The 57,671-nt window shown below is 50.5% G+C and carries 48 protein-coding genes and 1 pseudogene (1 of these 49 running past the window's edge); 20 read left to right on the top strand and 29 right to left on the bottom strand.

Annotated elements, in window-relative coordinates; translation table 11 throughout:
• A protein-coding gene (locus L9G74_RS18075; protein ID WP_238898174.1) for a diguanylate cyclase domain-containing protein crosses the window boundary here: on the top strand, positions 1–1,720 show its 3' portion. 899 nt of this gene lie to the left of the window's left edge; only the last 1,720 of its 2,619 coding nucleotides appear in the window; its start codon lies off the left edge, out of view; its stop codon occupies positions 1,718–1,720.
• On the opposite strand, the gene rep is transcribed toward L9G74_RS18075, so the two are convergent.
• Positions 1,710–3,725, bottom strand: a complete 2,016-nt coding sequence (gene rep, locus L9G74_RS18070; protein ID WP_238898173.1) for a DNA helicase Rep — start codon at positions 3,723–3,725, stop codon at positions 1,710–1,712. The genes L9G74_RS18075 and rep overlap by 11 nt on opposite strands.
• A 193-nt stretch (positions 3,726–3,918) precedes the next feature.
• On the opposite strand from rep, the gene ubiK reads away from it, so the two are divergent.
• Positions 3,919–4,173 (top strand): ubiquinone biosynthesis accessory factor UbiK, encoded by a 255-nt coding sequence (ubiK, locus tag L9G74_RS18065; RefSeq protein WP_238898172.1) that lies wholly within the window; start codon positions 3,919–3,921, stop codon positions 4,171–4,173.
• Positions 4,174–4,237: 64 nt separating this feature from the next.
• On the opposite strand, the gene L9G74_RS18060 is transcribed toward ubiK, so the two are convergent.
• Positions 4,238–5,422: an MFS transporter gene (locus L9G74_RS18060; RefSeq protein ID WP_275297516.1), complete on the bottom strand. Its 1,185-nt coding sequence runs from the start codon at positions 5,420–5,422 to the stop codon at positions 4,238–4,240.
• 365 nt (positions 5,423–5,787) lie between these two features.
• Here L9G74_RS18060 and L9G74_RS18055 point away from each other — a divergent pair, with 365 nt between their 5' ends.
• The 5 genes from L9G74_RS18055 to L9G74_RS18035 all read left to right on the top strand — a co-directional run bounded on the left by L9G74_RS18055 (position 5,788) and on the right by L9G74_RS18035 (position 10,455).
• Positions 5,788–6,525, top strand: coding sequence for a phosphatase PAP2 family protein (locus tag L9G74_RS18055; RefSeq protein ID WP_238898170.1), 738 nt, complete (start codon positions 5,788–5,790; stop codon positions 6,523–6,525).
• Between the two features lie 104 nt (positions 6,526–6,629).
• Entirely contained in the window at positions 6,630–8,051 is a 1,422-nt protein-coding gene (creD, locus tag L9G74_RS18050) for a cell envelope integrity protein CreD (RefSeq protein ID WP_238898169.1), read from the top strand.
• A 101-nt stretch (positions 8,052–8,152) separates the two neighbouring features.
• Positions 8,153–8,431, top strand: a complete 279-nt coding sequence (locus L9G74_RS18045; RefSeq protein ID WP_238898168.1) for a hypothetical protein — start codon at positions 8,153–8,155, stop codon at positions 8,429–8,431.
• Positions 8,432–8,538: 107 nt separating this feature from the next.
• A complete protein-coding gene (locus L9G74_RS18040) occupies positions 8,539–9,513 on the top strand; it encodes an MBL fold metallo-hydrolase (RefSeq protein WP_238898167.1) in 975 nt (324 codons plus the stop codon).
• 147 nt (positions 9,514–9,660) lie between these two features.
• Complete coding sequence (locus L9G74_RS18035) at positions 9,661–10,455, top strand: hypothetical protein (protein WP_238898166.1); 795 nt, start codon at positions 9,661–9,663, stop codon at positions 10,453–10,455.
• A 46-nt stretch (positions 10,456–10,501) separates the two neighbouring features.
• Here the strand turns inward: L9G74_RS18035 and L9G74_RS18030 are convergent, their stop codons facing one another.
• The 3 genes from L9G74_RS18030 to L9G74_RS18020 all read right to left on the bottom strand — a co-directional run bounded on the left by L9G74_RS18030 (position 10,502) and on the right by L9G74_RS18020 (position 12,953).
• Positions 10,502–11,014 (bottom strand): hypothetical protein, encoded by a 513-nt coding sequence (locus L9G74_RS18030; protein ID WP_238898165.1) that lies wholly within the window; start codon positions 11,012–11,014, stop codon positions 10,502–10,504.
• Positions 11,015–11,221: 207 nt separating this feature from the next.
• Positions 11,222–12,628 (bottom strand): HipA domain-containing protein, encoded by a 1,407-nt coding sequence (locus tag L9G74_RS18025; protein ID WP_238898164.1) that lies wholly within the window; start codon positions 12,626–12,628, stop codon positions 11,222–11,224.
• The gene (locus tag L9G74_RS18020) at positions 12,621–12,953 is read right to left on the bottom strand and encodes a helix-turn-helix domain-containing protein (protein WP_238898163.1); all 333 of its coding nucleotides are present in this window, start codon (positions 12,951–12,953) and stop codon (positions 12,621–12,623) included. The genes L9G74_RS18025 and L9G74_RS18020 overlap by 8 nt, the downstream gene beginning before the upstream one ends.
• Before the next feature lie 347 nt (positions 12,954–13,300).
• Here L9G74_RS18020 and L9G74_RS18015 point away from each other — a divergent pair, with 347 nt between their 5' ends.
• Both L9G74_RS18015 and L9G74_RS18010 read left to right on the top strand, forming a co-directional pair.
• Positions 13,301–14,146 (top strand): TraB/GumN family protein, encoded by an 846-nt coding sequence (locus L9G74_RS18015; RefSeq protein WP_238898162.1) that lies wholly within the window; start codon positions 13,301–13,303, stop codon positions 14,144–14,146.
• A 120-nt stretch (positions 14,147–14,266) separates the two neighbouring features.
• Complete coding sequence (locus L9G74_RS18010; protein WP_238898161.1) at positions 14,267–14,596, top strand: hypothetical protein; 330 nt, start codon at positions 14,267–14,269, stop codon at positions 14,594–14,596.
• A 622-nt stretch (positions 14,597–15,218) separates the two neighbouring features.
• Here the strand turns inward: L9G74_RS18010 and L9G74_RS18005 are convergent.
• From L9G74_RS18005 to ilvC, 6 genes are all read right to left on the bottom strand, one after another.
• Positions 15,219–16,349, bottom strand: a complete 1,131-nt coding sequence (locus tag L9G74_RS18005; protein WP_238898160.1) for a pyridoxal-phosphate-dependent aminotransferase family protein — start codon at positions 16,347–16,349, stop codon at positions 15,219–15,221.
• 226 nt (positions 16,350–16,575) lie between these two features.
• Positions 16,576–18,129, bottom strand: coding sequence for a threonine ammonia-lyase, biosynthetic (gene ilvA / locus L9G74_RS18000; RefSeq protein ID WP_238898159.1), 1,554 nt, complete (start codon positions 18,127–18,129; stop codon positions 16,576–16,578).
• A gap of 1 nt (position 18,130) precedes the next feature.
• Complete coding sequence (gene ilvD, locus L9G74_RS17995; protein WP_238898158.1) at positions 18,131–19,987, bottom strand: dihydroxy-acid dehydratase; 1,857 nt, start codon at positions 19,985–19,987, stop codon at positions 18,131–18,133.
• A 56-nt stretch (positions 19,988–20,043) separates the two neighbouring features.
• Complete coding sequence (gene ilvM, locus L9G74_RS17990; protein ID WP_238898157.1) at positions 20,044–20,301, bottom strand: acetolactate synthase 2 small subunit; 258 nt, start codon at positions 20,299–20,301, stop codon at positions 20,044–20,046.
• Positions 20,302–20,303: 2 nt separating this feature from the next.
• Positions 20,304–21,971 carry an acetolactate synthase 2 catalytic subunit gene (gene ilvG / locus L9G74_RS17985; RefSeq protein WP_238898156.1) on the bottom strand — a complete coding sequence of 556 codons (1,668 nt, stop codon included), beginning with the start codon at positions 21,969–21,971 and terminating at the stop codon, positions 20,304–20,306.
• A 407-nt stretch (positions 21,972–22,378) separates the two neighbouring features.
• A complete protein-coding gene (gene ilvC, locus L9G74_RS17980; protein WP_238898155.1) occupies positions 22,379–23,860 on the bottom strand; it encodes a ketol-acid reductoisomerase in 1,482 nt (493 codons plus the stop codon).
• A 155-nt stretch (positions 23,861–24,015) separates the two neighbouring features.
• On the opposite strand from ilvC, the gene ilvY reads away from it, so the two are divergent.
• A complete protein-coding gene (gene ilvY, locus L9G74_RS17975) occupies positions 24,016–24,888 on the top strand; it encodes an HTH-type transcriptional activator IlvY (RefSeq protein WP_238898154.1) in 873 nt (290 codons plus the stop codon).
• Here the strand turns inward: ilvY and paeA are convergent.
• Both paeA and L9G74_RS17965 read right to left on the bottom strand, forming a co-directional pair.
• On the bottom strand, positions 24,885–26,210 hold the full coding sequence (gene paeA, locus L9G74_RS17970; protein WP_238898153.1) for a polyamine export protein PaeA: 1,326 nt from the start codon (positions 26,208–26,210) through the stop codon (positions 24,885–24,887). The genes ilvY and paeA overlap by 4 nt on opposite strands.
• 394 nt (positions 26,211–26,604) lie before the next feature.
• A complete protein-coding gene (locus L9G74_RS17965) occupies positions 26,605–26,838 on the bottom strand; it encodes a hypothetical protein (protein WP_238898152.1) in 234 nt (77 codons plus the stop codon).
• Positions 26,839–27,085: 247 nt separating this feature from the next.
• Here L9G74_RS17965 and L9G74_RS17960 point away from each other — a divergent pair, with 247 nt between their 5' ends.
• Positions 27,086–28,603, top strand: a complete 1,518-nt coding sequence (locus L9G74_RS17960) for a YifB family Mg chelatase-like AAA ATPase (protein WP_238898151.1) — start codon at positions 27,086–27,088, stop codon at positions 28,601–28,603.
• 5 nt (positions 28,604–28,608) lie between these two features.
• Here the strand turns inward: L9G74_RS17960 and udp are convergent, their stop codons facing one another.
• Positions 28,609–29,367, bottom strand: a complete 759-nt coding sequence (gene udp, locus L9G74_RS17955; protein ID WP_238898150.1) for a uridine phosphorylase — start codon at positions 29,365–29,367, stop codon at positions 28,609–28,611.
• Positions 29,368–29,697: 330 nt separating this feature from the next.
• Here udp and L9G74_RS17950 point away from each other — a divergent pair, with 330 nt between their 5' ends.
• Entirely contained in the window at positions 29,698–29,922 is a 225-nt protein-coding gene (locus L9G74_RS17950) for an HP1242/YdcH family protein (protein WP_238898149.1), read from the top strand.
• A gap of 49 nt (positions 29,923–29,971) precedes the next feature.
• Here the strand turns inward: L9G74_RS17950 and L9G74_RS17945 are convergent, their stop codons facing one another.
• Positions 29,972–31,147 (bottom strand): type III PLP-dependent enzyme, encoded by a 1,176-nt coding sequence (locus L9G74_RS17945; protein ID WP_238898148.1) that lies wholly within the window; start codon positions 31,145–31,147, stop codon positions 29,972–29,974.
• Positions 31,148–31,487: 340 nt separating this feature from the next.
• A complete protein-coding gene (locus tag L9G74_RS17940; protein WP_238898147.1) occupies positions 31,488–31,973 on the bottom strand; it encodes a hypothetical protein in 486 nt (161 codons plus the stop codon).
• 108 nt (positions 31,974–32,081) lie between these two features.
• Here L9G74_RS17940 and L9G74_RS17935 point away from each other — a divergent pair, with 108 nt between their 5' ends.
• Both L9G74_RS17935 and L9G74_RS17930 read left to right on the top strand, forming a co-directional pair.
• Positions 32,082–32,924 carry a mechanosensitive ion channel family protein gene (locus L9G74_RS17935; RefSeq protein ID WP_238898146.1) on the top strand — a complete coding sequence of 281 codons (843 nt, stop codon included), beginning with the start codon at positions 32,082–32,084 and terminating at the stop codon, positions 32,922–32,924.
• A gap of 131 nt (positions 32,925–33,055) precedes the next feature.
• Complete coding sequence (locus L9G74_RS17930; protein ID WP_238898145.1) at positions 33,056–33,337, top strand: hypothetical protein; 282 nt, start codon at positions 33,056–33,058, stop codon at positions 33,335–33,337.
• Between the two features lie 50 nt (positions 33,338–33,387).
• Here the strand turns inward: L9G74_RS17930 and L9G74_RS17925 are convergent, their stop codons facing one another.
• Complete coding sequence (locus tag L9G74_RS17925; protein ID WP_238898144.1) at positions 33,388–33,843, bottom strand: GNAT family N-acetyltransferase; 456 nt, start codon at positions 33,841–33,843, stop codon at positions 33,388–33,390.
• A 570-nt stretch (positions 33,844–34,413) separates the two neighbouring features.
• Between L9G74_RS17925 and L9G74_RS22350 the strand changes: the two genes are divergently transcribed.
• The gene (locus tag L9G74_RS22350; protein ID WP_275297515.1) at positions 34,414–34,548 is read left to right on the top strand and encodes a hypothetical protein; all 135 of its coding nucleotides are present in this window, start codon (positions 34,414–34,416) and stop codon (positions 34,546–34,548) included.
• Positions 34,549–34,630: 82 nt separating this feature from the next.
• Here the strand turns inward: L9G74_RS22350 and L9G74_RS17920 are convergent, their stop codons facing one another.
• Together L9G74_RS17920 and zntR are read right to left on the bottom strand one after the other, a co-directional pair.
• Positions 34,631–36,001, bottom strand: a complete 1,371-nt coding sequence (locus tag L9G74_RS17920; protein WP_238898143.1) for an SO_0444 family Cu/Zn efflux transporter — start codon at positions 35,999–36,001, stop codon at positions 34,631–34,633.
• A gap of 26 nt (positions 36,002–36,027) precedes the next feature.
• Positions 36,028–36,477, bottom strand: coding sequence for a Zn(2+)-responsive transcriptional regulator (gene zntR, locus L9G74_RS17915; protein WP_238898142.1), 450 nt, complete (start codon positions 36,475–36,477; stop codon positions 36,028–36,030).
• 316 nt (positions 36,478–36,793) lie between these two features.
• Between zntR and purH the strand changes: the two genes are divergently transcribed.
• Positions 36,794–38,383, top strand: coding sequence for a bifunctional phosphoribosylaminoimidazolecarboxamide formyltransferase/IMP cyclohydrolase (purH, locus tag L9G74_RS17910; protein WP_238898141.1), 1,590 nt, complete (start codon positions 36,794–36,796; stop codon positions 38,381–38,383).
• A 51-nt stretch (positions 38,384–38,434) separates the two neighbouring features.
• Entirely contained in the window at positions 38,435–39,733 is a 1,299-nt protein-coding gene (gene purD, locus L9G74_RS17905; RefSeq protein ID WP_238898140.1) for a phosphoribosylamine--glycine ligase, read from the top strand.
• A gap of 81 nt (positions 39,734–39,814) precedes the next feature.
• Here the strand turns inward: purD and L9G74_RS17900 are convergent, their stop codons facing one another.
• Entirely contained in the window at positions 39,815–42,391 is a 2,577-nt protein-coding gene (locus L9G74_RS17900) for a putative bifunctional diguanylate cyclase/phosphodiesterase (RefSeq protein WP_238898139.1), read from the bottom strand.
• Between the two features lie 260 nt (positions 42,392–42,651).
• Complete coding sequence (gene hemE / locus L9G74_RS17895; RefSeq protein ID WP_238898138.1) at positions 42,652–43,716, bottom strand: uroporphyrinogen decarboxylase; 1,065 nt, start codon at positions 43,714–43,716, stop codon at positions 42,652–42,654.
• Positions 43,717–44,300: 584 nt separating this feature from the next.
• Here hemE and rsd point away from each other — a divergent pair.
• The gene (gene rsd, locus L9G74_RS17890; RefSeq protein WP_238898137.1) at positions 44,301–44,792 is read left to right on the top strand and encodes a sigma D regulator; all 492 of its coding nucleotides are present in this window, start codon (positions 44,301–44,303) and stop codon (positions 44,790–44,792) included.
• 71 nt (positions 44,793–44,863) lie between these two features.
• Here the strand turns inward: rsd and argH are convergent, their stop codons facing one another.
• The 5 genes from argH to argC form a co-directional block, all read right to left on the bottom strand.
• Complete coding sequence (argH, locus tag L9G74_RS17885) at positions 44,864–46,225, bottom strand: argininosuccinate lyase (RefSeq protein WP_238898136.1); 1,362 nt, start codon at positions 46,223–46,225, stop codon at positions 44,864–44,866.
• A 63-nt stretch (positions 46,226–46,288) separates the two neighbouring features.
• Entirely contained in the window at positions 46,289–47,515 is a 1,227-nt protein-coding gene (locus L9G74_RS17880) for an argininosuccinate synthase (protein ID WP_238898135.1), read from the bottom strand.
• A gap of 31 nt (positions 47,516–47,546) precedes the next feature.
• Entirely contained in the window at positions 47,547–48,452 is a 906-nt protein-coding gene (locus L9G74_RS17875) for an ornithine carbamoyltransferase (protein WP_238898134.1), read from the bottom strand.
• Positions 48,453–48,464: 12 nt separating this feature from the next.
• Positions 48,465–49,247, bottom strand: a complete 783-nt coding sequence (argB, locus tag L9G74_RS17870) for an acetylglutamate kinase (protein WP_238898133.1) — start codon at positions 49,245–49,247, stop codon at positions 48,465–48,467.
• A gap of 22 nt (positions 49,248–49,269) precedes the next feature.
• Complete coding sequence (argC, locus tag L9G74_RS17865) at positions 49,270–50,253, bottom strand: N-acetyl-gamma-glutamyl-phosphate reductase (protein WP_238898132.1); 984 nt, start codon at positions 50,251–50,253, stop codon at positions 49,270–49,272.
• Between the two features lie 538 nt (positions 50,254–50,791).
• Here argC and ppc point away from each other — a divergent pair.
• On the top strand, positions 50,792–53,431 hold the full coding sequence (ppc, locus tag L9G74_RS17860; RefSeq protein ID WP_238898131.1) for a phosphoenolpyruvate carboxylase: 2,640 nt from the start codon (positions 50,792–50,794) through the stop codon (positions 53,429–53,431).
• On the top strand, positions 53,428–53,964 hold the full coding sequence (locus L9G74_RS17855; protein ID WP_238898130.1) for a YceB family lipoprotein: 537 nt from the start codon (positions 53,428–53,430) through the stop codon (positions 53,962–53,964). Before ppc ends, L9G74_RS17855 begins: the two co-directional genes overlap by 4 nt.
• A 40-nt stretch (positions 53,965–54,004) precedes the next feature.
• Here the strand turns inward: L9G74_RS17855 and L9G74_RS17850 are convergent, their stop codons facing one another.
• From L9G74_RS17850 to L9G74_RS22400, 3 genes and pseudogenes are all read right to left on the bottom strand, one after another.
• Positions 54,005–55,279 (bottom strand): CinA family nicotinamide mononucleotide deamidase-related protein, encoded by a 1,275-nt coding sequence (locus L9G74_RS17850; RefSeq protein WP_238898129.1) that lies wholly within the window; start codon positions 55,277–55,279, stop codon positions 54,005–54,007.
• Between the two features lie 146 nt (positions 55,280–55,425).
• Positions 55,426–56,832, bottom strand: coding sequence for an FAD-dependent oxidoreductase (locus tag L9G74_RS17845; RefSeq protein ID WP_326521522.1), 1,407 nt, complete (start codon positions 56,830–56,832; stop codon positions 55,426–55,428).
• 120 nt (positions 56,833–56,952) lie between these two features.
• Positions 56,953–57,357 (bottom strand): annotated as a pseudogene (locus L9G74_RS22400) (4Fe-4S dicluster domain-containing protein); the annotation flags it as partial.
• Positions 57,358–57,671: the final 314 nt, after the last annotated feature.

The following is a 57,671-nucleotide window of genomic DNA, read 5'->3' as shown; positions in this document are numbered from 1 at the left end:
GCGAGCCATGAAAGATGGGCTAGTGGAATATCTGCTGCGTAGCCAACGCCCCATGCTGTTGGACCAAAAAGGCATTCAACGCTTGATTGCCCAAGGCACCTTATATAGCAAAGCGCCAGATCTCAACCACACACAACAGATGCACCAGTGGATTGGTATTCCGCTGATGATCCAAGGTTCTGTTGGCGGCGCGCTGGCGGTGTACTCTTTTAGCGCTGATCAAAAATACCAGTTTAAAGATATGGATCTGCTGACCTTTGTGTCGCAGCACATCGCCACCGCGATTGAGCGTAAGCTGGCGACCGAAACCCTAAAACGCTCGAATGAAGAACTCGAAGAAAAAGTCATCGCTCGCACGCGAGAGTTGGCCCGCGCCAACAAAGATCTGCAAAGTGAGATCTCGCAGCGCCGCAAGGTAGAGCAACAGCTACAACATGATGCAACCCACGACACCTTAACTGGTTTACCTAACCGCATGATGTTTATGACGCAGTTGCAGTCGACCTTGCAACAACATCGGCATGACAGTATCGGCGAGTTTGCGCTGCTATTTATCGACCTCGACCGCTTCAAACTGGTGAACGATACTTTAGGCCATTTGGAAGGTGACCATTTCTTGGTACAAACCGCAGAACGCCTGAATTTATGTATTCGCGAACACGATATGTTGGCCCGTCTCGGCGGCGATGAGTTTGTCATCTTACTCGATCACCTGCACAGCATTGATGATGCCAAAGATGTGGCCGAGCGCATTCTGTCCGAGCTGGCTAAGCCGTTTAATCTGAACGGCAAAATGTTTAACTCTGGTGCCAGTATTGGGATTGCGGTCAGTGGCCGCCAAACCAAAGAAAGCAGCGAATCGTTGCTGCGCGATGCGGATACCGCCATGTACATGGCAAAAACCCGCGGCAAAGGCTGCTACGTGGTGTTTGATGAGCAATCGCACCAACAGCTGATGCGCAACATTCTGCTGGAAAACGAACTACGCGCCGCCATGGATAACGGCCACATCCATCTCAGCTTTGCTTCCGTAGAGTCACTGTTAACGGGCCAGGAGCTGGCGCGCGATGTGCGTCTTTACTGGCAACATGAAGAACACGGGCTACTGCAACATGAGCAACTGCTCACCTTAGCCGAGCAAGCCAACTTGCGTTTAGACCTCGATCGCTATGCCGTTGAGATGTTAAGCCAGCTGTACTGTGCTGAAGCCATTCCCGCCGAGCTGGAACTGCACCTGTCACTGTCGAGCCAGCACCTGACGCACAAACACGCATTACGCAGCCTCAAGAGTGGCTTACGCAACTGCCAGTTGCCACTGCAACGTTTATGTCTGTTCTTTAGCGAATTGGCCTTAGCCCGTGATAATGAAGTGCACATCAACGGTTTTGAAGAGTTGCAAGATCTCGGAGCACAGTTGGGGATTAGCTGCTACGGCAACGGCTACAGCTCCATGGTGACCTTAAGCTTCTTACCGCTTAGCCGCTTAAAATTGGAACCCGAGCTGATCCAAGATATTCGCGGCCCACGCCATCAACGGTTACTGCAAGCCATTCGCTTAAGTGCTAGCTCGCTCAATCTTGAGTTGATTATTGATGGCGTAAAAACCGCCGAACAGCGCCAAGTACTACAGCAGATGGGCTTTAATGCCATTCAATACCACACGGCACTGCCAATGACCGACAGCGCCAACATCAATAAACCTGCAACGATTACTTCTTAAACATCTCGCGCAGATTGGCAATATTGGCTTTGCCAGTCTGCATTCTTTCCTGCTCGGTTTTCTTCTCTGGTGCACGGTTGTCCCAATGCAGATCGTCCTGCGGCAACTCGTCAATAAAGCGGCTGATTTGGCTTTGTATGGTTTCACCAAACTGGCGTCGTTCGCGTGTCACCACAAAAAACAGTTCCTGTTGCGCTCGAGTAATGCCCACGTAGGCTAAGCGCCGTTCTTCATCGATATTGTCTTCATCAATGCTACTTTGGTGCGGCAATAAGCCCTCTTCCATACCGACGATAAACACATACGGAAATTCCAAACCTTTGGAGGCATGCAGCGTCATCAACTGCACTTGATCGCCCGCTTCATCTTCGTTGTTACGCTCCATCATGTCGCGCAATGTTAAGCGCGTGACCACTTCCGGCAGCGTCATCGGCTCATCAAGGTCGTCACCTGCCAGCATCTCCGTCACCCAGCGATACAGCTCGGAGATGTTCTTCATGCGCATCTCAGCCGCTTTAGCACTGGTGCTGGTTTCGTACAGATAATCTTCGTAATTGATGCTGCGGATCAGTTGCTTAATGGCATCCACCCCTTCGCCGCGCTCGGCAATTTCACCGGTATCAACAATAAAGCGGCCAAAGGTGTACAAGCTTTCAATGGCACCATGGCTCAAATGATGATGTAAACCGGCATCAAAAATCGCCTCAAACATCGAGATATGTTTGCTGTTGGCAAAGTTGCCCAGCTTTTCCAGGGTGGCGGGGCCGATGCCGCGTTTGGGCAAGTTCACCACCCGCAGAAAGGCATTGTCGTCATCCGGATTCACCACCAAGCGCAGATACGCCATGATGTCTTTGATTTCCGCGCGCGAGAAAAACGAGGTGCCGCCACTCAACCGATACGGAATGCGGTTGGTCATCAACGCGCGTTCCAGCAAGCGCGACTGGTGGTTACCGCGGTACAGCACCGCATAATCACCAAAACTGGTTTTGCCCATAAACTTGTGGCGAATAATCTCTGCCACCACTCGCTCGGCTTCCTGCTCTTCGTTGGCGGCATGTAATACGCGCAGCGGTTCACCGTACGGCAACTCACTAAACAGCGACTTGTCGTACACGTGCGGGTTGTTGGCGATGAGAATGTTGGCCGCACGCAAGATCCGCTGACTCGAGCGATAGTTTTGCTCCAGCTTAATCAGTTTTAATTCGGGGAAGTCTTTACCCAGCAGCACCAAGTTTTGTGGTTTGGCGCCGCGCCATGAGTAGATTGACTGGTCGTCGTCGCCCACCACAGTAAAACGGGCGCGTTCGCCCACCAAAAGTTTGACCAGCTCATATTGGCTGGTGTTGGTATCTTGGTATTCGTCCACCAGCAGATATTGAATGCGTTTCTGCCAGCGTTTACGCACCTCTTCGTTAAATTGCAACAGCAACGTAGGCAGCAGAATCAAATCATCAAAGTCGAGCGCGTTGTAGGCCTTCATGTGCTGGGCATAACGTTGATACAGCAGCGCAAACAGCTGTTCCTGCTCGCCTTTGGCAATCTTGCGGGCGTGATCAGGGATCACCAAGCCGCCTTTCCAATTTGAGATGGTGGTTGCCAGCAAACGCAGCAGGTCTTTGTCGTCTCGCAGCTCTTTCTCTGTCAGCTCTTTGAGCAGCGCCATAGAGTCTTGGTCATCAAACAGCGAAAAGCCCGCCTTCAGCCCCAGCGCTTTGTGCTCACGTTTGATGATTTCCAACCCCAAGGTATGAAAGGTAGAGATCCACAATCCGCGCGCCTCTTTACGGCCAATCGACTGCGATACCCGCTCTTTCATCTCCCGCGCCGCTTTGTTGGTAAAGGTTACCGCAGCAATGTGGCGTGCTTGATAACCACAGGTTTGGATCAAATAGCCAATTTTATTGACAATAACGCGGGTTTTGCCACTGCCGGCACCGGCAAGTACCAAACAAGGACCAGAGATGTAATGAACGGCATCGTTCTGCGCGGGATTTAACTTCATCAATACACAAGGGGCAGCTAAACAGACGCGCAATCATAGCAGACAAACCGCCGCCACGGCGATATTGGCGTAGGCTGCGGCCATCGGGTTGGGTGTGCAGCCGCTTTTGCAATAAAAGCGCTGGCAATTATTGGGCGAAGCGCCGTGCTTGGGTTACAATTCACCCAATGGCGTAACCGATGGAAGTATCACTATGATTAACGCAAAAAAAATTGAAGAACTGGCTAAGCAACTGAGCGATAACCTGCCAGCTCCAGTAAAACAGTTTGCTGGTGAATTTGAAGAGCGCAGCAAAAGCGTATTGCAACAACAACTGCTGAAGCTGGACTTAGTGTCTCGTGAAGAGTTTGAAGTGCAACAACATGTACTGCTGAAAACCCGCGAAAAACTGGAAGCACTGCAAGCACAAGTGGCAGCATTAGAAGCTAAGCTGAGCGAAGAAGCTTAAGCCTCTGGCATTAAGCACCAAACAAAAAGGCGTTCCAATGAACGCCTTTTTTGATCCGAGTAAGTTAGATAGGTGCCACAGGCCGAGGATGGCGTTGGCCTTTACGCATCAACATCCACAGATACACCAAAGCTACGCTGGCGATCACGATGAACAGCAAACCATCGGAGAAACGTTCCATCAGCATAGAGGTTAGCGACGGCCCCACCAAACTGCCCACTGTGTAGCTGAGCAGCAGCGCTTGGTTCATCGCCACCAACTGATGCTGCGCCACTTTTTCACAGGCCCACGCCATGGCGACGGGATACAGGGTAAAACCCGCAGCACCCAAGATAAACAGCGCAGGCACCAATGCCGCATGCACCAGCATTGCCAGTGAGCCGAGGATCACCACAAACACCTGTACCCGCAGCACCAATAAACGGCCGTAGCGATCAGCCAGCTTACCAATCGGCCATTGCCCGGCAATACCGGCGCTGATCAGCAGTGCCATCCAGAACCCGACACTAGCATCGTCCATGCCCAAGTGATTCAAATACAGTGGCATCAAACCGTACATTGAGCCGAGCACAATGCCGGAAATTACACAGCCGTGCACGCCCAAGCGAGACTTACGCAACCGCAGCATCAGCCACATGTGGCTGGCTTGTTGTGGCCGTTGTTGTTGATTAACAATGCGAGTAAACAGCAGTGGCAGCACTGAACACAGCACTAAGGCAATCGCCCATGGCAATACGCTCATCAGCTCAGTCGACACTTTGGTCAGCAACAGTTGCCCCGCGACGGTGCCGCAGTAATACACCATCATATACGCCGCTAATAAACGGCCACGGTTACGCGAAGTACCGCTACACATCAAGGCGCTTTCAACAATCACCCACACCATGGCACAGCCCACACCGGCAACAAAACGCCAGATAAACCAGCTGTAAAAACCGGTCATAACGCCTAAACCCACACAGCCGATAGCAAAGGTCATTGAGGCCACGTAGTAGCTACGGTTAAAGCCCAGTCGTTGGATCAAATGGCCAGCCAATAAGGTGCCCAGTAAGTTACCGGCAAAGTAAGACGAACTCACCATACCTACCTGCCAAGTCGCCATTTGTTCACGCGCCAACCACAGCGGAACTAGCGTATTTAGCGCGGCAATAGACAAGGTCAGTAGCAACAAACCACTGAGCAACAACAGCACTGGCCGAGTGTAAATAGACATGGTGATTAATCGAAGAGTACAAAAAAGTGCGCGCATTATTCCACCGGCATCACTACTGTCAATCGGCTGATTTGAGCTAAAAATGCGGCATAACGAATATCGGTTTAAAAAAATCATCGACCATCAGATAGACATCAGCTATCCATATGAAAATATACATTTTTATTAAGTTAATACACTGTTACTTTAATTAGTGATTGATAAAAAATTTCACCGATACATTTTTTCATCATATGTTGTAAAAACATATATAACTCAGTCACCTGCGAGATAAATCACACTTTTCTAGCCAACCACCGGTTTTGCAGTTATCGGTGACATTTGCCACCATAATCGCTCAGTGTTGCTGACGGTTTAACCACGCATCATTACCACGCTTAACAACAGCGCGAGGACAGTTTATGCATCGACAGCTTGCCGCTCACCAATGGTTACTCATCAGTTGGGGTATGTTGCTATTGCCACCACTGCTGCTATTTGGCGCTGACGTGTCGTTGTTTCCTTGGTTAGATCTCAGCAGCACGGCGGCCCAACTTAATTACGCCGTTACCATGACGGGCACTCGCCCTTGGGGGGCGCTCACCAGCGCGTTAGTAGTGCTACTACTGTGGCGCATGGTGCCCGCCGCGCAACGTTGGCCGATGCTGGCGGCCACGTTATTAGCTTTGGGGCTGAATCTGCTCGTCAGCCACGGTCTGAAAAATCTGTTCCAAGAATCGCGCCCCTACGTGGAGTATCTCGCCAGCCATGGCTTATTAGACTTGTCCCACTTTTATGCCAGCGATGCTGCTGGACGCAGTACGCTGTTGCATGGTTTAGCGCTGGAGCAACTGCCGATGCCGCTGGCCGATAGTGTATGGCAGCAATGGCGCTTTGAAACGGGCTACTCGTTTCCCTCAGGACATACGCTGTTTAGCTGCACTCTCGCCTTATGCGGTTGCTTTGTCCTGCTGCCACTACAGCGGTGGGGCTTGGCGTTATTGCTGCTTGGCTGGGCAATGTGGGTGAGCATCAGCCGCATCCTGCTCGGCATGCATTGGCCGGTGGATGTATTGGTGTCGGCGCTACTTTCAGGCGTTATCGTATGGTGCAGCCATGCGCTCATGCAGCGCCTGTGGGTTCGCAAACCGACGTTGTAAGCGTGTTGCCATATTTTTGCCACAATTGATCCTCAGATTGCCACAGCAGTCGCTCGCTAATCCTGCTCTAATCTAGCGGTTATTTTTACTAAAGGATTAGCGCTATGTTAAACGTAGCTTCGTCACTGACCTTGCTAGTGACGCTGGCGGTGGTTGCAGGTTGTATCTACCTGATTTACCACAGCACCAACAAGGACCGCTCACCACTCCAAGGTGCCGCCCTGTACCGCGCGCAACTCACCGTCCGCCTCTGCATTCTGGTTGGGCTAGGCTTAGTGTCACTGCTACCGCTGGGCTTAATCCAATCGGTCAGCGAAGAACGCGCCGCCCTGCATCAACAAGTGGTCAAAGAGATCGGCCAAAGTTGGGGCAGCCAACAAACTCTGGGTGGCCCGGCGTTGGTCATTCCCTACCAATATGAAAAGTTCACTGAAACTAACGTCGATGGCAAAGTCGAACGGCAACGACAAGTGTTTGATGATGAAGTGGTGATCCTGCCGCACAACCTGACGCTCGATGCCGACTTACAGCACCAGTTTCGTACCCGCGGCATCTACCAATCGCTGGTATATCAAGGCGATATCAGCGGCGAGGCCGAGTTTACTATCGACAAACCCGACATGGCTAACCTCGTCAAATGGGACATTGACCACGCGCGTATTGTGTTTGGTGTGTCAGATAACCAAGCCATTGAACAAGTCAGCCGTTTTAATCTGGCCGGTGAGCAACAACTGCCAACGCTCGATTCTGGCACCCAGTTGCCCAATATTTATGGCATGAACACCGGCTTTCAACGCCGTATTGCGCTGGCACCGAACCAGTATCAGTTCACCCTCTCTTTTGCGTTGACACTGCGAGGTTCAGAGGGGCTCAATATTCTGCCCTTGGGCGATGCTAGCCATATTCACATCAAGGCGGATTGGCCGCACCCGAGCTTTAAAGGTTATCTACCTGCTAGCCGCACCATTACCGATTCATCCTTTGATGCAACGTGGAATATCAGCCACCTCACCCGCAACTATCCGCAAGTGTTTAGCGCTAACGTTGCTCTCGGCGTCACCGAAGTGATTGCTAACGTCACCCTGTTCGAGCCGGTAACGCACTACGGCAAGATCGAACGGTCGCTGAAATACGGCATTCTGTTCATCCTGCTGACCTACATCATGCTGCTGATTTTCGAATTGGGGCAGAAGTCACGCCTATCGACGGTGCAATATCTGTTGGTCGGCTGCGCCATGTGTCTGTTCTACATGTTGCTGTTGTCGCTATCGGAGCATATGGCGTTTTTATCGGCCTACCTTGCCGCCGCTGCCGTACCGCTCATTTCGATTCCGCTGTACGTCGGCAGCGCCAGCCGCAGTAAACGCCAAGGCGGTGTCATGCTGCTGATGTTAGTCGCCCTCTATGCCGTGCTCTACTCCATTTTGCAGTTGGAAGACTACGCGCTGCTGATGGGCACCGGCTTGCTGGTCGTGATCTTGCTGATTTTGATGTACCTAACACGCCATCAAGCAGAACCAACGTAACGAGTTCACCTTGGAAATCCCACTTGGACATGGAAGTCCGTATTTTTTCCGATTAACCCGCCAACGGCATATTGCAGTTGGCTCAGCACGAGATAACCACCATGATCAGAATGCTTAGTAACGCCGTAGGCACCGTATTTGGCAATGCCAACTGTTGGTGTTTAGAACCGCCAGCGGATGCGGTATTACCCAGCAGCCAACGGCCGATCCAACTAGAGATTGTGGGCGAAGAGCGGCAAGGCTACTACTTAGTGATCAGCCCAAAAGGATTTTTCACCGCCGATGCTGCTTACGCTACGCTGCAACAAGCCAAAGCTGCCGCAAAAGGACTATTTGGCTTAGACGAACAGGATTGGCAGTTGGTCAGCAGCATACGTTGAGTAAGGCGTGATATTCCGTTTGTATATTACTGATAATGCATATAACTTTGCTTTTAGGCCGTGACGGCGCACAATAGCCGTCATTCGTGTTTACAAGGAGTTATGCCATGTCGACTATTTCACGCCAGTTAACTGCGGCGCTGTTTGCCACCACCTTACTGCAAGCGCCGCTGAGCTTTGCCCAAAATGAACCCCATCTGCTCACTCAAGCGGCCGGTGGCTACACCATGCAAATCGGCAAAGTTCGGGTAACGGCATTGAATGACGGCACCGTGCCGCAAGATGCTAAAAACTTGCTACGCAATATCAGCCAAGCACAGATTGATAAGCAGCTCGCGTATAACTTCCAAAGCAATCCGGTAGAAGGCTCAATCAACGCCTATCTGATCCAACTGCCACAACACACGGTGTTGGTTGATACTGGCGCCGGTCAAATGTTTGGTCCAGGCAAAGGCGGCAATGTGTTAGCCGATTTAGCCGCTCTAGGTATCAAACCGAGCGATATTACCGATGTGTTGATTACCCACTCACATGCTGACCACACCGGTGGTTTACTCAAAGATGGTAAGCCAGTGTTTACTAACGCCACCGTTCACGTGGGTAAACCCGATATCGACTTCTTCTTTGATGATGAGCAGATGAAGAACTCGCCTTATGGTCAAGGTTACTTTGATGGCGCCCGTACCACGCTGAAACCCTACCTAGATGCCAACAAAGTGAAAACCTTCAATGGCAGCGAACAAATCTTGCCCGGCATCACTGCAACTGTGCATCCTGGCCATACTCCCGGTGCGGCGTTTTATCGCTTAGAGAGCGAAGGGGAAAGCATCACCTTTATTGGCGACATCATCCATATCGCCGCAGTGCAGTTTGCTAACCCGAAAGTCACCATTATCTATGACCAAGATCAGTCCAAAGCTCAAGCCGTACGCAGTAATGCGTTTGCAGAATTTGCCAAACAAGGCGAACTGGTGGCAGGCCCGCACCTAGCGTTCCCCGGTATGGGTCACCTGCGTAGCAATGGCAGCGGTTATGAATGGGTGCCAGTCGACTACGTCAATCGCGCGGCCAACGCCAAATAACATATCCATGAACTAAGGGGCTCGCCATGGGCCCCTTGTTGTTGCCCGCGCTGCCACAGGCACTCCCGCTTACTGCGGTATTCAGTTACTATACTGAGCAATACAACAACAGCTAAGGACAGCCGACGCATCGCTAGGCGTACAACTATGGATCAGTTAGCCACACTTATTAGCGCCCTGCCAGCAGAGCAGCGGAGTTACCATTCATACACAGCAAAGTCTCGCACCTGTAGCTTTGGCATTCCCTCCAGCGCCACAGAATCCGGCCAACCGCTGCTCACGCTCCCGAGCGATTGTAGCGACTTTGAATTTGCCATGGGTGAGCAAGGACTCGCATTAGTCCGCGCCTATGCCGCATCTGCGTTTCCCGCGCAAACCGAAAATCTGTTGATTGGCGACAGCAGTTACAATCCACAAATGGGCCGACAAGATCTACGGCCGTTAATTGATGCCATCAAACACACGCCATTCCCCAAGCTCAAACAGCTATATTTGGGCGAATACCTGCTGTTTGTTAATGGCCCTGGCGCCACCTGCCCGCTCGGCGATGTAACACCGATATTGCAACATGCACCGCAACTCGCGGAGCTGTCGCTGGTCGGTAATTTTAGCCTCAGCCAAGCACTAAATTTTCCTGAATTAACCGAGCTAGATATCCAACTAGATGACTGCAACTCCAATATCAATGGTGGCCCGATCAGCAACGACACTTTAGCTGCGTTACTCAGCAGCCCAATGCCCAAACTGACCACCTTATGTTTGGATTTAGAGATAGATCCCGCGGTTGAATACAACTTGCCCACGTGCTTTTTTCAAGGGGATTTATTACCAGCCCTGAGTCGACTGGAAATTGCTGGACAATTTGCTGAAGGAGAAGTGGAACGGTTAGCCACCAGCCCGTTGTGCCGACGAGATGGGTTTAAGTTGTTTATTGATGACTAATGCGCCCCAGTAAACGCAAAGGACGTTATCGATTTATTCCCCGACGCTATTTGGTGGCGCGATCAAGTATATGTTGCTGCATATTGCCATGCACCATAACACGGTAAAAGATTGCGCCACACTTGGGCACCGCCAGTAGTCCGATAAACGCAGCAAGCCACATGAACGGATACATATGCAACATCATCGCCATAAAGCAGATAACCCATGACATCACCAACAGCAATACGGGGAAAGGGAAGAAAAAGCAGATAATTAGACCACTACCGCTAAACACGGCGATTTTGAATAGATCGCGACAGTCATCAAGCACGTTGTCCCACTGCGTTAACAACATGCTTAAAAATAGCAGTCCCAACAAAATACTGGCGCGATGACTCAGCCCATGCTCATATAACCAGCCTTTAAATTTCACACATTGCCTCATCAGCAACATGCCAGCAGGCAGCGCTAACACTCCAGCAATGACATCAAGCCACAGTCGTTGGTAAACCTCTCCCACGATGAACACAGCAATACCTGCCAGCAGCGAGATTAAACAAATCGATGCAAATTTCATATTCAATATAAGTCAGTTAGCGGCACCGGCTGACTGAGCATTACCACCCTCAGTGCCATGAGTTTGTTATCTGTTGCCTAACTGCATCTGGCATCCGCCAACGGCACTCAGGTAGTTAACAGACCATCGACGCACGGCAAAATTCCCCAAGTGAGCCAAAAACTACATCGGTCATGGGGTATTAGTTACATTCTCCCAGCTTCAACATCAAAGCAGTTTACCCACTTCTGGCACGCTATCGGCTTGCGTCAGCAAATGCTCACACTCAGCTCGGATGAGAGATACACAGAGCTGAATGTGCTCACGTTCAACGTCATCTATTCCTTGCGCTTCGGTGATTTCAATCGCTTTCTTCAGGGCATTGGTGATGGCACCAACGGTTTCTATCATTATGGAAGCCATTTTGGTGCCCGAATAACCCAGCAGGGCACCGAATTCCGCTAAATCATAGCTGGTGATCGGACGTTGAAAGTTACCTTTCGGCGGTTGTTGAAAATCTTCGCTGTCCCAATCACCAATCGACATTGCAAAATATTGCGGCATGCTGGCAGCCCGACCTTGATGAGCAGAAAACTTGCTGCTTTGTGAATTGCGTTTGGCGCCTTCTTCAGCAATGGCTTCTATGTTGACTAAGTCGTAAAAAGGGGTCAGTTCGAGGCCTTTCGCGGTGGCAAAGAAGCTAATGTTTTTACCATGGGCATCGTAGTTTAATATCGCTAAATTAAATAGCATCCATTGGCTAAGCTTCAAATGAGTGCTCACCGTATCTATGGTTTTGATATTGACTAGGCGTGGAAAAGACACGCCATCGCGCATATATACGCCATCACCTTCATCGCCATTTTGACGTTCATATTTGTAACCCGGAGGTAAATCCGTCGCCTGACAGCCATCAATCACATGCTTTCGTTGCACAACATCACGAGCTTCGATATAGGCACGGTCGAACCGCTCGATAATTAGTGTCCTTGTGTTGCCAATACGCGCTAGTTCAACATTCGCGACAGCCAAACCGGCTAGCTTAGCTAATGTCATGCAAAAGAACTCATTAACGGCAATACACGGCGCTTTACCGCTTTCAAATTTCAGAATGTAGGTCGAACTTAGTTTGCCTTCACCAAATCCCCATTCATCACCGCGTTTAAGCAAGTTCAACTTGTTTTGCACACCCGCAACCGAAAGACGAACCTTACCGTCCCAATAGACTAATGGCGCCAGATCTCGCTCTAGTCGCGCCACTAATTCCTGTTCAGCAACAGGCCTAAAACTGGTTGCCTGAGGTGCAGACTCAGGCACACGAAACGATAAGGCACCTGATGTTTCCGAACCAAGCTTATGAATCAACGCGAAGGTGTTGCTTTTGGATATGGTGGTGTTTTGTATCATCTCTTCAAAGGCTTCACCTTCTGGAAGAAGATTTCTGAGATAGTTCTCGATACTCCGTGGCGCCGCCTGACCATCGAATGGAATATGTGGCGAAATCGGAAACCCCACCTGTTTCCAACTATCTTCATAAATGAATGAGAACTCTGACTCGGCACCAACAGGCAGCATTAAACGACCAATTTTGGTATTAGTCCCGATAAAGACATCGAGCTGCTGCAACTTACTCATACCAACCGTCCTCTTGATTGCTCCGGCCGTGTTCATCTTGGGAAGATGTCTGATTTGAACGAGCGAACAGCGTTAAGTCGATAAGGCGTAACGACAGCCCCAAGATATCCATGAGAACCAGTACATTAGCAAAAGTGACGCTGGTGTCGCCTTTTTCAATTTTCATGACCGTCCTGCGAGATAAATTGGCTTTTGCCGCAAGATCATCAATACGCCAGGCTTTATCGGTACGCTTTGAACGAATGGCGTTACCCAGCGTTTCCATGCTGAACTCACTATTCAAATCAGGCATAGGTTGTGCCTTTACCATTTTGCCTTTTCTCATAAGTACCTTTTAATACACTTTTAATAGCAATATACGACTTTTTATTTATAAGTTCACTTTAGTACACTTTTAAAAATGGTTATACCTGAAGATCAATATAAGTGAAATTTAAGTTACTTACGGATAATTAGCCAATTTAAGATGACGTCATTGAAGTCAAGTAACTAGACAACAAACACCACCTCCAAATGTTATGGATAAACTCCATAACATTCCAAATAGTTCCAATCACTTACCACAATATTTTTCTTTTGAACAAAGACTCACAAAACCCTGAATAACCCATTTACCTGCCACCAAGCATCATCAACAATGATGCTTTATTACTCAATCATGGAAGAATCATAGTGACCAACACATGGAAATTACTCACCCCGCTGTTAGCTGGTGTTGCAGCAAGTACACCGCTGCTAAGTTTGGCCTGCGAACCCGTGCCGCAATTAGTAATGAATACAGTTCAAGCCAAAGACATCAGCTTAATTGGCGAATACCATGGCACTAAGGAAACGCCGCAGGCGTTTTATAATCTGGTGTGCAATGTGCTAGAAAAGGCACCGAATAAACCGCTGACCGTCGGCTTTGAACTCACAACAGTAGAAGGTATGGCGCTAACCGACCAAGCGTCGCTGGATAACTGGTTAGCTGCCGATGATGAATGGGTAGCGCCACACGATGGCCGTAGTAGTAAAGCCATGTATCAGTTATTGCAACGCATGGTACAAGCTAAACAAACCCACCCAAACTTATCCATTGTGCTATTCAACGTACCGACAGGTGACCGCGATACATTCATGGCGAATAACATCATTTCTGCGTATCACGGCCAAAAAATGTTACTGCTCGCGGGTAACTTTCATACGCAGCTCAAACAGACCGATAGTCCGGATTTTGCCAACGCTCCAGCACCGATGGGATCATATATTTTTAATCAGTATCCACAGCAAACCGCTAGCATCGTCATCTCTTACCATGGTGGTACTCAATGGGCTTGGGATTTTGAAGAAGGTAAAGGGGTTTACTCGGTAGGGAAAAGCCAATTAACTAAACCACATCAAGCTCGAATACTTAATGCGGCGGAAGCGGCACGAACCGGCTATGACATGGCGTGGAACATCGGCGAAGTTAATGCCTCCTACCCATACATTCACACGGCGGCAGATGACCATGCGCATATGCCGACGAAGGCTCAATAAGTCACGCCAACATCCACAATGGTAAATCCATTCACCGGAAGTGGATTTACCATTTACAACTACGGGGGATAGATGCCATTATCGATGTTCGAAAGGTAATCGAGGTAGCCATCAAGGACAATGACTGCAAACGAACTTGAGCAAGTACTACGTGTATTACACGCCAACTCACCCAAGGGCGTTGACCTTGAGCGACTCGCTAAGGCCAGCGATATTTCAGTCAAGCGGCTACAACAGTTCATCAAATCCCATCGTGAATACTTTGTCATTATGCCCGATAGCGACCGCTATCAAATCAACCGTTTCGGCCAACTTAAAGGCAACATTAGCGCCATAGTGCAGCACTACCAACAGCGGCATGTGAAATCGAAAAAAACCGGTAATTGGATCTGGTTAGCGGTGATTTTTACCACCAGCATGACCTTATTCACCGCGCTGCATAATCAGTAAAAACCGTTATCACCAATCCCACCTTTTGTGGTGATTGCCACCTCTGGCATGTACCCACACGCTTAGCGCACACTCAATATTCCCTGAAAAACAGTCACACATTTTTAGCCTGCGCATGGCAACACTGCACGGAGTGTTCTTGGCCGCTTATCGTGCCGCATCCAGTCCACTTTCACCCTCAGCGTCACCGCCATACGCCGTGGTAACATGCACTCAAAAAACGGTTTAACCAAAAATTCAAACAGGTAAGTAACACATATACACGATTACCTATAACTCTATATTTTACAAACATTTTAATATTATATTTATGGTTACTTAAAATTGGTTACACAGAAGATTTTAAAATCATAAAATCCGATATCAACGGATATAAATCACTCATCACTGCGGAGATTTATGGGGTGATAATCGCTTACAGCCACATCGTCCATGTTGAAGGATTTTGTGGCTAGGATTACCGCATTTGTTGACAGCCAGCGGCATCCGCTAGCGCATTTCAACTGATGAGAGGTAGGTGATATTCACCGTCGGGCAAATGAAAAATGAGCCATCCCGCGCAGAGGAGAAAACCCAACAAAAAAGCAGCTCAATGAGCTGCTTTTCAATGTTCGCCGTTAACTTAGCTGAGTACTTCTTCCAAGGCGCGCAAACATAAGGCCACGTTCTCGCGGCGGGCGCCGTAACCCATCAAGCCGATGCGCCAGGCTTTACCTGCAAGATCACCTAGGCCTGCGCCGATTTCGAGGTTGTATTCATTCAGTAAGCGATTGCGTACGGCGGCATCATCAACACCGTCAGGAATATACACTGCGTTCAACTGCGGTAAGCGCGAAGCTTCAGCCACCACAAACTTGATGCCGAGTTTTTCTAAGCCAGCTTTCAGCAGTTGGTGCATCTGTTGGTGACGCTGCCAAGCGTTTTCTAGGCCTTCATCGGCCAGTTTGCGCAGGGATTCGTGCAACGCGTACAAGGCGTTGACTGGCGCCGTGTGGTGGTAGCTGCGTTTGCCGTTACCACTCCAATAGCCCATCACCAAAGATTGATCGAGGAACCAGCTTTGTACTGGGGTTTTACGCGCTTTCAACTTGGCTACCGCTGCCTCGGAGAACGACACTGGCGATAATCCCGGCACGCAGGACAAACATTTTTGGCTACCAGAATAGATGGCATCAATGCCCCACTCGTCCACCAGCAGCTCAACGCCGCCAAGTGAAGTCACCGCATCAACAATGCTGAGGCAACCGTGCTCTTTTGCCAGCGCGCACAGGGTTTTGGCATCAGACACCGCGCCAGTAGAAGTTTCGGCATGCACAAAGGCGAGGAATTTAGCATCTGGATGCGCTTCCAGTGCTTGTTTCACATCATCAACGTTGACGGGCTCGCCCCACGGCGTATCAACAATCACTGCAGTGGCGCCAATACGCTCAACGTTCTGGCGCATCCGCTCACCAAACACGCCGTTCCGGCAGACAATCACTTTTTCGCCGGGCTCAACCAAGTTAACAAAACAGGTTTCCATCCCCGCGCTGCCGGGTGCAGACACCGCAATGGTCATCTGGTTTTGGGTTTGAAATGCATATTGGATCAGCGCTTTTAGTTCATCCATCATGCCAATAAATAGCGGGTCGAGGTGACCAACAGTTGGCCGCGATTGCGCCGCAAGCACTTCAGGGTAGATATCTGAAGGGCCGGGTCCCATCAAAATACGACGAGGGGGATTAAACGCTTGGGTTTGCGGTGCGGCAATCATACTGGGTCTCCTTGCTGCCTAGTTAATAGCAATGCGTCTGCGGCGCGAAACACGGTGCGTTATTCAGCGCAGGCACAGGCATTCGACCTTAACACAGTTAGCCGACTGACACCGCTCGGCTTTTGGCTAACACCTTGTAAATATCACCAAAGAAAAAGCCCCACACCGAAAGCAAGCGATAAGTGTGTGGGGCCAAAAGTAAGGAAGCAGAAAACTGCAGTAAAAATTAAGGTCGATGCGCCAAAAACAGTTGATACGCCGGGCTGTGCGTTTCATCTTGGTAGGCAAAACCTAACTCGTCCAAGAAGGTCGCAAACGCCGCATCATCAGCCGCTGGCACTTCAAAGCCCGCCAACACCTGACCAAAAGCCGCGCCGTGATTGCGATAGTGGAACAAACTGATGTTCCACTTGCTTTGCAGTGTTTGTAAAAACTGCAGCAAGGCGCCGGGATGCTCGGGGAACTCAAAACTAAACAGGCGTTCGTGCAGTGGCTCAGGCGGTAAACCGCCAACCATGTAGCGCACGTGCAATTTGGCAGTTTCATCGTCAGTGAGGTTTTGCACCGCAAAGCCATTGCTCACTAAGGAGCTAACCAACTCATCCAACTCAGGTTGCCCTTGGTTAACGCGAATACCGGCAAACACGACGGCGCGGTCACGCCCACTAAAGCGGTAGTTAAACTCGGTAATCGCCCGTTTGCCCAAGGTTTCGCAGAACTGCAAAAATGCCCCCGGACGTTCGGGAATGGTGACCGCCAATACCGCTTCTTTGTGCTCACCTAACTCGCAACGCTCAGACACATAACGCAAGCTATGAAAGTTCACGTTGGCACCACTGAGAATCGCCGCTACTTTGCGCTCTTCACCTTGGTGCTGCACCATGTACTTTTTCAGCCCCGCCAGTGATAGCGCGCCCGCAGGCTCAGCAATAGCGCGGGTGTCTTCAAAAATATCTTTGATGGCGGCGCAGATTTCATCGGACGTCACAGTGATGACTTCATCAACATATTCTTTCGCCAAACGGAACGGCTCGGCACCGATTCGTTTTACCGCCACGCCGTCGGCAAATAGGCCGACTTGATCGAGTGTGACCGCTTCACCCGCGGCCATCGCTGCTTGTAAACAGGCAGCGTCAACGGGTTCAACCCCAATAATGGTGACTTCCGGTTTCACCGCTTTGTAGTAAGCGGCGATACCGGCAATTAAGCCACCGCCGCCGACAGGGACAAACACCACATCGAGATCACGTTGCTGCTGCAACATCTCTTGGGCGATCGTGCCCTGCCCAGCGATCACCGCTTCATCGTCAAATGGCGCGATATAGACGCGACCTTCATCGCGCGCCAAAGACATAGCGTATTCGTTAGCTTGGTCGAATGCCTGACCATGCAGCACCACGTTGCCACCAAGGCGACGCACAGCATCCACTTTAATATCGGGCGTGGTACTCGGCATCACAATTACGGCGCTGATGCCACGGCTCGCCGCCGATAACGCTACACCTTGGGCGTGGTTACCGGCCGAGGCACACACCACACCGCAAGCGGCTTCTTCAGTGCTTAATTCAGCAATGCGGTTATAGGCACCACGAAGTTTGAAGGAGTGCACCGGCTGCATATCTTCCCGCTTGAGGAACACATCACAGCCGAGCCGCGCCGACAGTTTTTTGAGGTTAGACAGCGGCGTCACCTTAGCAACGTCATAGACGCTAGACAGCAAAATCCGCTGTAAATAATAGTTAGCCAGTGACAGTTGCGACTGGGACGCGAGCGCTAACATATTAATCCTCCAGCATAGTGCGATCGCGCACCGCGCCTTTGTCGGCGCTAGTTGCCATCAAAGCGTAAGCTTTCAGTGCCATCGACACTGGACGCTGACGCGCCACAGGTTTCCACGCTTGCGCGCCTTTAGCTTCCATCGCCGCGCGGCGGCTCGCCAGCTCTTCAGCGCTCACTTTGAGTGAGATCCCTCGGTTTGGAATATCGATTTCGATGATGTCGCCGGTTTCAATCAAACCAATTTCACCACCTGCGGCCGCTTCTGGTGATACGTGACCGATAGACAAACCAGAGGTGCCGCCAGAGAAACGGCCATCGGTGATCAGTGCACAAGCTTTACCTAAACCGCGTGATTTCAAATAGCTGGTTGGGTACAACATCTCTTGCATGCCTGGGCCGCCTTTCGGACCTTCGTAGCGGATGACCACCACGTCACCTTCAACCACTTCACCACCCAAAATGCCCGCGACGGAATCTTCTTGGCTTTCATACACACGGGCTTTACCGGTGAATTTTAAAATGGATTCATCCACGCCCGCGGTTTTAACGATACAACCATTGGCGGCGATGTTACCGAACAGCACCGCCAAACCACCTTCTTGGCTGAAAGCATGTTCGCGGCTGCGGATACAGCCACTTTCGCGGTTGTCATCCAGTGATTCCCAGCGGCAATCTTGGCTAAACGCTACTGTCGTTGGAATGCCCGCCGGGCCAGCGCGGAAGAACTGTTTTACCGCCTCATCTTTAGTAGCAACCACATCATATTTGGCTAACACCTCGGCCAGTGTGCCGCCGTTGGTAGCAACATGCGGCACATCGGTATGCAGCAAACCAGCACGAGCTAACTCGCCAAGAATGCCCATCACGCCACCGGCGCGGTGCACATCTTCCATATGGTACAGTGGCGTCGATGGCGCCACTTTACACAGGTGCGGCACTTTACGGCTTAAGCGATCGATATCGGCCATGGTGAAGTTAACTTCCGCTTCCTGCGCCGCCGCCAGCAAGTGCAACACAGTATTAGAGGAACCGCCCATGGCAATATCCAACGTCATAGCGTTTTCAAACGCTTTGAAAGAAGCAACGTTGCGCGGCAATACGCTAGCGTCATCATCGTGATAATAACGCTTAGCCAGTGCCATCACGCGGCGCCCTGCTTCTAAGAACAGTTCGCGACGGTCGGCGTGAGTCGCCAGCATCGAGCCGTTACCCGGCAGTGACAGCCCCAAGGCTTCGGTCAAACAGTTCATTGAGTTAGCGGTGAACATGCCGGAGCACGAACCACAAGTAGGACAAGCGCTACGTTCAATTTTTTCACTGTCTTCGTCCGATACGCGGTGATCGGCGGCGGCCACCATGGCATCGACCAAATCCAGCTTGATGATTTTATCGGACAGCTTGGTTTTACCGGCTTCCATCGGCCCGCCGGAGACAAACACCACCGGAATATTCAACCGCAGGGCGGCCATCAGCATCCCCGGCGTAATTTTGTCGCAGTTGGAGATACACACCAACGCATCGGCGCAATGGGCGTTGACCATGTATTCCACGCTATCGGCGATCAGCTCACGTGATGGCAGCGAGTACAGCATGCCGCCGTGGCCCATGGCGATACCGTCATCCACCGCGATGGTGTTGAATTCTTTAGCAATGCCGCCCGCTTCTTCGATGGCTGACGCCACGAGTGAGCCCATGTCTTTCAGGTGCACGTGACCCGGAACAAACTGAGTAAATGAGTTAGCGATGGCGATGATCGGCTTACCAAAATCATTGTCTTTAACTCCGGTGGCACGCCACAGGGCGCGGGCTCCGGCCATATTGCGGCCTTCGGTACTGGTGGCAGAACGTAATTTCGGCATTGCTAACTTCCTTTCTTTTTTAATACGTTATCGTGATGGCGGCGCAATGTTGCGGCTTAGGCACTCACGGTTTGTGACATGGCGGACGGCGTGGTAACCACGCATTGCGTCACATCTAATAGTTTGTCCAGTTGGCGGCTGAGTAGCTCGACCGCTCTATCGCTGTCGACCGCCATATGCAATTGCAGGAATTTGTCGTCTTGCTCGGTCATATTCATGGTGCAGATGCGGAAACCACGATGACGTACGACGCGCAGCACGCGTTCCAAAACTTCAGGACGTTGTTCTAAGGTCAGGGCCAGATGATGGATCATGGTTACGCCTCCAAATCTTCAATCATGTCACTATTGGCGGCGCCCGGTGGCACCAGCGGCCAAACGTTAAACGTTTCATCAATGCGCACATGCAGCAGATACGCCCCCGGTGCGTTAAGCATTTCATCCAACGCGCCTTCTACTTCAGCACTTTGAGTGATGGTACGTCCCGGAATATCAAACGCCGACGCTAAGGTAACAAAGTCAGGATTATCTGACAGGTTGGTTTCACTATAGCGCTCTTCAAAGAATAGCTGCTGCCATTGCTTAACCATGCCCAAACGTTGGTTATCGATCAGCAGAATTTTTACTGGCAATTTACGGCGCTTAATCGTGGTCAGCTCCTGCACGTTCATCATGAATGAGCCATCACCGGAAACCGCCACCACTTTAGCGTCAGGACGAGAAATCTGCGCGCCAATCGCTGCTGGCAGACCAAAACCCATGGTGCCAAAACCGGCGCTGGAGAGATGATCTTCCGGCTTACGAAACCACATATGCTGCGCCACCCACATCTGGTGCTGGCCCACATCACAGCTCACTACGCTATCTTGCGGCAGTTTATGCGCCAGTTGATTGAGCATTCTTGGGGCGTAGATCAACTCACCCGGACGGTCGTAATTCCACGCATATTGCTCAGCTAATTGCGCCACATGTTGCTGCCAGGGGGCGATATTTAACGCTTCCCCCAGTTGTGGCAACAGTTGTTGCAGTTCACCAGTTAAGGCAACTTGCGGCTGACGCAGTTTGCCTTGCTCGGCGGCATCAATATCCAGATGCACCACTTTGGCATGCGGCGCGAAGGTATTGAGTTTGCCAGTGACGCGGTCATCAAAGCGAGCGCCAACTACCACCAGCAGATCGCATTCTTGCACCGCGTGGTTAGCGGCTTGGTTACCGTGCATACCAAGCATGCCTAAGTAGCCAGCGGTACTGGGTTCAACAGCGCCCAAGGCTTTCAAGGTACATACGGATGGCATGCCAGTGCGGGCGATAAAATCACGCAGCTCCGTTACCGCGCCCGCCATACCAACGCCACCGCCTGCGTACAGCATGGGTTGCTTGGCTTGACGGATTAACTCGTTAGCGGCGGCAATAGCGGCACTATCGACGGCGGCTTCAGTGGCTACTGCTTGCAGCGGGGTTTTGTATTCCAACTGGCCGACTTGAATATCTTTCGGAATATCGACCAATACCGGACCAGGGCGGCCCGAAGCGGCAATTTCAAAGGCGCGATATAAGGTAGGGATCAGTTCTTCGCGGCTGGTGACCATGAAACTGTGTTTGGTACAAGACAAGCTCATGCCCAACACATCCATCTCTTGAAAGGCGTCGGTGCCGATCACTTTGGTCGACACTTGTCCGGTAATCGCCACCACGGGCACCGAATCCATCATGGCATCGGCCAAGCCGGTGACCAAGTTGGTCGCGCCGGGGCCAGAGGTAGCAAAACACACCCCCACTTTGCCGCTGGCGCGCGCATAACCGACGGCCGCAAATGCCGCGCCTTGCTCATGACGACAGAGCAGATGCTGCACCGAACTGCCATAGATTGCATCGTAAATCGGCATGATGGCACCGCCCGGATAACCAAATACCGTATCAACTCCATGGGCTGCCAGAACCTCAATAACTGCCTGACTACCGCTGATTGTCTGCCCTTGTTCCATTATTTACGTTCTCGTTTTGCCGTTTCACTCGCCCCAGAAAAGAAAAACCCCCGGTCCTTTCGGAGCGGGGGTTTCGATGATTCTCAGGACCTTCAGGTCATCTTTCGCGCCATGAGCCACCCCCGCTGTGACCCAATAATCACTGCGATAATAATCACGAGGAGGAGGTTGAGGCTGTTGTTCATTGCTAGAAGACCGATTCCTGTTAATTAATCTGCTTAGTTGGTTTACGTTAAATCTTGTCGCTCTCGCTAGTGGAAAGCGGAACAGTAAATAAGCAATATCACAAAGGCTTTTATGAACACAATAAAAAATTTGCGTAATCGTTAAATTTTTTATTGTTTTGGCTCCCCGTTAGCCATAAATATTCAACGGGTGCCGTGTACGGCAACCCGTTGACTTAAACGTTAAGCATCTAAACTAATACGTTTCATATCAGTCATATAGCCACGCAGCTCTTCGCCGATATATTCCACATCGGTATGGCGGATGGCGCTATTCACTTCAATCAAACGTTGGTTGTCGACTTCGTTAGATGTCTCTTTCAAACCGGCGCCCAAGTACTCTGGAGACAGGGCGTTAACATAGTCTCGCAACATTGGAATGGCCGCATGGTTGAACAGATAACAACCGTATTCCGCCGTATCGGAGATCACCACGTTCATTTCGTACAGACGCTTACGGGCAATGGTGTTAGCGATCAGTGGTGTTTCGTGCAGTGACTCGTAGTAAGCCGATTCTTCGATGATGCCGGAAGCCACCATGGTATCGAACGCCAATTCCACACCCGCTTTGATCATCGCTACCAAGAAGATGGCTTTATCGAAGTATTCTTGCTCATCGATATGCTCATCGCTCTCCGGTGCTTTTTCAAAGCCAGCATTGTTGGTGTCTTCACGCCAGCCCAACAGGTTTTTATCATCGTTAGCCCAGTCTTCCATCATTACGCGTGAGAACTCACCGCTGATGATGTCGTCCATATGTTTTTCAAACAAAGGCTGCAGAATCTCTTTCAGTTCTTCAGCGATTTCAAATGCTTTGATTTTGGCTGGGTTGCTCAGGCGATCCATCATGTTAGTGATACCGCCGTGTTTCAGCGCTTCGGTGATGGTTTCGTAGCCTTGTTGGATCAGTTTAGCGGCATAACCCGGTTCCACACCGTCAGCCACCATTTTGTCGTAACCTAAAATCGCCCCAGTTTGCAGCATGCCACACAGGATGGTTTGTTCACCCATCAAGTCGGATTTCACTTCGGCAATAAAGGATGATTGCAGTACGCCAGCACGGTCACCACCAGTAGCGCTAGCGTAGGCTTTGGCGATTTCCCAGCCATCGCCGTTAGGGTCGTTTTCTGGGTGAACGGCGATCAACGTTGGTACGCCGAAACCGCGTTTGTATTCTTCACGGACTTCGGTACCTGGGCACTTAGGTGCCACCATGACAACCGTGATATCTGGGCGAACTTGCATGCCCTCTTCCACAATGTTGAAGCCGTGCGAGTAAGACAGCACTGCGCCTTGTTTCATCAGCGGCATCACTGCGCCAACCACTTTGCTGTGCTGTTTGTCTGGCGTCAGGTTCAGTACCATATCCGCCGCAGGGATCAGCTCTTCAAACGTGCCGACTTTGAAGCCGTTTTCAGAGGCGCGTTTGAAAGAAGCACGCTTTTCCGCAATGGCTTCTGGACGCAGCGCGTAGGCGATATTCAAACCTGAATCGCGCATGTTCAAACCTTGGTTAAGACCTTGAGCACCACAACCGAGAATGACGATGTTCCAATCTTTGATATATTCACAGCCGTTAACAAACTCGCTGCGATCCATAAAACGACATTGTCCCAATTGCGCCAATTTTTCGCGCAAACTCAGTGTATTGAAGTAATTAGCCATGTGCTCACCTGTGTTGCAAATTCTGTGGCCGTATCCCCCAAGGACACGGCGATAACTCAATATAGCCTATGATAGTGATTGCTAAAATTGATATATTCGGCATACTGCGTTGCAGATTATGCAACGTAAAAACGGTTCAATAAGGACGATTCTCTATGGATATTCGCGCAATTCGACTCTATCTCGATCTGTGTGAAACGCTGCATTTTGGCCAAACGGCTGCCAATCTGCATGTCAGTCCGTCCACCTTGAGCCGTGTATTGCAACGGTTAGAAGAGGAAGTGGGCAGCAAGCTAATGGAGCGTGATAATCGCACCGTGGCGCTAACCCATGCGGGCAAATTGTTTCGTCAGTACGCGCAAGACACGCAACACCGTTGGTATCAACTCAAGCAAGCGTTGGACTCCGACAAGAACTTGTTGCGCGGCACGTTGCAGATCTATTGCTCGGTCACCGCCGCTTATAGTCATCTCCCTGCGTTAATTGATAAATTCCGACGCCAGCAACCGTTGGTGGATATCAGCCTCACCACCGGCGATGCCGCCAACGCGATGCGCGAGTTGCAAAATCAACGCGCCGATATTGCCATTGCCGCGTTGCCAGAAGACTTTCCGAGCCAGTTGCACTTTGCGCCGATAGGCAAAGTTGCGCTGTCAGTGATTGCGCCAGCGATTCAATGTCAGCTACAAAGCTTGTTAGATCAGTCGCCGATCCCGTGGGAGAAGTTACCGTTTATTGTGCCAGACCATGGCCCCGGCCGACTGCGGATGGAACGTTGGTTTGCCGCCATGGGCATTAATGCCAAAATTTACGCGCAGGTGGGCGGCCATGAGGCGATTGTGCCCATGGTGGCGCTGGGATGCGGCGTGAGTATTACACCACAAGTGGTGGTCAACAACAGCCCAATGATGGATCGCATTCGGCAACTGGAGTCACCGATTGCCATTGCGCCGTTTGAGCTAGGCTGTTGTTGTAAGAAAAAACGCATGGAAGACCCGTTGATTAAGGCCTTCCTTGAGGTGATTTAAAGCTTTTGTTCCAGTTTAACCGGCACAATCTCTTCGGCGTTGATGCGCGTCACCAGCAGTTGGTCGACTTTGTAACTGTCGATATCGACCACTTCGAACTTGTAACCAGCAAAGTTAACCGCATCGGTACGCTTCGGAATTTTACGCAGCATATACATCATAAAACCGGCCACGGTTTCGTAGTTTTGGCTCTGCGGAAATTCATCAATACTAAGCGCGCGCATCACGTCGCTGATTGGCGTCACACCATCCACCAGCCAAGAGTTAGCATCACGGGCAACGATTTGCTCTTCACTTTCATGCAGTGACCAAGCGCCCATCACCGCACTTTGCAAGTCGTTCGAGGTCACAATGCCGACCACCAGCGCATATTCGTTCATCACGATGGCGAAATCAGTACGTTGCTGACGGAAGTATTCCATCGCTTCAGACATGCTCAATGTATCAGGCACAATCAAACATGGGTGCACCAACGAGGTGTCATTCAAGTCAATCGGTTTGCCGTTAATCACCCGCACCAACAGCTCTTTGGCATCAACATAACCCTTGAGATTATCTAAGGGGCCATCGCACACCACAAACTTACTGTAGGGATGTTCGCTGATCTTGGCTTTGATATCATGCTCAGATTCTTGCAGGCGGAAAAAGATCAGACTTTCACGCGCCGTCATCGCAGATGTCACGCTGAGCGACTGCATCTCGAACACGTTTTCAATCATCTGCTGCTCACCTTTATCCAGTACACCCGCCTCGGCGCCAGCATCCATAATGGCGTAGATGTCATCGGAGGTGATTTCATCTTTACGCACCATTGGCAGATGCAATATTTTCATAATGGCGCTAGCTAAACTATTGAAGAACCACACTAATGGCCGCAATACCTTAATACACACCAACATAGTTCCCACCAGATTGACCGCCACACGTTCTGGCATCACCATCGCCACCCGTTTTGGCATCAGATCGGCCAATAAAATGAACAAGCTAGTCACTAACACAAACGATAGCGCAAAGCTCAACTGCCCTAGCCAAGGCTCAGTGATAAAGTGCCCTAATACGCTGGTAAAATAGGGAGTAAAGGCTGACTCACCAACAATACCGCCCATGATGGCTACGGCGTTTAAACCTATCTGTACTACGGTAAAAAAATTGCCTGGCGCCGCTTGCAAGCTCAGCACCTTTTCAGCGCGAACATCACCTTCATCCGCCATTTGCCGCAGTCTGATTTTACGCGCCGCAGCTAGGCCAATTTCCGACATAGAGAATAGACAGCTCGCGCCTATTAACCCTACAACCAGTAGTATATTCTCTAAAAAACTCATACATCACCTGAAGTAAGCATAAGCCTGCATCTCTTCAGGCTTATACAGCAATCATTTGTCATCGGCGCGGACATTCACTGCAATATGCGGTTAGCGAATCGGCCTTAGTTATTTGGGAAGGTGTGGCGAAATCGCGACAGACGCGTAGCCACTATCCCTAACGAAAAGGAGGGAGAAACTGAAAACGTACACATTATAATCGGTTAACGTTTAAAAGATAGTTGACCTTATCGCTGCTGCTAAGCATAGCTACCGAAGATGAAGAAGAGATGTCGGTAACTTGCTAAGGGCTGTTGATCCGTAGCGTTTTATTTTGGTTCATATTAAACACGTTATGAACGAGGCGCGGCTAGGCAAGCTGGCCCCCACAAAGATCAACAACCCCAAGTGCGACTTAAGACTTAGGCAATGCATCAACCGCGCGATAACCCATCTCATTCAGTTGATCGTTAACGCAGTCCAACAGATATTCATCCAACTCATCTTTAGTGATCTCATCTTCAATGGCCATTTGACGACACACTTGCACCAGTTGTTTGACATCAGCTGCACTGGCCGCTGGCAACTCGTCATCAGCACTCACAACGCCACTTGCTACCAATAACGCCAATCCTAATAACGCTTTCATGTTTGATCCTTAAGATGAGTAATTGCGCGACAACCACTGCTGTAGCGCGGAAATCGACGCTAATCTAGCATTGCTATTGCAGCTTGAATAACGAGAAATTTTTGCCGTAATTGTCAGAAAAATTGCTCAATCACTACGGTCATCAGCGTTGCTTTTTTCAGCGGCCATTTTGGCGTATCCTCAACTTAGCCCATACGCCAATTGGCGTTATTTGGCATACGTTTTACAACTAGACAAAGGAACTGTCATGGCAATAGCACGCGTAGCCACTCGCGCGGCAAACGGTGTAGATGCACCACAAGTATGGGTTGAAGCCCATCTATCCAATGGTTTACCCGCCTTTACCTTAGTCGGTCTACCTGAAACCTCGGTACGCGAAGCGCGCGAACGGGTGCGTAGTGCCATTATCAATGCGGGTTTTGAATTCCCCATGCGGCGCATCACCATCAACCTTGCGCCCGCCGACCTGCCCAAGCAAGGCGGACGATATGATCTGCCGATTGCCATTGGTATTTTAGCCGCCTCAGGGCAACTGCCCATCAAAGCGTTAGAAGGACTGGAGTTTGTCGGAGAGCTGGCGCTCACTGGCGAAATCCGTGGTTGCAACGGCTTGCTGCCGGTCATTATTGAAGCGCGCAAAATCGCTGCGGGGTTGGTGATGCCACAGGCCAACCGCACCGATGCCGAGTTAGTCGGTTATCAGCAGGTGTATCTCGCGGCGCATCTGCAACATATTGCCGCCTTTCTGCATGGGCAACAAACGCTGCCGAATATCCATGATTCACCCAGTTGGATAACGCCGCCCCCAGCAAATGTCGGTTGTATGAGTGAAGTCATCGGCCAATATCAAGCCAAACAAGCATTGGAAATTGCCGCCGCAGGTAATCATAACTTACTGTTTTTAGGACCGCCGGGCACCGGCAAATCGATGCTGGCGAGCCGCATTTTATCGCTGTTACCGCCATTGGATTATGAAGAGGCGCTGCAAGTTTCGGCCATTCATTCGGTGGCGGGCATGCACGTCGAGCCGCAGCAGTTTTATCAGCGGCCATTTCGCTCACCGCATCACACCAGCTCGGCCGTTTCACTGGTAGGCGGTGGCGCGATTCCTAAACCAGGCGAGATTTCACTGGCACACTTGGGGGTGCTATTTTTAGATGAGATTGCCGAATTTCCACGTAAGGTGTTGGATTGTTTACGCGAGCCGATGGAAACCGGCGAAGTGATCATTTCCCGCGCCGCCGCCAAACTCAAATTTAACGCCAAGTTTCAATTAATTGCGGCGATGAACCCCAGCCCTTGTGGTGATTCTGGCCCAGAAAGCCGCGCCACACCCGAGCAAATACGGCGTTATTTATCACGCTTATCAGGCCCGTTTATCGACCGCTTTGACCTCACAGTAGAAGTGCCTAAACTACCACCGGGCACACTGACGGCCGATAGCGGCGATGGTGAAACCAGTGCCAGTATTGCCAAACGGGTGGCACAAGCACGACAGCAACAGCTGCAACGAGCAGGCAAACTTAATAGTGAGTTGTCGGGAAGTGAGTTGAAGCAATCAGGCTTTGCGCCTGCAGACTTAGTGTTTTTGGAGCAGAGCGTGACCAAATTAGGTTTGTCGGTGCGTAGTTTTCATCGCTTGCAGCGCGTGGCACGCACCATTGCCGACTTGGCGCAGTCACCCAATGTCGAACGGCGTCATATCGCCCAAGCGCTAGGTTATCGTGCCATGGACAGGCTGCTTGCCAACCTGTCCAGACAATAGCCCCGTTAGGCTAACAACTTGCGTGCCGCTTCAACAACCACGGTAATGGCTTTGGTTTCGGTGGCTTTGATCACTGCTTCATCAGGGATTTCCTGCTGAGTGCGGTTCACAATGACGCCAGCCACGCAGGCCGCGCGCCAACCTTGGCTGGCACACATGGTAAACAGCGTGGCGGATTCCATCTCATAGTTGAGTACGCCCAGTTCTTGCCAATGCTTGAGTGAACCTTGAAAACGTTGGGTCACGCGGCCGTTGACGGTATCGTAACGCTCTTGGCCTGGGTAGAAGGTATCAGATGAGGCGGTAATGCCGACATGCGGTTCTACGCCTTGCTCCCGTGCTGCTGCCACCATGGCTGAAGTACACGCAAAGTCAGCCACTGCGGGATATTCCAATGGCGCAAAGTGCTGGCTGGCGCCATCCAAGCGTACTGACGCTTGCGATACGATCAAATCGCCCACATTCACTTTGGTTTGAATGGCGCCAGTGGTGCCAATCCGCAAGAAGGTACGGATACCCAGCTGTGCCAGTTCTTCCACCGCAATAGAGGTCGATGGGCCGCCAATGCCAGTAGAACAAATCACTACCGCTTGGCCGTCTAGCTTGCCCACATATGAAGTAAATTCGCGATGACTGGCAAGGAATGTAGGCTCATCTAACAAATTGGCAATGCGTTTAACACGTTCTGGATCACCGGGAATAATCGCCAAAGTGGCACCGTTAAGCATGTCGCGGGTAAGGCCTAAGTGAAACACGTCCGCCATAAATTCAACCTTTTCAGTACATTAAAAAAATAAAACGCTGATACCAGCGTGGCAAGGGCTAAGATTACCCCATTTACCTAAGTCACGCCATTGACCACATTTAAAAACATGCGTTTTCTAGCTCAGACAATAGCAACTCTTACTATAGGAATAGTGCAATTAAACAGCTGTGCGATTACAGTTTGATTATCACCTGAGGGCATCACACGGAAACAACCAAGTGTTGTAGCACCGACACACTGGCGCTCTTCGCTTGGATCACCCGTTTCCATCTAGCCGCAAGTGATGACAGCGTAAGCGTCACTTCCATTCAACGTTAAGGAGTAGCCTATGTTTTCAGAATACCGCGCGTTGGTTGATCAGCTAAAAGCCGACGATAGCGAGTTCCGCAAGCTGTTCACTGAACACGACGTTCTCGATAAAGCGATCCAGAAACAGGAACGCCGCCCGTCGAGCGAATTCACCGCCGAACTAAAACAGATGAAGAAACGCAAGCTCGACTTAAAAGAGCAACTCTTTGATAAATTGAAGGAACATCCGGCCTACAAGTCATAAAACAATAAGGGCGCCACAAGGCGCCCTTATTGTGTGCCATCACAACGGCTTACAGGTAGTAAGCTTGCAGTGGTGGGAAACCGTTGAAGCACACCGCCGAATAAGTGGTGGTGTACGCACCAGTAGTTAACCAGTACATGCGGTCGCCGATGGCCAAATCACTTGGCAAGCCATAAGCATATTGCTCATACATGATATCGGCGCTATCGCATGTTGGGCCAGCGATAACACAACGCTCCAGCTCACCTTTACGCTCGGTAAAGATTGGGAACTTGATCGCTTCATCCATGGTTTCAATCAAACCACTGAATTTACCCACATCGGTAAACACCCAACGCTCTAACGCAGTGTGTGATTTGCGGCTGATCAGTACCACTTCAGACACCAGTACACCGGCATTAGAGATCAATGAGCGGCCCGGTTCCAAAATGATACGCGGCAAATCTTCACCAAAATCTTCTACGAGGAAGTAATGGATCTGCTCAGCGTAGGTTTGCAGGCTGTTAGTTTTGTCCAGATAGTTAGCTGGAAAACCACCGCCCATGTTGATCATCTGCAGCACAATGCCGTGCTCATCACGCAGACGGTCAAAAATCATTTTCACTTTGGCAATGGCAGCATCCCACGCACCGATGTCGCGTTGCTGTGAGCCAACGTGGAACGAAATACCATAAGGTTCCAAGCCCAGCTCTTTAGCCAGTACCAACAGCTCGTAAGCCATTTCGTTCTGACAACCAAACTTACGTGATAACGGCCAGTCAGCCGTTTCAGTACCTTCGGTCAGAATACGCACATACACGCGAGAACCCGGCGCTTCTTCAGCAATCATGCGCAGATCTGGCTCAGAGTCAGAAGCGAACATGCGCACACCGCGTTTATAAAACTCACGCACATCTTGGCGTTTCTTAATGGTGTTGCCATAACTGACACGATCTGGCGTGACCCCAATATCCATCACCATATCTAACTCGTAGATAGAGGCGATATCAAAGTTGGCGCCTTTATCACGCAACAATGACAGGATCTCAGCCGCTGGGTTAGCTTTTACGGCGTAGAACACATCAGCCTTAGGGAAGGCATGCACCATATCATCGTATTGCTTAGAGATGATGTTGGTATCAATCACCACAAATGGCGTTGGCTTGCTGTCGGCAAACGCCTTAATCTTGCTAAAAGTTTCGCTGTCGTAGTAATCAGCTACGTCAATAGCATGGAACGGGCTCATCAGCCTTCTGTCTCCTTAATGTGATGCGGCAACAATCTGCTAGCCGTGTCAGGTTGAAAATCGTGCGAAGTAGACGATATTTTTAGTTACGATGCAATGAATTTTTTACCCATTGCTGTAAATTTTTATTCAATATGGAAAGCTGGCGATACAAATCAAATAAATTCAATAAATATCAATAGATTGCTTCATTTTAATTCAGCAAAATTTTGATAACTTTCAGTCACAAAAACTGCATCGTTATAATGATTTGATAAATAAGATTTTTCAGGAATTGCAAGCATTAGCTTAAGGTGAATTATAGCCGATGTTAAACAGCTGATTAACATCGGCTAAAGATTTAGCGGCTAAGCAGTGGTTGTAGTGCATCCTTCAACGCACTGGCTTTGTCGAAGTAACGAATTTGCGTCAGTTGCATCTCTTTCAGATCCAACAATGCGGCGGTGCCGTCAGCCACCGGATAGTATTTAGTGAGTTCACCTTCTCTATCCAGCGCAATGCTATAACTCAAATCCTGCATTTTAGGTAATGCCACCAACTTGAAAATCAGCGAGGGCATGCCGCTGATATCCGCCACATAACTCATATGCGCCTTAGTAAGCTGTTCGGTGGTCACGCCTGCTAGTGCTTCTTGCGCCACTTCCGCCCCCGCCATTGAGCGGGTAAACACCAACCAACGCGTCTCATTATTAACCACCACCGCATGGGCAAATTGATCTTCAAATTGGGCATTGGGCAACGTATCGCCAATGGCGTATTCACTACTCCAACTCGCAAAAGAAGTCGTTAACAGCCAGAAAAACAACAGCAACTTTTTAGATTTCATTATGTACCTTGTCAGTTCGTTGTATATTGAGCCTGCCGTGGACACTGTCCAGCGGTGAGCCACCATAGCATAAACTGTGTGACCAAACTGCGGCAAAAGGAGCGCATTATGGCGGAAAATGGACTGGATCAAGAACTGGCGCAGCTACAGCAAGTCTATCAAGTCATCGTAGAGTTTTTAGTGAATTACAGTTTCCAACTGTTAGGCGCGCTGCTGATCTTTCTGCTCGGTTTATGGCTGTCCAATAAGGTAGCTAACTGGACCAGTAATAAACTCAAACAACACAATATTGATATCACCCTGTCGGGCTTTGTTAGCAATCTGATCCGGCTGATCATTATCGCCATGGTGCTCATCATCTGTTTGGGCAAACTAGGTATCAGCATCACACCAATGATTGCCGCAATCGGTGCCGCCTCACTCGGTGCAGGTTTAGCAGTACAAGGCATGCTGTCCAACTACGCCGCAGGCGTTACCATCATTGTGACGCGGCCATTTGTGGTGGGTAACACCATCACCATTAAAGAGATCACTGGCCAAGTCGCTGATATTCACTTGGGCATGACCGTGCTAACCAATGAAGAAGGTGAGCAGATAACGATCCCCAACAAACATATCATTGGCGAAATACTGCATAACTCCTTCGCTAACAAGCTCGTGGAACTCAAGCTCACTATTGCGTTTAGCACTGAACCGAGCGTCGTCATTCCATTGATTGAAGAGGTGCTGGCCTCATTTACTGAGGTCGACAAATCGCAACCGGTGCAGGTCGGCATTAATGACTTTACTGATGCGGGGCTCGAAATAGGCGTGCGCTACTGGATCCCTACCGCCAGTTACTTTCAAGACAAGTACCGTATCAATTTGGCGATTTGGCATGCGCTGCAACAAGCCAATATTGATATCGCCAGCCCAATACGCACCATAAAGCTGTTAAACACCGCACCATAGATTGACGCAGTTCAATAAATTGACGTTTTGTTACACTTTTAGCTAGCAGGCGGGCGTAAAGCTAGGTACATTAACATTGCTCAAGATTGCATCATTATGGATAAAGATTGATCTAGCAAGAGGCATTTAATATGCATACCGTTGAATCAACCAAGACGAAGTATATGGTCCACTCACAAGCAGTTATTCAAGAGAGACGAGGGACAGCTACGCCAAACGATAAAGTTTGGCAGGCATTGACGGCCGAACAGAAGATGGCTTTTTATCGGCTACAGGGATATGGCTATCGTTTGCTATTCATCCGCAAGGTGTACAACGAATCTTTAGCGATCGTCGCCCAAAATCAGCAGCTCGCTGCCATCGACAGCGAAGGTAATATTGATCTAGACCCACAGATCAAGATCCGTGCTTAATCCCCATATTAAGCACTAACAACAAAGGAGCCGCTGGCTCCTTTGTTGTTTTATCGGCCAGTGCGGCGCATATCGATATGGGGAATCCCATCTTCCAAATAGCCTGCCGATACACAGATAAAATCTAGCGATTGATAAAATGCCATCAAATACTGCTGCGCCCCAATCGTGATCGCCTGCTGCGGCCACAGCTGCTCGCATTGTGCGATGGCTTGCTGCATCAGTTGCTGCGCAATCCCCTGCCCTCTAACCGCCGCATTCACCACAACACGGCCAATACTCGGCTCGGCATACGATACTCCCGGCGCCAACAAACGGGCATAAGCTTGTAGCTTGCCTTGGCTATCAGTACCCAGTAAGTGGCGAGTGTGCGCCAAGCAATCTTTGCCATCGAGTTCGGGATAGGCACAGTGCTGCTCCACCACAAAAACATCGACCCGTAACTGCAATAATTCATATAACTGTGCCGTTGATAGCTCAGCAAAACTCAAGGTTTGCCACAACATAGGGCGCCCACCAAATGGATAAAAAAGGCAGATTAACAAACAAGAAGGGAAAATTTAAAGCTTCCGGCAGCCGATGTGGGGCAATTGGCAGGGATTAAAAGCGCCGGGAAGCACGGCCAACCTTTCCCACATCGACATTGAGTGACTAGGCCACTGCCGGAATACTTAACGCTTAGCTTAATCAAATAAGCCCATGACCTTGCTGGGAGGTGGTCATTAAGCGTCACCATGAACAGCGCTATTGTACAACTGTTACTTTAATTTTATTAGTAACCTCAAAACTTACCAACTGTTCCAGATAAGTGACAATCCAACATGACAGCGGTGGCATGCGTTATGACACCAAGAAACTAAAAACGATTTCTAAGCAAAAATTATTATATAAGCAAACCATTCCGCTTCTTTGAGCAAGGCGTAGAATAAATCTATCGGGCCATGAGGGCTTGATACAACTGGTTTGATGGCAACATCCCACCGCCAGCTGTCAGTGAATCTTGGAATCGCCGGACAGCTATAAATGTAACACCCGCTGTCCAACGGTTACGCCTAACAGAATACGGAAGGACAACCATGAGTAAAGAACACAAGAACAGCAAAGAAGCAAAGAAACAACCCCAACATACGGCCAAAGAAAAACGTGCGTTAAAAGCCGCCAAGAAACAAAGCAAAGGCACTTCTGTGGAGTCAGTTCAAGCAGGCAAATAAATTGAAAATTTGTGTTTTCTCAAACCTGTTACATACGAAAGGCGCTCACTGAGCGCCTTTTTAATTGGCACATTATTAAGAGCTATGAACAGCAATCTTTATGGACAGATTTGCCCGGCAGCTTGTCGTACAGCACTTTAGCCATTAACACCGCCAAAATAATCGCCGAGTAGTTCACAATTACATCTGGCAACACGCGGTGTTCTTCACCGAGCTGTGGCATCACCTCAAAACCAAAGTTCGCCACCAGAATGTTCACGATCCAGCCAAACACCAACGCCACACCCAGCACCCCGCCGAGATAACCAAACAGTGCGCGACGCCCCATCTCTTTAGCGACCACACCTAATGTTGCGATATTGGTGGCTGGCCCCGCCAACATAAATACCAACACGGCACCTGGTGACACGCCTGCCAGCAATAAACCCGCCGCAATCGGCGTTGATGCCGTAGCGCAGATGTACATTGGAATAGATACCAACACCATCACCAACATTGCCAACAAGCCGTTGCCCCACTGCGCGAGGAAATCAGCTGGCACATAAGTTTGTACCAAGGCGGCGAAGAATAAACCCACCAGCAACCATATGGCGGTATCTTCAATCAAATCCGTCGCGGCATATTTCAGCCCTTGCAACAGCTTTTGCACCACGGTGGCATTGCTTGCTACCGGCGCATCGCCGCAACAACTACTACCACTGCTAGCATCTGAGCTACAACAGCTATCCGTTTGAGTGGTTGAGGATGAACAGCAACTAGCAGCAGCCTTAGGCTCGCTACTGCAACAACTACTTTTCTCCACGTGGTGACTATCGCTACCACAACAACTCTGCTCCACTTTAGCGGTCTTATCGCCACAACAGCTCGACTCATTGTTAGCGCTCACATTCATCATTGTGCCGCTGTTAACCAACGGCGCTGCCGCCATTGGTTTGAAGGTCGCAGGTTTGAAGGTCGTGGCCGACTTAGCCGCATTATTGGCAGTATCTGTCGCGCTTGAGCAGCAAGATGTAGCACTAGCCGCTGTTGTATCAGCGGCGGTCGTTTCCGCTTTATCTTCATCGCGGCCCACCAGTAACCCAGCAACAATCGCGCTGGTTATCGCCGCAATCGGCCGCACAATCGCCATAAATGGGCCGAGTAACACATAAGAAACCGTCACCGAATCGACCCCAGTTTCTGGCGTCGAGACTAAAAATGACGTGGTCGCCGCTTTTGAAGCGCCACTACGACGCAGCCCAACTGCCGCTGGAATAACGCCGCAAGAGCACAATGGCAGCGGCGCACCAAACAGCGCGGCTTTAAGCGTGGCTTTGAAACCGTGACCACCGAGCTGCTTATTCATCCAGCTCATTGGCACAAATACTTTTAGCATTCCCGCTAAGATTAACCCCAGCAATAGCCAAGGTGCCGACTCCAAAAATAGGGCTATAAAATGATCCATAATCGACATGGACGATCTCCCGTTATTTAACCGCGTTAACTATCGGCATGAGTTTCTGCCGCTAACTGCGAAAAATCCGCTGGTTCGCATGACTCCAGCGCTTGCAAAATAGTGCAATGTTCGGCGCTGTGTGAACCACCGCAGCAACCGTCAGACAACAGCTGTAGTGAAAAGCGAAAACGCTCTAACTCGGCAATTTTCTCACTTACTTTCATTAACTTATCATCAACTACGTCTTTGACATCACTGCATACTCGCTGTGATTTATTCACTTCAATCGACAGCAGCTCGGTGATTTCCCCAAGGGAAAACCCCACGGCTTTCGCTCGCAAAATAAACGCTAAGCGCTGCGCATCATCACGGCTATATACGCGGTAACCGTTATCACTGCGCGCCGATGGCGCCAACAGACCATGCTTTTCGTAAAAACGCAGCGTATCTGCATTGATACCATGCTGTTTTGCCAGTTCGCCGATACGAAACATACTGACCTCGGTAGTTGATTGGTGCGGAGTATAAACCTTAGAGTCTACTCCAAGGTCAACAGCTAGCAAATGTAAATTAGTTGCATTTCGCTGTTTATTTAATCGGCTTTGTTCACGATTTGATATTGTGTAATCGCGTAGAAAAGACAACGGCAGCGGTGGTTTTGCGTTAGAATACGCCCCCAGCTCGCGCGCAGTCATACGATGCGTTTTGAGGGATTTTCGTAAAGCACGATTAACGCTGTCCCGCAACAGCTTGATCAAATTGAGCTTTCCGAAAGATCCTTGAAACTAAAACTGGAAAACTGTACCCAAAATGAATAATGCCAGACCTATTCGTCGCGCTTTGCTGAGCGTATCTGATAAAACCGGAATTTTGGAATTTGCTAAAGCCCTGCACGCGCAAGGTGTTGAACTGCTGTCCACCGGTGGTACTGCACGTTTGTTGGCTGACAACGGCATCCCGGTTGTCGAAGTTTCCGACTACACCGGTCACCCAGAAATCATGGATGGTCGTGTTAAAACCCTGCACCCGAAAGTTCACGGCGGCATTCTCGCCCGTCGTGGCATCGATGAGCAGGTAATGGCAAACAACAACATCAGCCCTATCGATCTGGTGGCAGTTAACCTGTACCCATTTGCTGCAACCGTAGCAAAACCTGATTGCACCCTAGAAGACGCTATCGAAAACATCGATATCGGCGGCCCAACCATGGTGCGCGCAGCAGCCAAAAACCATAAAGATGTGACCATTGTGGTTAACGCAGCTGACTACGACAAAGTGTTGGCAGAAATGGCGGCCAACCAAGGTTCTACTACTTATAACACCCGTTTTGATTTAGCGATTGCGGCGTACGAGCACACTGCGGCATACGATGGCATGATCGCTAACTACTTCGGCACTATGGTGCCAGCGCACAGCGATGCAGAGTGCAACGACGATTCTAAATTCCCACGCACTTACAACACCCAGTTGGTGAAAAAACAAGACCTGCGTTATGGCGAAAACAGCCATCAAGACGCGGCTTTCTATGTTGACCTGAACGCTGATGAAGCCTCAGTTGCCACCGCTACCCAGCTGCAAGGTAAAGCGCTGTCTTACAACAACATCGCTGATACTGATGCCGCGCTGGAATGCGTAAAAGAATTCGCTGAACCCGCCTGCGTTATCGTGAAACACGCGAACCCTTGTGGTGTAGCCGTTGATAGCGACATCTTCGCCGCGTACGAACGCGCTTTTAAAACCGACCCAACCTCAGCCTTTGGCGGCATCATCGCCTTCAACCGCGAGTTGGATGGCAAAACCGCAGCGGCGATCGTTGAACGTCAATTCGTTGAAGTGATCATCGCGCCAGTCGTCAGCGCTGAAGCACGTGAAGTGGTTGCCAAGAAAGCCAACGTACGTTTGCTGGAATGTGGTCAATGGGCCGACAAAACCACCAGTTTTGATTACAAACGCGTTAACGGCGGCATGTTGGTACAAGACCGCGACCAAGGCGTGATCACTGAAGCTGATTTGAAAGTGGTGACCAAACGTCAACCGACTGCAGCTGAGCTAAAAGATCTGCTGTTCTGCTGGAAAGTCGCCAAATTCGTTAAATCTAACGCCATCGTTTACGCCAAAGATGGCATGACCATCGGCGTAGGCGCAGGCCAAATGAGCCGCGTATACAGCGCGAAAATCGCTGGCATCAAAGCTGCCGATGAAGGGCTAGTGGTTGAGGGTTCAGTCATGGCATCTGACGCCTTCTTCCCATTCCGCGATGGTATCGATGCTGCCGCGGCGGCTGGCATCAGCTGTATCATTCAACCAGGTGGTTCAATCCGCGACGAAGAAGTGATTGCCGCTGCTGACGAAGCAGGCATGGCAATGGTGTTCACTGGCATGCGCCATTTCCGTCACTAAGATTTTGCCGGCAGCGTTGACACGCTGCCGTTTCAGCGAAGGGATAACTCTATGAAAGTTCTTGTTATTGGTGGTGGCGGTCGTGAACACGCCTTAGCGTGGAAAGCGGCACAAAACAACGATGTAGAAGTGGTGTTTGTCGCACCGGGTAACGCCGGCACCGCCCACGAACCGAAACTGCAAAACATCGACATTAGCGCCACTGACGTGCCAGCGCTGTTGGCCTTTGCCCAAGAAAATGCGGTTGAGCTGACCATTGTTGGCCCAGAAGCGCCATTGGTGATTGGTGTGGTGGATGCGTTCCGCGCCGCCGGTCTCAACATCTTTGGCCCAACTCAAGCGGCTGCGCAGCTGGAAGGCTCTAAAGCGTTCACCAAAGACTTTTTGGCACGCCACAACATTCCAACCGCGGCTTATAAAAACCTGACTGAAATCGCGCCAGCCAAAGCCTACGCGGCAGAGTTAGCAGCAGCAACCGGTTTCCCGGTGGTTATCAAAGCTGATGGCTTAGCAGCAGGTAAAGGCGTGATCATCGCACAAGACCAAGCCGAAGCCGATGCGGCGATTGAAGATATGCTGGCAGGCAACAAATTCGGTGAAGCCGGTTCGCGCGTGGTTATCGAAGAGTTCCTTAAAGGCGAAGAAGCTAGCTTTATCGTGATGGTCGATGGCAAAAACATTCTGCCAATGGCCACCAGCCAAGATCATAAAGCACGCGACAACGCCGACAACGGCCCGAACACCGGCGGCATGGGCGCTTACTCACCAGCACCAGTCGTCACCCAAGATATTCACGATTGGGTGGTAGCAAACGTGATTCGCCCAACCGTGGATGGCATGGCGGCTGAAGGCAACGTGTACACTGGCTTTTTGTACGCCGGTTTGATGATTGCGCCAGACGGCACCGCCAAAGTGCTGGAATACAACTGCCGCTTCGGCGACCCAGAAACCCAACCGATCATGATGCGCCTAAAATCAGACTTGGTAGCGCTGTGTTTGGCTGGCTGTAAAGGCGAGCTGGATAAAGTGACCGCTGAATACGATGACCGCGCAGCGGTTGGCGTGGTATTGGCAGCGGGCGGCTACCCTGACGAATATCGCAAAGGTGACGTGATTGAAGGGCTGTCACTGGGTGATACCAACGCTAAAGTATTCCACGCTGGTACTAAGCTGGACGGCGCACACGTAGTAACGGCAGGCGGTCGCGTGTTGTGCGCAACGGCGCTGGGTAACACAGTGACTGAAGCGCAAAAAGCCGCCTACACTCTGGTGAATGAAATCCACTGGGATGACGTGTATTTCCGTACCGATATCGGCTATCGCGCCATTGCTCGCGAGCAAGGGAAATAGTCTTACGTTGACGAAATCCCATCAATAAAAACGGCGCATCGAGCGCCGTTTTTGTTGTCTGTTAGGTCATCCAAAAAAAAGCTATTCGTTAACCGCCTGACCATGTAGTTGGCTGACCTGTGCGCCCACCACTCGCAAACCATGCTGATATTGCTCCAGCGGCTTTGGTCGGCCGATAGCGTAACCCTGCGCGTAGTTGATACCAATTTCGTTGAGCCTGTCGATAATCTCGCTGCTTTCAACAAACTCCGCCACGGTTTCAACGCCCATAGTGCAGCACACATCGTGAATCGATTTTACGATGGCAAAATCACGCGCATTGGTGGCAATTTGGCGGACAAAACAGCCATCAATTTTGACGTAATCCACCGGCAATTCGCGCAGATAACCGTAAGACGCAAAACCGCTACCAAAGTCATCCAATGCCAAGGAGAAGCCAAGTTTGCGCAGTTGATCCAGCATCTGCATCGCCTTTTGACGGTTTTGAATGGCGCTGGTTTCGGTAATTTCAAAGCAGATACAGCTACTTGGCACATCAAACATCAATTGCTGATCAGCAATGTATTCCATCATGCCATCGGCGCCTAAACTGTTCGCCGACAGGTTGATCGACAGCGAAATGGTGCCAATCACCTCGCGGTGCTGCGACAACCATTCGAACGCTTTGCGGATCACCTCTTTATCAACATCAGGCATCAACTTAAACCGCTCCGCCGCCGCAATAAACTGCGCTGGCGGCAACACACGCCCTTGTTCGCCTTTAATGCGTAACAAGATCTCTAACCGTTGGCGTTTACTGACGCCGTTGAGCGAACGTATCGGTTGGAAGTACAACATCAACTCTCGCGTTTCAATCGCTTGGGTAATACGATGTGCCCACTTAGGCGCATTACGCTCGTAGCTGAGTTGTTGATCGTGCTGATCATAGAAATGGATTTTATTGGAGCCTTTGCGCTTGGCCGCAATACAGGCGATGTCGGCATCTTTCAGCAGTTCGTGAGTTTCAGGCTGATGACCATGATAAAACGCCACCCCGATACTGACCCCGACGCGATAATGTACGCCCTCATGGTGTACCGCCTGCATCGCCACCTGTTGTGACACTTTCTTCAACAAGCGTGCAACGGCCACGGCGGAGAAATCACGTAATACCAAACCAAATTCATCGCCACCTAAACGCGCGAGCAACCCATGTTTACCAATAACGCTGGTCATCGCCTTGGCGACCAGCGCCAACATGCGGTCACCAGCCACATGGCCACAGTTATCGTTGATCAATTTAAATTGCTCTAAATCGAGATAACACACAGCAATAGAACGCGCATGATTAATGTAGCTGGGAAGTTGGCTCTCAAACGCATGGCGATTGAGCAAACCTGTAGTGGCGTCGTTGTTGGCGCGACGTCTTAGTTCAAGCTTGAGTTTTTCTTCGGCGGTGATATCTCGCAGCACCATCACCGAACCAATCACGTTGCCTTGCGGATCGCGCAAGTTGGTGAGCGCGCGGTCAAGCACACAGGTGTGCTTAAGTTGCAGGCGCATTTTGCGATGTTCAATCGACTGGCTCGCCGATGCCATAAACTGCTGCAACTCAGCATCGAGGCTGTTATCAATATTGAGCAGATTGCCGATGGTTGTCTTCCGCTCTGGTGACAAAACAATCTGCAACAGTTTCTCGGCTTGAGGATTCATATAAGTCACGACCGACTGGCGATCAGTCACGATCACCGCTTCAGCAATCGCGGCTAAGGTAATGCGCGCCCGAGCACGATGATGCGAGAACCCTGTCAGTAAGCTATTGATGCTGTCGCTCAGCGCGTGCAACTCTTGCGGACCAACATGGAGCGAGGTCATCTGCGCCGAGGTCGGATCAATCGTTTGAATTTGCTGCATTAATGACGCAAACGGCGCTAATAGATAACGCCGCAGCCATAAGTAACCGAGCCACAAAATCAATAAGCCGCCGATGCAAAGACCGAGCACCATGGCGGTATTGTGCCACGCCATGGCCGCATATCTGTCGGGTTGATGTTGGATAGCCAACATCAATGGAAAACCTGAAACAGACGTTACTGCGACGTGGCTAATCTGCTGCTCCGCACTACCAAGTAGTTGGGCACTATTGGCGGCTTCTAACGCGATACTGTCGGTGAGTTCCCCTTGGCGCAAGCTATTAAAGTACAGCGCCGACAACTGACGCACGACCACAATATAGTGACCATCATCTAGGCGTTGGTAGCCAATGGCTAACGGCAGTTGGTTAAGCAAGGAGGCACCAAAACCGTATTGCCCAAGAGAATGAAGTTTCAGAATGGCTTGTTGCAACGACGCATCGATGGGACCGTCGCTACCGAGTGGTGTAAGCGTGTTATCTTGCAGGTGGAATACTTGGACATCTCGTTGCACTAGCGGTACTTGCCACAACGGCTGCCGTTGTGCATCGTCAACATTGGTCGCATACAGTTGCGCCAACAACAACAGCCGACGTGAGTCAGCTTCAAAATGGTTAACAATACGCTGATTTTCTAGCGCTTGAGTCTGCGTTCTCTGATTGTCGATGCGGTATTCAAACCATTGATGTAAACCATAGGTCACGGCAAATAACGCAGGAACACAGAAAAATAATATAAAGGTGCGAATTCTATCGCTAAACAACATAGAGTGAGCCCACCAACTGCATCAGTACCGCCTACAAGATAACGCCATATCACTGATAAGACGGGCCACCTTAGCCCTAGGAATGTTCCTAGAAAATCCGTTTACTACGCTTTACAAAAACTGGGTAAAGCATGCCCAAAATGAGAGCATATTTTATTGATTTAGCACAGCAGATTGAACCTCTGGCGCTTAAATTATGCTTAAAAAAACAAAAAAGCCTCCAAAAAGGAGGCTTTACCGAGCGTTAAACAGCGTACAACTTATTTGTGATACTTACGTGACAGCTCGTGGACTGACTTCACAAATGCGCCGGCATGTTCTGGATCAACGTGCTGGTGAATACCGTGGCCCAAGTTGAATACGTGGCCAGTACCTTCACCGTAGCCCGCCAGAATATTGGCCACCTCTTCTTCAATACGCGGAATTGGGGCGTACAGGGCTGATGGGTCCATGTTGCCTTGCAGCGCCACTTTGTCACCCACGCGACGACGTGCATCAGCGATGTCGATAGTCCAGTCCAGACCCAGTGCATCGGCACCAGTTTCTGCCATCGCTTCCAACCACAAACCGCCACCTTTGGTGAACAGGGTCACTGGTACACGGCGGCCTTCTGCTTCGCGGGTCAGACCGTTGATGATTTTCTGCATGTAACGCAGGGAGAATTCACGGTAGGCCGCGTGCGACAGTGCACCTCCCCATGAGTCAAAGATCATCACGGCTTGCGCACCGTTAGCAATCTGCGCATTCAAGTACAAAGTGACCGAATCGGCCAGTTTGTCTAACAACATATGCAGTGCCGCTGGCTCTGAGTACATCATACGTTTGATCTGTTCAAACGCTTTGCTTGAACCGCCTTCCACCATGTAAGTTGCCAGCGTCCAAGGTGAACCAGAGAAACCAATCAATGGCACTGCGCCGTTCAGTTCGCGGCGGATGGTGCTAACCGCTTTCATCACGTAACCCAGCTCATCTTCTGGATCAGGAATTGGCAGCGCTTTAATGGTGTCGATAGTGTTAGCTTTACGTTCAAAGCGTGGACCTTCGCCCGCTTCGAAGAACAAACCTAAGCCCATTGCATCTGGCACAGTCAGAATGTCTGAGAACAGAATCGCTGCATCTAAATCATAACGACGCAGTGGTTGCAGGGTCACTTCGCAAGCCAAATCAGCGTTGCGGCACAGTGACATAAAATCACCCGCTTGCGCACGAGTTGCTTTATATTCAGGCAGATAACGGCCAGCTTGGCGCATCATCCATACAGGCGTTACGTCCACTGGTTGTTTCAGCAGTGCACGCAAATAACGATCATTCTTCAATTCTGCCATTTGGCTGTCCCTTGAGTTGCTTTGGGTTGGTTGTGCTGGGGCGCTAGTTTAGCATTTGCTGCGCTAATGTAACCCGAAACGCGGTATTTCTGTGACCATCAACCATGAATAGGCCAATTCGATGAAATTTCACACAATGCATGGTTTTGAATGGCAGATCACGGACTGGCATAAAATAGCGGAAAGTGACACAGACTAAGCCCACTTAAGACCAAAAACAGTTGCACCAGTTCCCTCGCTTTGGTATAAAAATTCTGCGCTAGCAAGAACAATCAAGAAGCTCGTCACATCGAGCCCGTTAAAAATTTCCTCGCCCAGCTGTAGTTATCTGCCGCTGGGCTTTTTATTTTTTAGGGCTGTTAATCTTTGCTGGTTATTTTTACAGCAAGCAGAGCGTGATTAAGGTAAGACAGATGATGTGCCGTATCGTGATTCGCCACCAACAACACCGAGCTGCCGTCCAGCAAGCATGTTGGGCGAACCACACCCGTACAATGTATAGTCGTCCGATGAGTCAACAAAGGTTGCCAAGGTGAGGCTAACTCGCCTAAATTTAATCTATCAAGGCGGTAAGGAGTCTCAATATGCTGAAAAAACTCGCTCAAGCCGAAGAAAAATGGGGTGGTGAAAGCCGCTTAATCGACCGTTGGTTGCAAACCCGCAGAGAACTGCTGATCCAGTATTTCAAACTGGCGGGATTATCGCCGTGCGGCGTGGCTGAAAAATCCCTGCCGGGGATTCAGCAAGTGCATATTTTCTGTGACCACATGGTGGATTACATCTCAGAATGCCACTTCCGCATTATCAACCACATTATGCACTCCTTCCCTGAAGGCTCGGCCATTACCGATAGGCTGATGCCCGAGGTGCTCGAAACCACCGACAGTCTGCTCGATTTTATTGATACCTACTCCAACGCTGAAAACGATGACATGCTGCTGGCACTCGACCAAGATTTAGCCCAGTTGGGTGACACCATGGAAACCCGCTTTGCGCTGGAAGATAAATTGCTGCAAACCTTGTACACCTATCGCATTAAGCGCGATGAAAGCACTGAGGCTGTCGCAGCGGGATAACCGTTAGCGCCTGAATTTACCGTACAAAAAAGCACGCTAATTTAGCGTGCTTTTTGTTTTTTATCAGTCTGTTACTTTTTAGCAGCTAGCGCGGCTTTGACTTGATTAACCGCCGTACCACCCAGCACATCGCGTTTTTCTAAGCAGGCTTCAATGGTCAAGTTCGGATAAACATCGTCGCTAATCACTGCCGCAAAGCCTTGCAGTTGCGCCAGCGGCAACTCTTCAATCGCTTTGCCTTCGCTAATGGCTTGCACCACCACTTCACCCACCACATGGTGCGCTTCGCGGAACGGCATGCCTTTACTCACCAAATAATCGGCCAGTTCAGTGGCGTTAGCATAACCTTGCTGCGCCGCAGTACGGGCGTTGTCACGGTTCACTTTTACGCCTTCGAGCACCAACGCCGCCATTTTCAGACACAAGCTCCAGCTGTCGATCACATCAAACAGCCCTTCTTTGTCTTCCTGCATGTCTTTGTTGTACGCCAGCGGCAGTGCTTTCATGGTGGTGAGAATGCCTACCAGCGAGCCATAAACCCGCCCCGCTTTACCGCGGATCAGCTCCAGCGCATCGGGGTTTTTCTTCTGTGGCATCAAGGATGAGCCAGAGGTGACGTTGTCCGCCAATTCGATAAAGTTCGCTTCGCCAGAGTTGAAGAAGATCATATCTTCCGCCATGCGGCTCAAGTGCAGCATGCTGATTGAGGCGTTGGAGCACAGTTCAACTACGTGGTCACGATCCGACACACTATCTAAGCTGTTTAGCGTCGGCGCGGCAAAGTTGAGGCTTTTCGCCAGCGCATAACGGTCAATCGCATAAGCGGTACCAGCCAGCGCACCACTGCCGAGTGGGCAAGTATTGAGGCGGTTCATAGTGTCTTCGAGGCGCGAAATATCGCGCTCAAACATCTCTACATACGCCAAAGCCCAATGCCCAAAGGTCACCGGTTGCGCCCGTTGCAGGTGAGTGTAGCCCGGCATAACCGCGTCGACTTCACGCGCAGCAACGGCGAGCATCTCTTGGCGTAGACCTTGTAGCAGCTCAAGTACCGCCGCGCCTTCCTCTTTGCACCAGAGTTTCAGGTCAGTCGCCACTTGGTCGTTACGCGAGCGGCCAGTGTGCAGTTTTTTACCGAGATCACCGACTTTCTCAATCAGCTTTTGTTCGACAAAGCTGTGAATATCTTCTGCGCCGGAAGCGACAATTTGTGTTGGTTCAGCGCGCACTTCATCCAGAAGTTCGGCCAACGCTTGATGCAATGCCGTTAGCTCATCGCTGGTCAAAATGCCGACGCTGGCAATCGCTGTAGCCCAAGCGACTGAGCCCTGAATGTCTTGTTCTACCAGTCGATAATCCACTGGCAAAGAGTCATTGAACAGTTGAAACAGCTCGCTGCTAGGACCGCTGAATCTGCCACCCCATAACGCCATGATAAATCCCTCGTATTCGGTTCAATAAAAAAGGGCGCCGCGGCGCCCTTGCGCTTTATTCGGTTACTTTTGGCTGTTCAGTGCGCGGATGCGGCTGGCCAAAGAGTAGAGACGGATAAAGCCTTCAGCGTGTTTCTGATCGTAAACATTATCAGCACCAAAGGTAGCAAATGCTTCAGAATACAGGCTGTTAGGTGATTTTTTCTTAACGGCAGTGACTTGGCCTTTGTAGAGTTTCAACACCACTTCACCGTTAACGTCTTTCGCCAGTGCTTCTGATGCTGCTACCAATGATTCGCACAATGGCGTAAACCAACGACCGTCGTACACCAGATGTGACATTTGGCCAGCGATCTGCTCACGCCATGCGCGGCATGATTTATCCAACACCAACTCTTCAATGGCACGCAGTGCGGCCATCATCACAGTACCGCCTGGGGTTTCGTAGCAGCCACGAGACTTCATGCCCACCAAACGGTTTTCGGTGATATCGATACGGCCAACACCGTGGGGCGCAGCGATTTCGTTCAATTTCAGCAGCACGCCGTAGGGTGTCAGCGCTTCCCCGTTCACTTCGGTGATGCGGCAGTTTTCCACTTTAACAGTGACGTATTCTGCTTCATTGGGTGCATCTTCTGGCTCTGCAGTCCAAGTCCACACAGCTTTTGAAGGTTCGTTCCAAGTACTTTCCAGCTCGCCACCTTCGGTAGAGATGTGCCAAGCGTTGGCATCACGGCTGTAGATCTTAGTCGCTGATGCTGTGGTTTTGATGTTGCGTTCAGCCAAGTACGCCAGCAGATCTTCGCGGCTTTCCATGGTCCATTCACGCCATGGCGCAATCACGGTCAAATCTGGTGCCAGCGCGGCGAAGCAGCCTTCAAAACGTACTTGGTCGTTACCTTTACCGGTACAACCGTGAGCCACCGCGTCAGCGCCCACTTTACGCGCCACTTCTACTTGCGCTTTGGCAATAATTGGCCGTGCCATTGAGGTACCCAGCAGGTAAGTCCCTTCGTACACTGCGCCAGTGGCGATGGTTGGGTAGATGTAATCTTTCACCAACTCTTCTTTCAAATCGACGATGTAACATTCAGATGCGCCTGATGCCAGCGCCTTCTCTTCTAAGCCCACCAGTTCTTCCGCGCCTTGACCAACGTCAGCACAGAACGCGACGATTTCGCAGTTGTTATAGGTTTCTTTCAGCCACGGGATAATCGCCGAGGTATCCAAGCCGCCGGAATATGCCAATACGACTTTTTTCACTTGAGTATTTGTTTTTGCGATAGACATGATTATTTCCTGAATTCCAAGGCCGCAGCCATCAACTTAACAGAGTTACCAGCACCGCATTTTGTGCGTGCATGCGGTTTTGCGCTTGCTGAAGGATCAGCGAGCCAGCACCATCCATCACTTCATCAGTGACTTCAACGCCGCGGTGGGCTGGAAGACAGTGCATGAAGTATTTCACTTGATACTTATCCATCATTTCGCGGGTGACTTGGTATTGGCCAAATTTAGCCGCGATATCTGACAATTTGGTGTTATCGCCCATGGAGATCCAAGTGTCGGTGTATACCGCATCGACCTCTTCCAGCGCAGCAACGTCAGAAGTCAGCAGTAAGCTGCCGCCATGTGCCGCCGCCAGTTGTTGCGCTTGGGTCACCACAAAGCCATCTGGGAAATGGCCTTCAGGGCAGATAACTGTCATCTGCATGCCGAGCACCGCGGCGCCCAGCATCAGAGAATGAGTGACGTTATTACCATCCCCCATATAAGCCAGTTTGACGTGTTTCAGATCACCTTCGTTTTCATACAAGGTAAGAAAATCCGCCAAAGCTTGGCATGGGTGGTATAAGTCAGATAGCGCATTGATCACTGGCACTGAGCCATATTCGGCTAACTCTTCAATGGTGACATGGCTAAAAGTACGCGCCACAATACCATCGGCCCATTGCGAGATATTGCCGGCGAAATCCGCTACTGACTCACGTTTACCTAAAGCACCGTTTTGCTGATCCATGTAGACACAGTGGCCACCTAGCTTGTTGATCCCGATATCAAAGCTGACGCGAGTACGCAGTGAGGGTTTTTCAAACAGCATCACCACACTTTTGCCATCGAGCGCAGTACGGTATTCCTCAGGTGCGGCTTTAATTTTTTTCGCCAGCTCTAACAGAGCCAACAATTGCGTTTGGCTCAGTTCTTTCAGAGACAACAGGTGCTTCATAATTCATCCTTTCTATGGTTGTATTTGCGTGCCGATGTGCTCTCCCCGGGCCAGCGCAGCTAATTGAGCTGCATCTCGCCATGAAGCAACCTGAACTGGCTGCCCCATCTGTTCGGCTACCTCCAAGGCAGCCTCCACTTTCACTTTCATGCCTTTAGCAATCACGCCTTGCGCAACTAATTCGGCAATCTGTGCCCGATTCAAACTACTCAACAGCTCGCCATTGCCGTCCAGTACCCCTGGTACATCCGACAACAGGATTAACTGACCATGCACAAGTTTCGCCAGCACAGTGGCGGCATCATCAGCATTGACGTTGAGCAGTTCACCGTCAGTGGTCATCGCAATCGAGCTGACAATCGGCAACCAGCCTTGCGATAAAATAAATTTCAAATAAGTGCCATCTTTAGGGGCAACCTGCCCCACCATACCGAGGCGTGGGTCTTTGATACTGGCATCCACTAAGTTGCCATCAGCGAGGCTTAAGCCCACCACTGTGGCACCCGCAGCTGTCGCAGCACCTTGCAATACTTTGTTAGAAGTACCGGCTAACGCGCCAACAACGATCGGCATGTGTTCTTTCGGGCTGACCCGCAGGCCATCAACCTTTTCCGATACCATGCCGTTTGCTGCCAGCTGTTCATCTACCAAATAACCGCCGCCATGCACTAGCACCACTTTGCGGCCAGCATTCACCATGTCTGCCGCGGTTTTCATCAAACCTTGCAAGCCTTCTGGGCTCTGCATCAGCGCGCCGCCAACCTTCAATACCAATACGGTTTCATTTGTGCTCATCACAATCTCCTTATGGGTCACATTAAGCCAATTGGTAATGAATCTTTATGCATTGCAATGCTTGGCTCGCTGCACCTTTCATTAAATTGTCGATGGCGCTAGACACCACCAAGTAGCCACTCTGCTCGTCATACTTCCACCCGAGAATACAGTTAGGCGTTAGCACCACGTCGTCCACTTTAGGGAAACGGTTGTGCATTACTTTGACGATGTCAGAGTTGTCATACACTGAGTAGGCTTCACTGATCTGTTCAGTGGTGGTGCCTTTTTTCAGCTGCACGGTAATGGTGGCCAAAATACCCCGTTTGAAGTTGCCAAGGTGCGGCGTGAAGATCACTTCTTGCCCCAACTGGGTAGCAATTTCTGGTTGATGACGATGACCCAGCACGCCGTACGGCGTTAATGACACTTCACAAAAACTGGTATGCAGCTGCGCCTTACGGCCAGCACCAGTCACGCCACTGACGGCGTTGATCACTGGATAGGCGTCAGTCAAAAACGGCTTCAACGGTTTCAGGGCAGTTAATGACGCTGTTGGGTAACAGCCGGGCACCGCAATCATGCGCGTCTTTGCCACGGCAGCAGCGTTCCATTCTGCTAAGCCATAAACCGCTTGGGCCAACACTTCTGGCTGGTTATGCTCAAAGCCATACCATTTGGGATATTGCGCTGCATCGCTAAAACGATAGGCACCACTTAAATCAAATACCGCTAAACCTTGCTGATAAAAATAGGCAGCAAGTTCCAAACTGATCACATGTTCGGTGGCTAACACCACCGCATCAGCTTCATTAACAATCGCCGCTTTGGCGTCGGCAGTTAATGGTTGCAAACAATGTTTCACTTGCTGATAAACAGGGTACAGCTCAGCCAAAGGTTTACCTTGGTCGAGACTGTTTTCCGATACATACAACCCTTGAATGGAAAGTTCCGCTTCAGCTTGAATAAGGGCTGTAATTTGGGCGCCGGTGTAACCGCTAGCACCGATAATGGCAATATTTTTCATCGCACTCGCATCGTTATCTGATCAATAAAAATGGGCAGCATAGAACTGCCCAATAAAACTGCACGCTGTTTAGTTTAACGCCACTAGGATTATTCGCAGCTATTATTTTCGGAGAACCTTGAGCATCGCACTGGTAGCGGCTACTGCGCTAAGAGATTTGAAGGGTTCACCCACGTCAGAATTGTGTGCAAGATTACCACAAATGTTTAATCATGCAATATATGTGAATATTTATATATTGCATTCCGCATTAATTGGTGAATAAATTGCCAGTTCACTCACGCAACGACTATCTATCGATGCGTGAATAACGACAGATGTTGCAGGGATAAAGACGCCTGACACAAAGCACGCGCGCCGAACCTTGGCATGCCAGCGAGTAATAATCGCTAAATATGCAAAACAAATGCAAATAACTACAGAATTTGCAATCGCAGTTGTCACATTTGTATTACATATTGACCAATAGGTGAAAGGATAGGTATTGTGCATGGTTCAGTTTGGCCGATGCCCGACACGAGAATGGAGTAAGCAATAAATGGCAGATATGTATGCACCGCTGAGAGCTAACGTGAATATGTTAGGTCAGATGCTGGGGGAAACCATGAGTACCGATCTAGGAGAATCATTTCTAGATAAGGTGGAACAGATTCGGCTACTAGCCAAGCAATCACGCCAAGGCGACACCGCCGCAGGTGAGCGGATGCTGCAACTTTTGACCGCACTCCCCGATGATCAACTGGTGCCGGTTGCCAAAGCTTTCAACCAGTTTCTCAACTTGGCCAACATTGCGGAGCAATTTCATACCATCAGCCGCAACTGCGATGAGCTGGTGTGCGTGCCCGATCCAGTAGAGCAACTACTGGGTAAAATGTTGGATGACGGCCCGGTCGACCAACAGCAGATGCTGGAATGCCTGCTGAATCTCGATATCGATTTAGTGCTCACCGCACATCCGACAGAAATTTCCCGCCGCACACTGATCTACAAATATGCCGCGATTGTTGATTGTCTCGCCGCACTAGAAAACCCCCAACTAAGCGAGCGCGAAACCACCCAGTTGCACCTGCGTCTGCGCCAGTTGATTGCACAGATTTGGCATACGAACGAAATCCGCGAGCAGCGCCCAACGCCAGTAGATGAAGCACGCTGGGGGCTGTCGACCATTGAAGCGTCGCTGTGGCAGGCGATTCCCGATTTTCTGCGGCAGTTAAATGACCGCGTTCAAGACCGCACCGGTGAGCAATTACCAACAGACTTTGCCCCAGTACGTTTCTCGAGCTGGATGGGCGGCGACCGCGATGGCAACCCATTTGTTACCGCCAAAGTGACTGAAGAGGTACTCGACCGTAACCGCCACGCGGCAGCGCGTTTACACCTGAAAGATATCGTGTTGTTGGTCGATGAACTCTCCATGACGAAGGCCAATGCTGAGCTGTTGGCTTATACCGATAACAGCCCCGAGCCTTATCGTGTAGTGTTGCGTGACCTGCGCCAGAAACTGCGCAACACCATCGATTATCTCAACGCGCGTATCGAGGGCCATCGGCCAGAAGTCGATCAAAACAGCATCATTTGGCATGAGGATGACCTTAAAAAGCCACTGATGATGCTCTACACCAGCTTGTATGACTGCGGTATGCGGTTGATTGCAAACGGTTTGCTGTTGGATATGCTGCGCCGTATCGCCTGTTTTGGCATTCACATGTTGCGCTTGGATATTCGCCAAGACTCCAGCCGCCACACCGAGGTGCTGAGCGAACTGACTCAATATTTAGATATGGGCGATTACGGCAGTTGGAGCGAGGCCGACAAACAAGCCTTCCTGCTTAAAGAACTGCGCGGCCGTCGGCCATTGATCCCTAACACGTGGAAGCCATCAGATGACGTCAACGAAGTCTGGTCAACCTTCAAACTGATTGCCGCCCAGCCGCCGCGAGCTTTGGGATCTTATGTCATCTCTATGGCAAGCACGCCATCGGATGTGCTCGCCGTGCTATTGCTGTTGAAGAAGTGTGGCTGCAAACATCCGATCCGCGTGGTGCCACTGTTTGAAACGTTGGAAGATTTGACCAACGCCGCCGATGTGATGCAGCAACTATTGAGCATTGATTGGTACCGCGATTACACCCACGGCATGCAGGAAGTGATGATTGGTTACTCCGATTCCGCCAAAGACGCTGGGGTCATGGCTGCAGGTTGGGCACAGTATAAAGCGCAAGATCAATTGGTGGCCGTCTGCAAAGCGGCTGGAGTGAAATTAGTGCTGTTTCATGGTCGCGGTGGTACTGTCGGCCGTGGCGGCGCTCCCGCCCACGATGCCATTCTGTCGCAACCACCTGGCTCGGTAGATGGCCGTATTCGCGTCACCGAACAAGGTGAGATGATTCGCTTTAAATTTGGTTTACCCAAATTGGCGATTCAATCGTTGGCCTTGTATACCTCGGCGGTGATGGAAGCCACGCTACTGCCACCGCCGGAGCCGAAAGCGGCATGGCGTGCATGTATGGACCGCATTGCAGCCGAATCTGTCGCGGCGTACCGCGATGTGGTGCGTAATGAACCCGACTTTGTGCCGTACTTCCGCGCTGCCACTCCGGAAATCGAACTTGGCAAACTGCCGCTCGGTAGCCGCCCAGCTAAACGTAAAGTGGATGGCGGCATTGAAAGCTTACGGGCAATTCCGTGGATTTTTGCTTGGTCGCAAAACCGCTTAATGCTGCCTGCGTGGCTCGGTGCCGGCGAATCGCTGCAACAGGCGATTGATCGTGGTGAAGAGGGATTGCTCAAAGAGATGGAACAGCAATGGCCATTCTTTGCCACCCGCATCTCGATGATGGAGATGGTGTTTGCCAAAGCAGAGCCGAACTTAGCCCGCTACTACGAGAAGTGCTTAGTGCCGAAAGAGCTGCATCATCTCGGTGAAAAACTGATTGGCCGCCTACAATTGGGTGTTGATGTGGTGCACCGTCTCACTGGCAGCGATTATTTGATGTCGCACACCCCGTGGAACCGTGAATCCATTCAATTGCGTAACCCTTACATCGATCCGTTAAACTTCCTGCAAGCCGAGCTGCTCGGCCGCACTCGCAAGGAGACTCAGCCCAGTGCTAAACTAGAGCTGGCACTGATGTTAACTATTGCCGGTGTTGCCGCCGGTATGAGGAATACAGGTTGATCAAACGGTTACTTTTATTACCCCTGCTGCTCTGGCTCGGCGGTTGCGCTAGCCAGTACAGCATCTCGGAACAGCAAGTTCAGCAATATCTTAACGATAAAGTGGTTAAGCAGTTCACGCTTGATAGCGGCCGCATGTTGGTTGAATCTGGCGTGCAGTCATTAGAAGTGTCACTGGGTGAACAACCTGAGCGGATTTCAGTGAAAGCCACCGCCGCGTTAAAGATTAAGTCGCCAGTGTTTCCGCTGTCGGCCACTATGGTGGCTAAATTCAGTGCGAAACCGCGTTATGAACCCAGTAACCACGGTTTATATCTCGATGATATGCAGCTGGAAGACGTACAGTTGACGCCGGAGAAACTGCAAACACTGATAAATCCAGTCGCACGTGATTTTGCGAATCAGGCTAAAGGGCTGCTGCAACTGCAACCGATTTATGTGCTGGATGATAGCAAAGCCACGGAAGCAAAAATCGCCTCAATGACCAAGAGTATCAAGGTCGAACCCGGTCAGCTGATCTTAATGTTCAAATAACAAAAAGGGCTCAACAGAGCCCTTTTTCATTATCAAACAGTTACTTGGGATAACGTTTAATCGAGCTGTAATCCACAATCACTGCTTCATCATTTAACTCGCGACGTAACATGTCATACGCCACTGCAGCACTGAGTGAACGCACCAAATCACGCGAGCGACCAGAGATTTTCACCATCTGGCTATAAACCGCATTACGGGTTGCCAAGGCAATTGCCACGGTGCCAACCGGCTTCTCGTCGGTACCGCCATCAGGGCCAGCAATACCACTGGTTGCCAGTGCAAAATCGCTATCGAGTAACTCGCGCGCGCCTTTCGCCATCTCTTCAACTACCGGAATCGATACCGCGCCAAAATCATCTAAGGTCTGCGGTTGTACCCCTAATACTTTTACCTTGCTCTCATTGGAGTACGTCACCAAGCCGTGGTGCAAATAGGTTGAACTACCTGGGAAAGCGACCAATTGGCTGGTGATCATCCCTCCAGTGCATGACTCCGCTGCGGCTAAAGTCTTGCCCGAGCGATACAGTTTTGCATGGATCTCTTCCGCCAATGTGGCTTTATTCTCAGCCACCACTGCCGCTCCCAGCACCGACTTTACCTGTTCAGTGATCGCGGGTAACTGCGCGATCGCAGCATCACCGCGAGCAAATAGCTTAATTTCGATATGCGGCATCGAAGAGCGATAGCCCAAGGTGATGCCGTCAGGAATGGTCAACGGTTCTAACTTTGATGCCAGCAATGATTCACCGTGACCAAAGGTGAGGATCTTCTCCAACGCCACGTGGGCGTTAATACCAAATTCCTGCTGCACGAACGGTAAAAATTGCTCGCGCACCATATGTTTTAATTCAAAGGGAACGCCCGGGGTGAAAAACAGCCATGCGCGGTTCAGTTTGACCCGAAAACCACACGCCGTACCGACGGGGTTATCAATCATGATGGCAGATTCTGGCAACCATGCTTGCTTGAGATTATTCGCCGACATCACCCGATTATTTTGGCTAAACCATTGCTCAAGGTGCTCACGCCACCATTTGTTTTCGACTAATGGCTCGCCTTTGGCTTGCGCCATCGCCTCAGCGGAAAGATCATCTGACGTTGGCCCCAAACCACCGTTAACCAGAATAATATCCGCATGATGGCTACGTTCTTGAAACACGGCGACCAGATCTTCCATGCGGTCACCCACGGTAACTCGCCGTTGAACTTCGATGCCATGTTCCATCATCAGATTGGCAAACCATGCCGCATTGGTATCGACTATCTGACCGGACAGCACCTCTTCTCCGGTACAAATCATTTCCAGCTTCATTCATGCTCCTGCGTTTAATCGATATTGCTTATAGAGGGTACGCCAAATAGGGCTAAAAGGGTATGAAGTCACGACTTTTAGCTTGCACTATAAATGACAAAAGCGCCTGCATTACAGACGCTTTGAGGGCAACTATTATGACGTGTTTACAAACCTAATGACGCGACAATCCCCTTCGCCGCTAAGCGGCCATCCGCCATCGCCGTCACCACTAAATCTGCACCACGCACAATATCGCCACCGGCGAAAATTTTGGGATGCGAAGTTTGCAGCGGATAGCGACTGGTCGCACTGGCCTCAATCAAGCCCCAACGGTTGAGAGCAACACCTGCGGCCTCTAACCACGGCATCGAATGTGCGCTAAAGCCAAACGCAATAATCAGTGCGTCTGCCGCAAGTTCAAATTCAGAGCCCGCCACTACTTGTGGCCGACGCCGACCTGACGCATCGGGTTCACCTAATTCAGTTCTAACAAACTGCACGGCACGTAGACGACCATCATCGCCACACAAAATTGATGTAGGCTGCACATTAAACAGAAACTCAGCGCCCTCTTCCTTGGCATTAGCCACCTCTTTCACAGAGCCGGGCATGTTCGCTTCATCACGGCGATAAGCACAGGTCACCGACGCAGCTTGCTGCCTGACCGCCGTGCGTAAGCAATCCATCGCCGTATCGCCACCACCGAGCACCACCACGCGCTGATCGGCTAAGTTGATATACGGTGCATCAGCTTGCTGCGGTATGCCCATGAGGTGCTTGGTATTAGCGGTAAGATAAGGCAGCGCTTCATAGACGCCCGGCGCCTGCTCGTTATCCAGCCCGGCTCGCATCGACTGGTAAGTGCCAGCGCCAACAAACACCGCATCAAACTCGGCGAGCAACTGCTCGATAGTGATGTCAGTTCCAACCTCAGTGTTTAATTGGAACTCGATGCCCATGTCACTAAACAACGCGCGCCGCTGCTGTACCACGGTTTTCGCCAACTTAAACGAGGGAATGCCAAAGGTAAGCATGCCACCAATCTCTGGCTGACGCTCAAACACCACAGGTTGCACGCCATGGCGTAACAGCACATCGGCACAACCTAGACCAGCAGGGCCGGAGCCAATAATGGCAACTCGACGACCGCTACTTTGGACTGGCGGCAACTGAGGGCGCCAACCCTGCGCTAACGCCTGATCGTTAATGTAGCGCTCGATATTACCGATAGTGACCGCACCATGACTCGGCTTCAGCGTACATCCACCTTCACAAAGTTTATCCTGTGGACATACTCGGCCGCAGATCTCTGGTAACGAACTAGTGTGGTTGGATATCGTGGCGGCACCGATAACATCGCCTGCCGCCGCTAGCTGTAGCCAATCGGGGATCTGATTGTGTAGCGGGCAGCGCCATTGACAGTGAGGGTTATCACTGCAACTCAAACAGCGGGATGCTTGTTCTGTCACCTGAGCGGCCGAGAGCGCTTGGTAAGTCTCAATAAAACTCTGTTGCCGGGCAGCTAACGGCGACTTGTCTGCCAGTTTGCGGGGAGAATGAGTTAAAGCCACAATCTGTTGATGCAGCTCACCGTAACGTGGCACTTCAGGTGTAACTCGACCACTGGTGGTGTTGAGCTGTTTAGCACGACGTAACTGCACCAATGCTGCACTATCAAGCAATGACAGCGACCCAGTGGGGCAAGCATCCACACAAGCGGGACCAGAGTGCTGCACACATAAATCACACTTCTGCGCCAGCATAGCTTGCTCAGCGGTTTCCACCATCGCCATCGCCCCAAACGGGCAAGCAATGACACAGCTACGACAGCCAATACACTCAGCCTGATTAAGCTGCACCATGCCGTTGTCATAATGAATTGCCGCGACAGGGCAGGCGTTAGCGCACGGCGCATCCTCACAGTGATGGCAAGCAACAGCCGTTGCGCCTTTGTCATGCCTTACCACATGGATGCGAGGCTGAAACAGCGCCTCAGTAACGGGAAATTGTCCTTCATTGTGAGATAGCACACAGGCCACTTCACAAGCACGACACCCCAAACAGTCACGTGAATTAGCAATGACAAACTGATTCATATTCTCCGCTACCCTTTCCCTATCCTTGAGCCAGCAATGCTACCTAGTAGCTCATCCGTAGACGAACCCTAGACAACATCGAAAGGCATCATTCTATGAAGTTAGTTTGCAGAGAGTATTGATATGCGTCAGTGTTACTGAATGAACGCTAAATTACGCAGTGATTAATTAATAGATATTTAGCTAAGCAGCCAATGAACTACGCAGATGGCTAATGAGATAGGTGTTTTACAGTAAAAAAACAAAAAGGCCTCGTCGTAAGACGAGGCCTTGATGTGTTGGCGGAGCGGACGGGACTCGAACCCGCGACCCCC

It is taken from the genome of Shewanella electrica, assembly GCF_022321485.1.
GTDB lineage: Bacteria > Pseudomonadota > Gammaproteobacteria > Enterobacterales > Shewanellaceae > Shewanella > Shewanella electrica.
This window is presented reverse-complemented; position numbering and strand designations above follow the sequence as displayed.

What these genes read in the sequence shown, in the direction of transcription:
- L9G74_RS18010 (WP_238898161.1), top strand. Translation starts at nt 14,267, where the DNA reads ATGACTGCAAACGAACTTGAGCAAGTACTACGTGTATTACACGCCAAC.
- L9G74_RS17880 (WP_238898135.1), bottom strand. Translation starts at nt 47,515, where the DNA reads ATGTCTATCGCAAAAACAAATACTCAAGTGAAAAAAGTCGTATTGGCA.
- argH (WP_238898136.1), bottom strand. Translation starts at nt 46,225, where the DNA reads ATGGCGTTATGGGGTGGCAGATTCAGCGGTCCTAGCAGCGAGCTGTTT.
- L9G74_RS22350 (WP_275297515.1), top strand. Translation starts at nt 34,414, where the DNA reads ATGAGTAAAGAACACAAGAACAGCAAAGAAGCAAAGAAACAACCCCAA.
- paeA (WP_238898153.1), bottom strand. Translation starts at nt 26,210, where the DNA reads ATGAGTTTTTTAGAGAATATACTACTGGTTGTAGGGTTAATAGGCGCG.
- L9G74_RS17950 (WP_238898149.1), top strand. Translation starts at nt 29,698, where the DNA reads ATGTTTTCAGAATACCGCGCGTTGGTTGATCAGCTAAAAGCCGACGAT.
- zntR (WP_238898142.1), bottom strand. Translation starts at nt 36,477, where the DNA reads ATGTTTCGTATCGGCGAACTGGCAAAACAGCATGGTATCAATGCAGAT.
- purH (WP_238898141.1), top strand. Translation starts at nt 36,794, where the DNA reads ATGAATAATGCCAGACCTATTCGTCGCGCTTTGCTGAGCGTATCTGAT.
- ilvM (WP_238898157.1), bottom strand. Translation starts at nt 20,301, where the DNA reads ATGATCCATCATCTGGCCCTGACCTTAGAACAACGTCCTGAAGTTTTG.
- L9G74_RS18045 (WP_238898168.1), top strand. Translation starts at nt 8,153, where the DNA reads ATGATCAGAATGCTTAGTAACGCCGTAGGCACCGTATTTGGCAATGCC.
- ilvA (WP_238898159.1), bottom strand. Translation starts at nt 18,129, where the DNA reads ATGTTAGCGCTCGCGTCCCAGTCGCAACTGTCACTGGCTAACTATTAT.
- ilvY (WP_238898154.1), top strand. Translation starts at nt 24,016, where the DNA reads ATGGATATTCGCGCAATTCGACTCTATCTCGATCTGTGTGAAACGCTG.
- ubiK (WP_238898172.1), top strand. Translation starts at nt 3,919, where the DNA reads ATGATTAACGCAAAAAAAATTGAAGAACTGGCTAAGCAACTGAGCGAT.
- L9G74_RS18035 (WP_238898166.1), top strand. Translation starts at nt 9,661, where the DNA reads ATGGATCAGTTAGCCACACTTATTAGCGCCCTGCCAGCAGAGCAGCGG.
- rsd (WP_238898137.1), top strand. Translation starts at nt 44,301, where the DNA reads ATGCTGAAAAAACTCGCTCAAGCCGAAGAAAAATGGGGTGGTGAAAGC.
- L9G74_RS18020 (WP_238898163.1), bottom strand. Translation starts at nt 12,953, where the DNA reads ATGAGAAAAGGCAAAATGGTAAAGGCACAACCTATGCCTGATTTGAAT.
- L9G74_RS18030 (WP_238898165.1), bottom strand. Translation starts at nt 11,014, where the DNA reads ATGAAATTTGCATCGATTTGTTTAATCTCGCTGCTGGCAGGTATTGCT.
- L9G74_RS18060 (WP_275297516.1), bottom strand. Translation starts at nt 5,422, where the DNA reads ATGCGCGCACTTTTTTGTACTCTTCGATTAATCACCATGTCTATTTAC.
- L9G74_RS17940 (WP_238898147.1), bottom strand. Translation starts at nt 31,973, where the DNA reads ATGAAATCTAAAAAGTTGCTGTTGTTTTTCTGGCTGTTAACGACTTCT.
- ilvC (WP_238898155.1), bottom strand. Translation starts at nt 23,860, where the DNA reads ATGGCTAATTACTTCAATACACTGAGTTTGCGCGAAAAATTGGCGCAA.
- creD (WP_238898169.1), top strand. Translation starts at nt 6,630, where the DNA reads ATGTTAAACGTAGCTTCGTCACTGACCTTGCTAGTGACGCTGGCGGTG.
- L9G74_RS17920 (WP_238898143.1), bottom strand. Translation starts at nt 36,001, where the DNA reads ATGTCGATTATGGATCATTTTATAGCCCTATTTTTGGAGTCGGCACCT.
- L9G74_RS17965 (WP_238898152.1), bottom strand. Translation starts at nt 26,838, where the DNA reads ATGAAAGCGTTATTAGGATTGGCGTTATTGGTAGCAAGTGGCGTTGTG.
- L9G74_RS18025 (WP_238898164.1), bottom strand. Translation starts at nt 12,628, where the DNA reads ATGAGTAAGTTGCAGCAGCTCGATGTCTTTATCGGGACTAATACCAAA.
- ilvD (WP_238898158.1), bottom strand. Translation starts at nt 19,987, where the DNA reads ATGCCGAAATTACGTTCTGCCACCAGTACCGAAGGCCGCAATATGGCC.
- argB (WP_238898133.1), bottom strand. Translation starts at nt 49,247, where the DNA reads ATGAGCACAAATGAAACCGTATTGGTATTGAAGGTTGGCGGCGCGCTG.
- L9G74_RS17875 (WP_238898134.1), bottom strand. Translation starts at nt 48,452, where the DNA reads ATGAAGCACCTGTTGTCTCTGAAAGAACTGAGCCAAACGCAATTGTTG.
- rep (WP_238898173.1), bottom strand. Translation starts at nt 3,725, where the DNA reads ATGAAGTTAAATCCCGCGCAGAACGATGCCGTTCATTACATCTCTGGT.
- ppc (WP_238898131.1), top strand. Translation starts at nt 50,792, where the DNA reads ATGGCAGATATGTATGCACCGCTGAGAGCTAACGTGAATATGTTAGGT.
- L9G74_RS17925 (WP_238898144.1), bottom strand. Translation starts at nt 33,843, where the DNA reads ATGTTGTGGCAAACCTTGAGTTTTGCTGAGCTATCAACGGCACAGTTA.
- L9G74_RS17850 (WP_238898129.1), bottom strand. Translation starts at nt 55,279, where the DNA reads ATGAAGCTGGAAATGATTTGTACCGGAGAAGAGGTGCTGTCCGGTCAG.
- L9G74_RS17935 (WP_238898146.1), top strand. Translation starts at nt 32,082, where the DNA reads ATGGCGGAAAATGGACTGGATCAAGAACTGGCGCAGCTACAGCAAGTC.
- L9G74_RS18040 (WP_238898167.1), top strand. Translation starts at nt 8,539, where the DNA reads ATGTCGACTATTTCACGCCAGTTAACTGCGGCGCTGTTTGCCACCACC.
- L9G74_RS17945 (WP_238898148.1), bottom strand. Translation starts at nt 31,147, where the DNA reads ATGAGCCCGTTCCATGCTATTGACGTAGCTGATTACTACGACAGCGAA.
- L9G74_RS18005 (WP_238898160.1), bottom strand. Translation starts at nt 16,349, where the DNA reads ATGATTGCCGCACCGCAAACCCAAGCGTTTAATCCCCCTCGTCGTATT.
- purD (WP_238898140.1), top strand. Translation starts at nt 38,435, where the DNA reads ATGAAAGTTCTTGTTATTGGTGGTGGCGGTCGTGAACACGCCTTAGCG.
- argC (WP_238898132.1), bottom strand. Translation starts at nt 50,253, where the DNA reads ATGAAAAATATTGCCATTATCGGTGCTAGCGGTTACACCGGCGCCCAA.
- L9G74_RS17930 (WP_238898145.1), top strand. Translation starts at nt 33,056, where the DNA reads ATGCATACCGTTGAATCAACCAAGACGAAGTATATGGTCCACTCACAA.
- hemE (WP_238898138.1), bottom strand. Translation starts at nt 43,716, where the DNA reads ATGGCAGAATTGAAGAATGATCGTTATTTGCGTGCACTGCTGAAACAA.
- L9G74_RS17960 (WP_238898151.1), top strand. Translation starts at nt 27,086, where the DNA reads ATGGCAATAGCACGCGTAGCCACTCGCGCGGCAAACGGTGTAGATGCA.
- L9G74_RS17900 (WP_238898139.1), bottom strand. Translation starts at nt 42,391, where the DNA reads ATGTTGTTTAGCGATAGAATTCGCACCTTTATATTATTTTTCTGTGTT.
- ilvG (WP_238898156.1), bottom strand. Translation starts at nt 21,971, where the DNA reads ATGGAACAAGGGCAGACAATCAGCGGTAGTCAGGCAGTTATTGAGGTT.
- L9G74_RS18055 (WP_238898170.1), top strand. Translation starts at nt 5,788, where the DNA reads ATGCATCGACAGCTTGCCGCTCACCAATGGTTACTCATCAGTTGGGGT.
- udp (WP_238898150.1), bottom strand. Translation starts at nt 29,367, where the DNA reads ATGGCGGACGTGTTTCACTTAGGCCTTACCCGCGACATGCTTAACGGT.